Annotated in this window: 55 protein-coding genes, 6 tRNA genes and 3 pseudogenes (1 of these 64 cut by a window edge); 40 read left to right on the forward strand and 24 right to left on the reverse strand. The window is 66.2% G+C overall.

Annotated elements, in window-relative coordinates; genetic code table 11:
- From CFB52_RS05330 to fdxA, 5 genes are all read right to left on the reverse strand, one after another.
- Positions 1-179, reverse strand: the beginning of a protein-coding gene (locus CFB52_RS05330) for an AraC family transcriptional regulator (protein ID WP_099316195.1). The gene continues 727 nt to the left of window position 1, outside the view; 179 of the gene's 906 nt are visible here — the first part of the coding sequence; it begins with the start codon at positions 177-179; its stop codon lies beyond the left edge, outside the window.
- Positions 180-240: 61 nt separating this feature from the next.
- Positions 241-726 carry a CreA family protein gene (locus tag CFB52_RS05335; RefSeq protein ID WP_059574027.1) on the reverse strand — a complete coding sequence of 162 codons (486 nt, stop codon included), beginning with the start codon at positions 724-726 and terminating at the stop codon, positions 241-243.
- 130 nt (positions 727-856) lie between these two features.
- Positions 857-932, reverse strand: a tRNA-Asn gene (locus CFB52_RS05340).
- Between the two features lie 72 nt (positions 933-1,004).
- A tRNA-Asn gene (locus CFB52_RS05345) sits at positions 1,005-1,080 on the reverse strand.
- Between the two features lie 102 nt (positions 1,081-1,182).
- A complete protein-coding gene (fdxA, locus tag CFB52_RS05350; protein ID WP_011544919.1) occupies positions 1,183-1,506 on the reverse strand; it encodes a ferredoxin FdxA in 324 nt (107 codons plus the stop codon).
- 285 nt (positions 1,507-1,791) lie between these two features.
- On the opposite strand from fdxA, the gene pncB reads away from it, so the two are divergent.
- The 5 genes from pncB to rmuC all read left to right on the forward strand — a co-directional run bounded on the left by pncB (position 1,792) and on the right by rmuC (position 7,758).
- Positions 1,792-2,991 (forward strand): nicotinate phosphoribosyltransferase, encoded by a 1,200-nt coding sequence (pncB, locus tag CFB52_RS05360; RefSeq protein ID WP_099316616.1) that lies wholly within the window; start codon positions 1,792-1,794, stop codon positions 2,989-2,991.
- A gap of 87 nt (positions 2,992-3,078) precedes the next feature.
- Positions 3,079-3,741 (forward strand): lactate utilization protein C, encoded by a 663-nt coding sequence (locus CFB52_RS05365; protein ID WP_059574025.1) that lies wholly within the window; start codon positions 3,079-3,081, stop codon positions 3,739-3,741.
- Between the two features lie 43 nt (positions 3,742-3,784).
- Positions 3,785-5,215, forward strand: coding sequence for a sodium:proton antiporter (locus tag CFB52_RS05370; RefSeq protein WP_089464627.1), 1,431 nt, complete (start codon positions 3,785-3,787; stop codon positions 5,213-5,215).
- A gap of 81 nt (positions 5,216-5,296) precedes the next feature.
- Positions 5,297-6,286: a D-glycerate dehydrogenase gene (locus tag CFB52_RS05375; protein WP_059638337.1), complete on the forward strand. Its 990-nt coding sequence runs from the start codon at positions 5,297-5,299 to the stop codon at positions 6,284-6,286.
- Positions 6,283-7,758, forward strand: a complete 1,476-nt coding sequence (gene rmuC / locus CFB52_RS05380; protein WP_060965740.1) for a DNA recombination protein RmuC — start codon at positions 6,283-6,285, stop codon at positions 7,756-7,758. Before CFB52_RS05375 ends, rmuC begins: the two co-directional genes overlap by 4 nt.
- Positions 7,759-7,848: 90 nt before the next feature.
- Here the strand turns inward: rmuC and CFB52_RS05385 are convergent, their stop codons facing one another.
- From CFB52_RS05385 to CFB52_RS05410, 6 genes are all read right to left on the reverse strand, one after another.
- Entirely contained in the window at positions 7,849-8,334 is a 486-nt protein-coding gene (locus CFB52_RS05385; protein ID WP_089464629.1) for a GNAT family N-acetyltransferase, read from the reverse strand.
- On the reverse strand, positions 8,331-8,606 hold the full coding sequence (locus tag CFB52_RS05390; protein WP_006476519.1) for a hypothetical protein: 276 nt from the start codon (positions 8,604-8,606) through the stop codon (positions 8,331-8,333). The genes CFB52_RS05385 and CFB52_RS05390 overlap by 4 nt, the downstream gene beginning before the upstream one ends.
- A 39-nt stretch (positions 8,607-8,645) precedes the next feature.
- Positions 8,646-9,944: a gephyrin-like molybdotransferase Glp gene (gene glp, locus CFB52_RS05395; protein ID WP_099316196.1), complete on the reverse strand. Its 1,299-nt coding sequence runs from the start codon at positions 9,942-9,944 to the stop codon at positions 8,646-8,648.
- Between the two features lie 111 nt (positions 9,945-10,055).
- Entirely contained in the window at positions 10,056-10,673 is a 618-nt protein-coding gene (mobA, locus tag CFB52_RS05400) for a molybdenum cofactor guanylyltransferase MobA (RefSeq protein ID WP_059574020.1), read from the reverse strand.
- A gap of 29 nt (positions 10,674-10,702) precedes the next feature.
- The gene (gene moaA / locus CFB52_RS05405; protein WP_099316197.1) at positions 10,703-11,815 is read right to left on the reverse strand and encodes a GTP 3',8-cyclase MoaA; all 1,113 of its coding nucleotides are present in this window, start codon (positions 11,813-11,815) and stop codon (positions 10,703-10,705) included.
- Between the two features lie 132 nt (positions 11,816-11,947).
- Positions 11,948-15,112, reverse strand: a complete 3,165-nt coding sequence (locus CFB52_RS05410; protein WP_099316198.1) for an Rne/Rng family ribonuclease — start codon at positions 15,110-15,112, stop codon at positions 11,948-11,950.
- Positions 15,113-15,833: 721 nt separating this feature from the next.
- Between CFB52_RS05410 and CFB52_RS05420 the strand changes: the two genes are divergently transcribed.
- The 4 genes from CFB52_RS05420 to CFB52_RS05435 are packed head-to-tail and all read left to right on the forward strand — an operon-like array spanning position 15,834 to position 18,906.
- Entirely contained in the window at positions 15,834-16,838 is a 1,005-nt protein-coding gene (locus CFB52_RS05420) for an RluA family pseudouridine synthase (RefSeq protein ID WP_059574017.1), read from the forward strand.
- A 5-nt stretch (positions 16,839-16,843) separates the two neighbouring features.
- Entirely contained in the window at positions 16,844-17,503 is a 660-nt protein-coding gene (locus CFB52_RS05425) for an HAD-IA family hydrolase (RefSeq protein ID WP_059638269.1), read from the forward strand.
- Positions 17,500-17,901, forward strand: a complete 402-nt coding sequence (locus CFB52_RS05430) for a Rieske 2Fe-2S domain-containing protein (protein WP_059574322.1) — start codon at positions 17,500-17,502, stop codon at positions 17,899-17,901. Before CFB52_RS05425 ends, CFB52_RS05430 begins: the two co-directional genes overlap by 4 nt.
- Before the next feature lie 12 nt (positions 17,902-17,913).
- Positions 17,914-18,906, forward strand: coding sequence for a S49 family peptidase (locus CFB52_RS05435; protein WP_059574015.1), 993 nt, complete (start codon positions 17,914-17,916; stop codon positions 18,904-18,906).
- A gap of 69 nt (positions 18,907-18,975) precedes the next feature.
- Here the strand turns inward: CFB52_RS05435 and CFB52_RS05440 are convergent, their stop codons facing one another.
- Both CFB52_RS05440 and CFB52_RS05445 read right to left on the reverse strand, forming a co-directional pair.
- Positions 18,976-19,698 (reverse strand): SAM-dependent methyltransferase, encoded by a 723-nt coding sequence (locus tag CFB52_RS05440; protein WP_059574014.1) that lies wholly within the window; start codon positions 19,696-19,698, stop codon positions 18,976-18,978.
- Positions 19,695-20,327: a Maf-like protein gene (locus CFB52_RS05445; protein WP_089464634.1), complete on the reverse strand. Its 633-nt coding sequence runs from the start codon at positions 20,325-20,327 to the stop codon at positions 19,695-19,697. The genes CFB52_RS05440 and CFB52_RS05445 overlap by 4 nt, the downstream gene beginning before the upstream one ends.
- A 221-nt stretch (positions 20,328-20,548) precedes the next feature.
- Between CFB52_RS05445 and CFB52_RS05450 the strand changes: the two genes are divergently transcribed.
- From CFB52_RS05450 to acpS, 21 genes are all read left to right on the forward strand, one after another.
- The gene (locus CFB52_RS05450) at positions 20,549-21,184 is read left to right on the forward strand and encodes a DUF177 domain-containing protein (RefSeq protein ID WP_059574012.1); all 636 of its coding nucleotides are present in this window, start codon (positions 20,549-20,551) and stop codon (positions 21,182-21,184) included.
- A 98-nt stretch (positions 21,185-21,282) separates the two neighbouring features.
- Positions 21,283-21,462, forward strand: a complete 180-nt coding sequence (rpmF, locus tag CFB52_RS05455) for a 50S ribosomal protein L32 (protein ID WP_006051932.1) — start codon at positions 21,283-21,285, stop codon at positions 21,460-21,462.
- Positions 21,463-21,591: 129 nt separating this feature from the next.
- Positions 21,592-22,698, forward strand: a complete 1,107-nt coding sequence (gene plsX, locus CFB52_RS05460; RefSeq protein ID WP_099316199.1) for a phosphate acyltransferase PlsX — start codon at positions 21,592-21,594, stop codon at positions 22,696-22,698.
- Positions 22,699-23,688, forward strand: a complete 990-nt coding sequence (locus CFB52_RS05465; RefSeq protein ID WP_006476506.1) for a beta-ketoacyl-ACP synthase III — start codon at positions 22,699-22,701, stop codon at positions 23,686-23,688.
- An 84-nt stretch (positions 23,689-23,772) separates the two neighbouring features.
- Entirely contained in the window at positions 23,773-24,705 is a 933-nt protein-coding gene (fabD, locus tag CFB52_RS05470) for an ACP S-malonyltransferase (RefSeq protein WP_059574321.1), read from the forward strand.
- Positions 24,706-24,741: 36 nt separating this feature from the next.
- Positions 24,742-25,491 (forward strand): 3-oxoacyl-ACP reductase FabG, encoded by a 750-nt coding sequence (fabG, locus tag CFB52_RS05475; RefSeq protein WP_059574010.1) that lies wholly within the window; start codon positions 24,742-24,744, stop codon positions 25,489-25,491.
- A 144-nt stretch (positions 25,492-25,635) separates the two neighbouring features.
- Entirely contained in the window at positions 25,636-25,875 is a 240-nt protein-coding gene (gene acpP / locus CFB52_RS05480; protein ID WP_004197638.1) for an acyl carrier protein, read from the forward strand.
- A gap of 164 nt (positions 25,876-26,039) precedes the next feature.
- On the forward strand, positions 26,040-27,272 hold the full coding sequence (gene fabF, locus CFB52_RS05485) for a beta-ketoacyl-ACP synthase II (protein WP_059574009.1): 1,233 nt from the start codon (positions 26,040-26,042) through the stop codon (positions 27,270-27,272).
- A gap of 11 nt (positions 27,273-27,283) precedes the next feature.
- On the forward strand, positions 27,284-27,748 hold the full coding sequence (locus CFB52_RS05490; protein WP_059574008.1) for a hypothetical protein: 465 nt from the start codon (positions 27,284-27,286) through the stop codon (positions 27,746-27,748).
- A gap of 91 nt (positions 27,749-27,839) precedes the next feature.
- Entirely contained in the window at positions 27,840-28,439 is a 600-nt protein-coding gene (rpoE, locus tag CFB52_RS05495; RefSeq protein WP_006490873.1) for an RNA polymerase sigma factor RpoE, read from the forward strand.
- A gap of 86 nt (positions 28,440-28,525) precedes the next feature.
- On the forward strand, positions 28,526-29,143 hold the full coding sequence (locus CFB52_RS05500; protein ID WP_059574007.1) for a sigma-E factor negative regulatory protein: 618 nt from the start codon (positions 28,526-28,528) through the stop codon (positions 29,141-29,143).
- Between the two features lie 5 nt (positions 29,144-29,148).
- On the forward strand, positions 29,149-30,201 hold the full coding sequence (locus CFB52_RS05505) for a MucB/RseB C-terminal domain-containing protein (protein WP_099316200.1): 1,053 nt from the start codon (positions 29,149-29,151) through the stop codon (positions 30,199-30,201).
- A gap of 16 nt (positions 30,202-30,217) precedes the next feature.
- Positions 30,218-31,702 carry a DegQ family serine endoprotease gene (locus CFB52_RS05510; protein ID WP_059574005.1) on the forward strand — a complete coding sequence of 495 codons (1,485 nt, stop codon included), beginning with the start codon at positions 30,218-30,220 and terminating at the stop codon, positions 31,700-31,702.
- 7 nt (positions 31,703-31,709) lie between these two features.
- Positions 31,710-31,988, forward strand: coding sequence for a glutaredoxin family protein (locus tag CFB52_RS05515; RefSeq protein WP_099316201.1), 279 nt, complete (start codon positions 31,710-31,712; stop codon positions 31,986-31,988).
- Between the two features lie 156 nt (positions 31,989-32,144).
- On the forward strand, positions 32,145-33,938 hold the full coding sequence (gene lepA / locus CFB52_RS05520) for a translation elongation factor 4 (protein ID WP_099316202.1): 1,794 nt from the start codon (positions 32,145-32,147) through the stop codon (positions 33,936-33,938).
- Positions 33,939-33,954: 16 nt separating this feature from the next.
- Positions 33,955-34,848 (forward strand): signal peptidase I, encoded by an 894-nt coding sequence (lepB, locus tag CFB52_RS05525; protein WP_059574003.1) that lies wholly within the window; start codon positions 33,955-33,957, stop codon positions 34,846-34,848.
- A 152-nt stretch (positions 34,849-35,000) separates the two neighbouring features.
- Complete coding sequence (rnc, locus tag CFB52_RS05530; RefSeq protein WP_099316203.1) at positions 35,001-36,224, forward strand: ribonuclease III; 1,224 nt, start codon at positions 35,001-35,003, stop codon at positions 36,222-36,224.
- A gap of 60 nt (positions 36,225-36,284) precedes the next feature.
- The gene (era, locus tag CFB52_RS05535) at positions 36,285-37,184 is read left to right on the forward strand and encodes a GTPase Era (RefSeq protein ID WP_006476493.1); all 900 of its coding nucleotides are present in this window, start codon (positions 36,285-36,287) and stop codon (positions 37,182-37,184) included.
- Positions 37,171-38,007 (forward strand): DNA repair protein RecO, encoded by an 837-nt coding sequence (recO, locus tag CFB52_RS05540; RefSeq protein ID WP_059574001.1) that lies wholly within the window; start codon positions 37,171-37,173, stop codon positions 38,005-38,007. The genes era and recO overlap by 14 nt, the downstream gene beginning before the upstream one ends.
- The gene (gene pdxJ, locus CFB52_RS05545) at positions 38,004-38,780 is read left to right on the forward strand and encodes a pyridoxine 5'-phosphate synthase (protein ID WP_059574000.1); all 777 of its coding nucleotides are present in this window, start codon (positions 38,004-38,006) and stop codon (positions 38,778-38,780) included. Before recO ends, pdxJ begins: the two co-directional genes overlap by 4 nt.
- Before the next feature lie 81 nt (positions 38,781-38,861).
- Positions 38,862-39,308 carry a holo-ACP synthase gene (gene acpS / locus CFB52_RS05550; protein WP_059573999.1) on the forward strand — a complete coding sequence of 149 codons (447 nt, stop codon included), beginning with the start codon at positions 38,862-38,864 and terminating at the stop codon, positions 39,306-39,308.
- Positions 39,309-39,341: 33 nt separating this feature from the next.
- Here acpS and CFB52_RS05555 read toward each other — a convergent pair.
- Positions 39,342-39,560: pseudogene (locus tag CFB52_RS05555) on the reverse strand (zinc ribbon domain-containing protein); the annotation flags it as partial.
- 136 nt (positions 39,561-39,696) lie between these two features.
- On the opposite strand from CFB52_RS05555, the gene nagZ reads away from it, so the two are divergent.
- Positions 39,697-40,725, forward strand: a complete 1,029-nt coding sequence (gene nagZ / locus CFB52_RS05560; RefSeq protein ID WP_059573998.1) for a beta-N-acetylhexosaminidase — start codon at positions 39,697-39,699, stop codon at positions 40,723-40,725.
- A 173-nt stretch (positions 40,726-40,898) separates the two neighbouring features.
- Here the strand turns inward: nagZ and CFB52_RS05565 are convergent, their stop codons facing one another.
- The 3 genes from CFB52_RS05565 to earP all read right to left on the reverse strand — a co-directional run bounded on the left by CFB52_RS05565 (position 40,899) and on the right by earP (position 44,440).
- Positions 40,899-42,284: a sigma-54 dependent transcriptional regulator gene (locus tag CFB52_RS05565; RefSeq protein WP_059573997.1), complete on the reverse strand. Its 1,386-nt coding sequence runs from the start codon at positions 42,282-42,284 to the stop codon at positions 40,899-40,901.
- Between the two features lie 267 nt (positions 42,285-42,551).
- Positions 42,552-43,109, reverse strand: a complete 558-nt coding sequence (gene efp / locus CFB52_RS05570; protein ID WP_059573996.1) for an elongation factor P — start codon at positions 43,107-43,109, stop codon at positions 42,552-42,554.
- 137 nt (positions 43,110-43,246) lie between these two features.
- Entirely contained in the window at positions 43,247-44,440 is a 1,194-nt protein-coding gene (gene earP / locus CFB52_RS05575; protein WP_099316204.1) for an elongation factor P maturation arginine rhamnosyltransferase EarP, read from the reverse strand.
- Between the two features lie 76 nt (positions 44,441-44,516).
- Between earP and uvrC the strand changes: the two genes are divergently transcribed.
- The 7 genes and pseudogenes from uvrC to CFB52_RS05610 all read left to right on the forward strand — a co-directional run.
- Complete coding sequence (gene uvrC / locus CFB52_RS05580; protein ID WP_059573994.1) at positions 44,517-46,550, forward strand: excinuclease ABC subunit UvrC; 2,034 nt, start codon at positions 44,517-44,519, stop codon at positions 46,548-46,550.
- A 90-nt stretch (positions 46,551-46,640) separates the two neighbouring features.
- The gene (gene pgsA, locus CFB52_RS05585) at positions 46,641-47,228 is read left to right on the forward strand and encodes a CDP-diacylglycerol--glycerol-3-phosphate 3-phosphatidyltransferase (protein WP_011544951.1); all 588 of its coding nucleotides are present in this window, start codon (positions 46,641-46,643) and stop codon (positions 47,226-47,228) included.
- Positions 47,229-47,394: 166 nt separating this feature from the next.
- A tRNA-Gly gene (locus tag CFB52_RS05590) sits at positions 47,395-47,470 on the forward strand.
- 53 nt (positions 47,471-47,523) lie between these two features.
- Positions 47,524-47,599, forward strand: a tRNA-Gly gene (locus tag CFB52_RS05595).
- Between the two features lie 51 nt (positions 47,600-47,650).
- Positions 47,651-47,726: transfer RNA gene (locus CFB52_RS05600), tRNA-Gly, on the forward strand.
- Positions 47,727-47,824: 98 nt separating this feature from the next.
- Positions 47,825-47,898: transfer RNA gene (locus CFB52_RS05605), tRNA-Cys, on the forward strand.
- A gap of 288 nt (positions 47,899-48,186) precedes the next feature.
- Positions 48,187-48,465: pseudogene (locus tag CFB52_RS05610) on the forward strand (DNA adenine methylase); the annotation flags it as partial.
- A 39-nt stretch (positions 48,466-48,504) separates the two neighbouring features.
- Here the strand turns inward: CFB52_RS05610 and CFB52_RS05615 are convergent.
- The 6 genes and pseudogenes from CFB52_RS05615 to CFB52_RS34550 all read right to left on the reverse strand — a co-directional run bounded on the left by CFB52_RS05615 (position 48,505) and on the right by CFB52_RS34550 (position 51,337).
- Positions 48,505-49,230, reverse strand: coding sequence for an immunity 52 family protein (locus CFB52_RS05615; RefSeq protein ID WP_099316205.1), 726 nt, complete (start codon positions 49,228-49,230; stop codon positions 48,505-48,507).
- Positions 49,231-49,236: 6 nt separating this feature from the next.
- Positions 49,237-49,799, reverse strand: a pseudogene (locus tag CFB52_RS05620) (restriction endonuclease fold toxin 5 domain-containing protein).
- Complete coding sequence (locus tag CFB52_RS35000) at positions 49,714-50,193, reverse strand: hypothetical protein (RefSeq protein ID WP_257220017.1); 480 nt, start codon at positions 50,191-50,193, stop codon at positions 49,714-49,716. The pseudogene CFB52_RS05620 and the gene CFB52_RS35000 overlap by 86 nt, the downstream one beginning before the upstream one ends.
- Positions 50,186-50,689: a DUF4123 domain-containing protein gene (locus CFB52_RS05630; RefSeq protein WP_099316206.1), complete on the reverse strand. Its 504-nt coding sequence runs from the start codon at positions 50,687-50,689 to the stop codon at positions 50,186-50,188. Before CFB52_RS05630 ends, CFB52_RS35000 begins: the two co-directional genes overlap by 8 nt.
- A gap of 3 nt (positions 50,690-50,692) precedes the next feature.
- Entirely contained in the window at positions 50,693-51,106 is a 414-nt protein-coding gene (locus CFB52_RS05635; RefSeq protein WP_099316207.1) for a PAAR domain-containing protein, read from the reverse strand.
- A 90-nt stretch (positions 51,107-51,196) separates the two neighbouring features.
- Positions 51,197-51,337 carry a hypothetical protein gene (locus tag CFB52_RS34550; RefSeq protein ID WP_180278192.1) on the reverse strand — a complete coding sequence of 47 codons (141 nt, stop codon included), beginning with the start codon at positions 51,335-51,337 and terminating at the stop codon, positions 51,197-51,199.
- A gap of 522 nt (positions 51,338-51,859) precedes the next feature.
- Between CFB52_RS34550 and CFB52_RS05640 the strand changes: the two genes are divergently transcribed.
- Positions 51,860-52,528, forward strand: a complete 669-nt coding sequence (locus CFB52_RS05640) for a hypothetical protein (RefSeq protein WP_179231716.1) — start codon at positions 51,860-51,862, stop codon at positions 52,526-52,528.
- A 180-nt stretch (positions 52,529-52,708) separates the two neighbouring features.
- On the opposite strand, the gene CFB52_RS34555 is transcribed toward CFB52_RS05640, so the two are convergent.
- Positions 52,709-52,963: a hypothetical protein gene (locus tag CFB52_RS34555; RefSeq protein WP_059573992.1), complete on the reverse strand. Its 255-nt coding sequence runs from the start codon at positions 52,961-52,963 to the stop codon at positions 52,709-52,711.
- A 194-nt stretch (positions 52,964-53,157) separates the two neighbouring features.
- On the opposite strand from CFB52_RS34555, the gene CFB52_RS05645 reads away from it, so the two are divergent.
- Positions 53,158-54,636 (forward strand): sensor domain-containing diguanylate cyclase, encoded by a 1,479-nt coding sequence (locus CFB52_RS05645; RefSeq protein WP_099316208.1) that lies wholly within the window; start codon positions 53,158-53,160, stop codon positions 54,634-54,636.
- Positions 54,637-54,642: the final 6 nt, after the last annotated feature.

Consider the following 54,642-nt stretch of genomic DNA (forward strand, 5'->3'; position numbering starts at 1 on the left):
TAACCGGTGCCGCGGTAGGTGAAGCGTTCCGCGCCTTCGAGAATCACCGGGATCGTGTACGCGTCGTGCCAGTGGGGCGCGAACGCGTGATCGCGGTAGGTGGCCGTGAGCAGATCCGCGTCCGGCACGAGCGGCGTGCGCCAGTAGCGTGCGGAATCGGGAAGGCGGGTGGCGGGCATGATCGGGCGCGGGAGCGGTCGAACCGACAGTGTATCGCTCGCGCGCCCGGCGGGTGCGGGCTTACTTGAGCGGAATCGTCGTGCCGGCCGGCATCGGCACCGCGGTGACGGCGTTCTTCGGGCTGCCGCTGACGATACGGTCGCTGTAGGTCAGGTAGACGATCGTGTTGCGTTTCTTGTCGACCACGCGCACGACGTGCAGCGTCTTGAAGATGAACGACATGCGTTCGCTGAACACGTCGGCCTGCTGCTTGAGCGGCTCCTTGAAGCTGATCGGGCCGACCTGCCGGCACGCGATCGACGCTTCGCTCGGATCCTCGGCGACGCCGAGCGTACCCTTGATGCCGCCGGTGCGGGCGCGCGACACGTAGCAGGTCACGCCGTTCACGACCGGATCGTCATAGGCCTCGACGACCACGCGGTCGGAACCCGTGACGCGGAAATGGGTGTTGACGCTGCCGACTTCCTCCGCGTGCGCGAGCGGTGCGGCGGCGAAGGCGGAGAGCAGGAGGGCGACGGGGGCGAAACGGAGGAGGCGATGCTTCATCGACGGAACCGGAGGATGCGAATGCGGGACAGAGACTCTAGCATGCGCATGGCCGGGCCACGAAAAGCAGAAAGACGGAACGGTGGCCGGATAAACAAAAGGCCCATCGAATGACGGGCCTTTCGCTATTTGGCTCCCCGACCTGGGCTCGAACCAGGGACCTACGGATTAACAGTCCGGCGCTCTACCGACTGAGCTATCGGGGAATAAATCGGTACATCTGCGTGTTGTGCTTTCCAACAAAAAACCTGTCCACTTTCAACGGGCCTTTGCGTTTTTGGCTCCCCGACCTGGGCTCGAACCAGGGACCTACGGATTAACAGTCCGGCGCTCTACCGACTGAGCTATCGGGGAACAAACAACAACAGCAGAGAAACGAGATTGTATGGAGTGTCCGCTAACCTGTCAATACTTTGGAGCCGCGACACATAAAAATTTTTTGCGGCCGCCGCGCGATCAGCGCTCGAGCAGGTGCAGCTTGTCCTGCACGTCCTTCCACTCGTCCGCGTCGGCGGGCGCCGGCTTGGTCTTCGTGATCGACGGCCAGTTCTTCGCCAGCTCGGCGTTCAGCTCGGTGAACTGCTGCTGGTCGCCCGGAACGTCTTCTTCGGCATAGATCGCATTGGTCGGGCATTCGGCGACGCACACGGCGCAGTCGATGCACTCGTCCGGATCGATGGCGAGAAAGTTGGGACCTTCACGGAAGCAATCCACCGGGCACACATCCACGCAATCCGTGTATTTGCACTTGATGCAGCCTTCGGTCACAACGTGAGTCATTAAAACGCTCCTGCTTGGCGGTATATGGGGTGGCGTTTGCGCCAAAAGCGGCATTGTAACTGAAGCGCAAAACCCGCATGTCGTGGTCGGCTATCCGGCTTATATCGTTTCGTGATTAGTTTATGGGGTGCGCAACGCGGATACCCGCACACGCACCGGCGGCGCGAAGCGCGAGCCGGCGGGGCGGTTTCGCGATGGTCCGGCACGCATTCGGGTAACATGACCGACAGACCGGGCGGCGCGCGGTGCGCCGGGGCCGGTCACGATATTGGCGCTGCCGTCATCATGATCATCACTTCGCTGCTTGACACGGATCTCTACAAGTTCACGATGATGCAGGTCGTCCTGCATCACTTCCCCGCCGCAAACGTCGAATACCGTTTCCGGTGCCGCACGCCCGGCGTCGATCTCGTCCCGTACATCGACGAGATTCGCGACGAGGTGCGCGGCCTGTGCTCGCTGCGCTTTTCCGACGTCGAACTCGACTACCTGCGGCGCATGCGCTTCATCAAGAGCGACTTCGTCGATTTCCTCGCGCTGTTCCACCTGAACGAGAAGTACATCTCGATCACGCCGTCGCCGAAGGGCAACGGCGAGATCGACATCGTGATCGAGGGCCCGTGGCTGCATACGATCCTGTTCGAGATTCCGGTGCTCGCGATCGTCAACGAAGTCTATTTCCGCAACACGCAGCGCGAGCCCGACTATCGCGAAGGCCGCGAGCGGCTGCGCGAGAAGATCAAGCTGCTCGGCGCGAAGCCCGAATTCGCCGACTGCAAGATCGCCGACTACGGCACGCGCCGGCGCTTCTCGAAGGTCTGGCACGAGGAAGTCGCGCTCACGCTGCGCGATGGGCTCGGCCCGCAGTTCGCGGGCACGAGCAACGTGCTGTACGCGATGAAGCACGACATCACGCCGCTCGGCACGATGGCGCACGAATACCTGCAGGCGTGCCAGGGGCTGGGCCCGCGGCTGCGCGATTCGCAGATCTACGGCTTCGAGATGTGGGCGAAGGAATATCGCGGCGATCTCGGTATCGCGCTGTCGGACGTCTACGGCATGGACGCGTTCCTGAACGACTTCGACATGTACTTCTGCAAGCTGTTCGACGGCGCGCGCCACGATTCGGGCGATCCGTTCGACTGGGGCGAGCGGATGCTGCGCCATTACGAGGCGAACCGATGCGACCCGCGCACCAAGGTGCTCGTGTTCTCCGACGCGCTCGACATTCCGAAGGTCATGCAGCTGTACGAACGGTTCCGCGGCCGCTGCAAGCTCGCGTTCGGCGTCGGCACCAACCTCACCAACGATCTCGGCTACGTGCCGCTGCAGATCGTCATCAAGATGGTCCGCTGCAACGGCCAGCCGGTCGCGAAGCTGTCCGATTCGCCTGGCAAGAGCATGTGCGACGACAAGGCGTATCTCGCGTACCTGCGGCAGGTCTTCGGCATCGCGCAGCCGGTCGAGGAAGACGCGTCGAAGTAGGCTTTGGCCGTTCGGCCGAAGGTGCGTCGCGGCAGGGGCGGCCGGTATAATCCGACGTATTGCACGCCAACGTCACGAGGACCGTTCATGGACACTTCCGCTGCCCGTCGCCAGATCCTCGCGCGCATTCGCGCGGCGCAGGGGCGCGCGGCCGAACCCGATGCAGCGGAGCGCGACGGCGTCGCCGACTATCTCGCCCGTCATCCGCAGGGCCCGCGCCCGCCGGCGCCGGCCGATCTCGTCGCCGCTTTCGTCGACGAGGCGGCACGCCTGTCGACCACGGTCGACGAAGTCGCGACGCTGGCCGACGTGCCTGCCGCCGCCGCCCGTTATCTTGCCGCTCATGGTCTGCCGACGCAGGCCGTCGCATGGCGCACGCTGGCCGATTTCGACTGGGCCGGCGCCGGCCTGTCGGTCGAGTGCCGCAAGCCGCGCGACGGCGATCTCGTCGGCTTGACAGGCTGCTTTTGCGCGACCGCCGAAACGGGGTCGCTGGTATTGCTGTCCGGCCCCGACACTTATGCATCGGCCGGCCTGCTACCGGAAACCCACATCGCGATCGTGCCGGCGTCGCGCATCGTCGCCGGTCATGAAGACGCGTTCGCGCTGATTCGCGCGGAGCGCGGCGAGCTGCCGCGTGCGGTCAATTTCGTGTCGGGCCCGTCGCGCACGGGCGACATCGAGCAAACGATCATTCTGGGCGCGCACGGCCCGTACCGCGTGCACGCGATCGTCGTACGGGGCGCATGACGCACCCGCCGCATCCATCGCTACTCGAACAAGGAAGTTCTGCATGAAACGACATGCCGCCTGGGCGGGCATGGCGTCGGGAATCGCGCTTGGCGCCGCGCCCGCGCTCGCATCGGCCGCCACGCTCGACGGAGCCACGCTGTCCGCGCTCTGGGGCATCCCGTTCGCCGGGATCCTGCTGTCCATCGCGCTGTTCCCGCTCGTCGCCCCTGTGTTCTGGCATCACCACTTCGGCAAGATCGCAGCCGGCTGGGCGATCGTGTTCCTCGCGCCGTTCGCCGTCGCGTTCGGCGCCGGCGCCGCGTTCGGCACGCTCGTGCATGCGCTGCTCGAGGAATACATTCCGTTCATCGTGCTGCTCACCGCGCTCTACACGGTCGCGGGCGGCATCTGCGTGAACGGCAACCTGCATGGCTCGCCGAAGCTGAATACGGCGATCCTCGCGCTCGGCACGCTGCTCGCGAGCGTGATGGGCACGACGGGCGCCGCGATGCTGCTGATCCGGCCGCTGCTGCGCGCCAACGACAACCGCAAGCACGTCGTGCACGTGGTGATCTTCTTCATCTTCCTCGTCGCGAACGCGGGCGGCTCGCTGTCGCCGCTCGGCGATCCGCCGCTGTTCCTCGGCTTCCTGAACGGCGTGAGCTTTTTCTGGACGACCACGCATCTCGCGCTGCCGATGCTGTTCATCTGCGTGGTGCTGCTGACGCTGTTCTTCGCGCTCGATACGTACTTCTACCGGAAGGGCGGCGAAGAGCGGCCGGCCGTGCTCGATCCGACGCCCGACGGCGCGGCGCTGTCGATCGACGGCAAGATCAACTTCGTGCTGCTGGCGGCCGTGATCGCACTCGTGCTGATGAGCGGCGTATGGAAGCCGGGCATCGCGTTCGACGTGTGGGGTACGCACGTCGCGCTGCAGAATCTCGTGCGCGACGTCGCGCTCGTGGCGGTGACGCTCGCGTCGCTCGCGCTGACGCCGCGTTCCGCACGTGAAGGCAACGCGTTCAACTGGGCGCCGATCGAGGAGGTCGCGAAGCTGTTCGCGGGCATCTTCGTGACGATCGCGCCGGTGATCGTGATCCTGCGCGCGGGCGCGGACGGCGCGTTCGCGCAGATCGTCCATCTCGTCACGGGGGCCGACGGCAAGCCGATCGACGCGATGTACTTCTGGGCGACAGGCATCCTGTCGTCGTTCCTCGACAACGCGCCGACCTATCTCGTGTTCTTCAACCTCGCGGGCGGCGACGCGCAGACGCTGATGACGGCCGGTGCGTCGACGCTCGCCGCGATTTCCGCCGGTGCGGTGTTCATGGGCGCGAACAGTTACATCGGCAACGCGCCGAACTTCATGGTGAAGGCGATCGCCGAATCGCGCGGCGTGAAGATGCCGAGCTTCTTCGCGTACCTCGGCTGGGCGCTCGTTATCCTGGTGCCCGTGTTCCTGCTGACGTCGGTGATTTTCTTCCCGGCGTAACCTGACGACTTTCAACCAAGCGCGGGCAGTCCCGGCGGCGCGATGCGCGCCGCGATCGGCCCGCGGCATGCGGAGATGGCGATGCAGAAGATCCTGGTCGCGCGTCCGATCTTTCCGGACGTGATCGAACGGCTCAAGCAGTATTTCGACGTTGACTGGAACGATGGCGACGCGCTCGCGCCCGACGCGCTCGCCGCGCGCCTGGCCGACAAGGACGGCGCGCTGACGGCCGGCGACCCGGTCGGCGCGGCGACGCTCGCGGCGGCGCCGCGCCTGCGCGTCGTGGCGAACATGGCGGTCGGCTACAACAACTTCGACATGGCCGCGTTCAACGCGGCGAACGTGCTCGGCACCAACACGCCTGACGTGCTGAACGAGTCGACCGCCGATTTCGGCTGGGCGCTGATGATGGCCGCCGCGCGCCGGATCGCCGAATCCGAGCACTGGCTGCGCGCCGGTCACTGGCAGAAGTGGGCGTACGACGGTTTCCTCGGCGCCGACATTTACGGCTCGACGCTCGGCGTCATCGGCATGGGCCGCATCGGCCAGGCGCTCGCGCGCCGTGCGCGCGGCTTCGGGATGCAGGTGATCTATCACAACCGGTCGCGGGTCGCGCCCGAGATCGAGGCCGAGCTGAATGCCGAATACGTGTCGAAGGAGGCGCTGCTCGCGCGCGCCGACCATGTCGTGCTCGTGCTGCCGTACACGAAGGAGAACCATCACACGATCGGCGCGGCCGAGCTCGCGAAGATGAAACCGACGGCGACGCTGACCAACATCGCACGCGGCGGGATCGTCGACGATGCGGCGCTGGCCGCCGCGCTGCGCGACGGGACGATCGCCGCGGCCGGCCTCGACGTGTACGAAGGCGAGCCGACCGTGCATCCGGCGCTGCTCGAGGTGCCGAACGTCGTGCTGACGCCGCATATCGCGAGCGCGACCGAAAAGACCCGCCGCGCGATGGCCAATCTCGCCGCCGACAACCTGATCGCCGCGCTGGGCGAGGGGCCGCGTGCGGGGCAGCCGCCGAATCCGATCAACCCTGACGTGATCGGGAAGCCGCGCGCATGACGATGACGTTGTTGCTTGCGGCGGTCGTCGTGCTGGCCGTCGCGCTCGCGGTGGCGATCGTCGCGCTCGTGCGCGGCGGCCGCCACGACGATGCGGCCGTGCTCGGCGATCAGATCGAGGATGCCGCGCATGCGCAGGCGCGTGCCGTCGAGCGGCTCGAACGCGAATTGCGCGGCGAGATCGTCGAAAGCGCGCGCGGCTCGCGTACCGAGCTGGCCGGCAGCTTCGCCCAGTTGCAGCAGACGCTCGCCGCGCAACTGACGAGCGTGGCGACCGTGCAGAACAACCAGATCGAGGGCTTCGCGCAGCAGCTCGGCAAGCTCGTCGCCGGCAATGCGCAGCAGTTCGACGCGATGCGCGAGAGCCTGCAGCGGCAGGCGCAGCAGGCGCGCGAGGAACAGACGGGCGCGCTGCGGCTGTTCGGCGACACGCTGCACCGGCAGCTCACGCAACTGACCGAGGCGAACGATCGCCGCATCGGCGAGGTGCGCGCGACGCTCGAACAGCGGCTGAAGGAAATCGAGACGAACAACGCGGCGAAGCTCGAGGAGATGCGCCGCACCGTCGACGAGAAGCTGCACGCGACGCTCGAGCAGCGGCTGGGCGAATCGTTCAAGCTCGTGTCGGACCGGCTCGAACAGGTCCATCGCGGGCTCGGCGAGATGCAGACGCTCGCGGCCGGCGTCGGCGACCTGAAAAAGGTGCTGACCAACGTGAAGACGCGCGGCACCTGGGGCGAAGTGCAGCTCGAGGCGCTGCTCGAACAGATGCTCACGCCCGACCAGTACGCGAAGAACGTCGCGACGGTGCCGAAGAGCACCGAGCGCGTCGAATTCGCGATCCGGCTGCCGGGGCGCGAAGCCGGCACGCGCGACGCGCCGCCGGTGTGGCTGCCGATCGACGCGAAATTCCCGCGCGAAGACTACGAGCGGCTGATCGACGCGCAGGAGCGTGCCGACGCGGTGGCCGTCGAGGAAGCGGCGCGTGCGCTCGAGGCGCGGGTGCGGATGGAGGCGCGCACGATCGCCGAGAAGTATGTCGCGCCGCCGCACACGACCGATTTCGCGCTGCTGTTCCTGCCGACCGAGGGGCTCTATGCGGAGATCCTGCGCCGCCCGGGGCTGACCGACCTGCTGCAGCGCGACTATCGCGTGACGGTCGCCGGGCCGACCACGCTGACCGCACTGCTGAACAGCCTGCAGATGGGGTTCCGCACGCTCGCGATCGAGCAGCGCTCGAGCGAGGTATGGCAGGTGCTCGGCGCGGTCAAGACCGAGTTCGGCAAGTTCGGAGACGTGCTCGCGCGCACGAAGGCGCAGCTCGAAACGGTCACGCGCTCGATCGAGTCCGCCGAGCAGCGCACGCGCGTGATGAGCCGCAAGCTGAAGCAGGTCGAGGCGCTGCCGGGAGAGACGGCGGCCGGGCTGCTCGGCGCGGAAGGGGCTGACGGCGCGGATGCGGACGACGCGTGACGCACGTCGTCGATAGCCGTCGGATAGAGAAAACGGGCGCTGCGGCGCCCGTTTTCCTTTGCGGCGATCGCCGGCGCGGCCGGTGCGCGCTCAATGCGCGGCGAGCGTGTCGAGCGCGTCGCCCGTCACGCGAACGATGCGCCATTCCGGCAGCACGGTCGCGCCCATCTTCTCGTAGAAATCGATCGCCGGCTGGTTCCAGTCGAGGACCGACCATTCGAAGCGCCCGCAGCGGCGCTCGACGGCGAGCGCCGCGAGATGACGCAGCATCGCGGTGCCCAGGCCCGTGCCGCGCTGCGACGGCTGCACGTACAGATCCTCGAGATAGAGCCCGCGGCGGCCGAGGAACGTCGAATAGTTGTGGAAGAACAGCGCGTACGCGACGATCGCGCCGTCGCGCTCGGCAACCAGCGCTTCGGCGGCCGGGCGCTCGCCGAACAGCGCGTCGGCCAGATCGGCTTCGGTCGCGACGAACAGCGCCGTGAGCTGCTCGAACTCGGCCAGCTCGCGCATCAGCGCAAGGATCGCGCCGACGTCGCGCGGGTCGGCCGCGCGGATCAGCGGCGTGCCGCTCACGCTTCCTCCGGCGGATCGGACAGCACGATCTCGATGCCGCCGAAGCGCGACGCGACCCAGTTGTACGCGTGGCACGCGATCCACAGCAGCACGAAGCCGAGGATCGCGTTCAGCAGCAGCGCGCTCAGGATCGTGCTCAGTTCGACCATCCCGTAGCGGATGTACGCGACGAGAATGCCGAGCAGCACGATCGGTACGCTGAACGTCAGGTAGACGAGAATCAGCGCCTTCGCGGTCTGCCCCGCGGCGATCGACGAGATTTGTTTCTTCATGTGCGAATTGCCCCCGTAGAAATATACCGATAGTGGAATTCAGATCAGGCCGTCGAGCGGCAGGATGTCGACCGGGGCGCCCGCGTCGACTGCCGCGGTATCGTGGCCCAGGACGATGAAACAGTTGGCGGCGGCAAGACCGCTCAGCGACGCGGAGCTTTGCGATCCGGCCGGTGCGACGTGCCATTGGCCGTCGGCGGCGCGCGTCGCGATGCCGCGCAGGTATTCGGTGCGGCCGGGACGCGTCTTCAACGGCTGCGTGCTGCGTGCCGTGTACATGGCCGGCGGTGGCGTCCGTGCGCCGGCCAGCGTCAGCAGCGCGGGGCGCACGATTGCGTGGAACGTCACGGCGGATGCGACAGGATTGCCGGGCAACCCGAAGAACAGCGCGTGTCCGGCGCCGTCGGCCGCGCGTGCGAGCGTGCCGCATGCGAGCGGCCGGCCGGGCCGCAGCGCGAGGCTCGCGAACATCACGTCGCCGAGCCGCGCCATCACGTCGCGCGTGAAGTCGGCTTCGCCGACCGACACGCCGCCCGACGTGATGACCGCATCGGCCTGCGCGGCGACGGCGTCGCGCAACGCGGCTTCAAGCGCGGCCGGGTCGTCCCGGACGATCCCGAGGTCGATCGCGTCCACGTGCAGCCGTTCGAGCATCGCGATCAGCATCCCGCGATTGCTGTCGTACAGCGCGCCGCGGCCGAGTGGTTCGCCGGGCTCGCGCAACTCGTCGCCGGTCGAGAACACGGCGACGCGCACGCGCCGGCGCACCGTGACGTCGGCGATGCCGAACGACGCGAGCAGGCCGAGATCGGACGGCCGCAGGATGCGGCCCGCGGCGAGCGCACAGGCGCCGCGCGCGAGATCCTCGCCGGCTTTGCGGCAGTTCGCGCCGCGCGTGACGTCGTGCGTGGCGAAGCGGATCGTGTCGCCGTCGACGCGCACGCGTTCCTGCGGAATCACCGTGTCGCATCCGGCCGGCATCGGCGCGCCCGTCATGATGCGCACGCATGCACCGGCCGCCACGGCGCCGTCGAACGGATGGCCGGCGAACGCGGTGCCGGCGACCGCCATCACAATCTCGCCCTGCGCCGAGGCGAGCGCCGTGGCGCTCCCGTCGAACGCATAGCCGTCCATGGCCGAGTTGTCGTACGCGGGAATGTCGAACGGCGCGCGCACGTCGGCCGCGAGCACGCGGTCGAGCGCATCGCGCAGTGCCACCGTGTCGCACGCGTCGACGGGCGTCGCGAAGCGGCACGCGAGCGCCTGCGCGTCGGCGAGCGACAGCGGGGCGTCGGGGTCGGGTGCGGTTCGGGAGGCGGGCGAGGATTGCGTGATCATCAGTCGGACTGCGCCGCGAGGCGTATCGGGTTCGTGGCCGGTGGCGCGAGGAGGGTGCCTGGGCGCGGGTGTCGCGTGTGGCGGGCGCCGGGCGGGAACGGCACGGGGCCGTCAGCGGCGGGCCAGCGCGGCGAGTTCCTGCCAGGAGTTGGCATTGTAAAACGCACGCTCGTCGCGAAACTCGACTTCGACCGTCTTGTGGCGTGCGTACCACGCACGCACCTTGCGGTCGCCGGCCGCGAGCCGGGTGGCCAGATCGTCGGCCAGCGACGTGCGCAGCAGCGCGAACGTTGGCTGCGGCGAGCGCATCCGCTGCGCGTCGACGGTGACCGCCATCGCGATGTCGGCCTGCTGCGCGTCGAGCGCCGCATGCAGCCGTGCGACGAGGTCGGCGGGCAGATAGGGCGTGTCGCACGGCGAGCACGCGACCAGCGGCGCGCGCGCCGCGCGCATGCCGGCGAGCAGGCCTGCGAGCGGCCCGGGGAAGTCGGGAGTTTCATCCGCGACGATGCGCGCGTCGAACGGCGCACCGAGTTCGGCATAGCGATCGGCATGACGATTCGCGCTGATCAGCGTCTCGTCGACCTGCGGCGACAGCCGGCGCAACACGTGCAGCGCGAGCGGCGTACCGTCGAGCAGTTGCAGGCCCTTGTCGACGCCGCCCATGCGCGTGGCGCGTCCGCCCGCAAGCAGCAGGCCGGCGATCGACGTGGAGGCGGGAGCGGGCATCGTGCGAAGGCGGAAAGGGGCGGCGTGCGTCAGCCGCCGATATACGACATTTCGACGCGCTTGCCCGCGCCGTCGGGCGCGGCGGCGGCCGATGCGCTGCCGCGCAGTTGCGAATAGCGGTCGGTGCGCGCCTGCCAGATGCGGGCGATCGCGGTCGCGATCTCGGCATCGCTCGCGCCGCCGCGCACGAGCGCGCGCAGATCGTGGCCGGCCGACGCGAACAGGCAGAGGTACAGCTTGCCTTCGGTCGACAGCCGCGCGCGCGTGCAGTCGCCGCAGAACGCCTGCGTGACGCTCGAGATCACGCCGATCTCGCCGCGGCCGTCCGCATAGCCCCAGCGCTGCGCGGTTTCGGCCGCCGTGTGCGGCTCGAGCGGCACGAGCGGGAAATGTTCGGTGATGCGCGCGACGACGTCCGCCGACGGCAGCACCTCGGTCATGTTCCAGCCGTTCGACGTCCCGACGTCCATGTATTCGATGAAACGCAGGATCACGCCGGTGCCGCGGAAACGCTCGGCCATCGGCAGGATCTCGCTGTCGTTGGTGCCGCGCTTCACGACCATGTTGACCTTGACCGGCGCGAGGCCGGCGGCCTGCGCGGCGAAGATGCCGTCGAGCACGTCGGCGCTCGCGAACTCGGCATCGTTCATGCGCTTGAACAGCGTATCGTCGAGCGCATCGAGGCTGACCGTGACGCGCGTGAGCCCGGCGTCCTTCAGCGAGCGCGCCTTGCGGGCGAGCAGCGAGCCGTTGGTCGTCAGCGTCAGGTCGAGCGGGCGGCCGGCGTGCGTCGTCAGGCGCGCGAGGCGCTCGATCAGGAATTCGAGGTTCTTGCGCAGCAACGGCTCGCCGCCCGTGATGCGAATCTTCTCGACGCCGTGCGCGACGAAGAGCCGCGCCACGCGCTCGATTTCCTCGTGCGTGAGCAGCGCGCTGTGCGGCAGGAACGGGTAATCCTTGTCGAAGACCGCGCGCGGCATGCAGTACACGCAGCGGAAATTGCAACGGTCCGTCACCGAAATGCGCAGATCGCGCAGCGGCCTGGCGAACGTGTCGGCCAGCGTGCCGTCGGGGGCATGCGCGACGCCGGAGACGTCCGGCATCCCGCTGACGTCGGCGAGAGGAATGATGCGTCGGGACATGTTGAAAGAAGTACGAGCCAGACCGCTATTTTAGCTGCAACCGGCTGACGGGGCCGGTGAGCGGAAACCCGCAGCGCGGACGTAAAAAAGCCCGCCGGAAGGCGGGCTTTTCCTGGTCGGGCGATGCGCCGTTCAACGGTGCGTCGTTTCGACCTGCTGCATCGGGGCCGTATCGACCGGCGGCAGCACCTTGCGTTCGCGCGGCACGCGGGCCGGACGCGGGAGCCGCGACGCGGCTTCCTGCGCGGCCGCGAACTTGTCGGCGTCCGTGTTCACCCAGACGAGACCGGCCTGCTCCAGCACGACATCCAGGCTTGCCGACGCGGGCGCGGCTGCCGGTTGTGCGGGGGCGGGAGCCGGTGCCGGTGCCGGCGCGGCGACGGCCTCGGCCGGCGCAGGCGCAGGCGCGGTTTCGACCGGCGCCTCGACCGCCACCGGCGCGGCTTCGATCGCCACGGCGGCCGGTGCGGCTGGCTCGACGGGCGCGGCTTGCGGCGCCTCGACAGCGGCCGCAGCGGCAGCCGGCACTTCGAACGCATCGGTCGGCGACACCGCGACCGGCGTCGGGCCCGCTTCCGCGGCCACCGGTGCTGCGACCGGTGCCGGTTCTGCTGCCTCGACGGCGACGACGGGCTCAACCGGCGCGGCCGGTGCCGCTTCGGTGTGTGCCGGAGCCGGCTGCGCTTCGACGGCGGCCGGTGCGGCCTGCTGCTCGGCGACGGCTTCGACGGCGACCGCGCTGGCCACGGCCGCGACGACTGCCGGTGCGGCCGTGTAGGCCGGTTCGGCTGCGACCGGTGTGGTCGCCGTCACGGTTTGCGCTGCGACTTCGCCATCTGCGCCTTGCTCGGCCTGGTCGACGACCGCGCCGTCTTCCTCGCGCTCGCGACGACCGCCGCGGCGGCCGCGACGGCGACGGCGGCGTTCTTCGCCGTCACGCGCACCGGCTTCCGCATCGGCTGCCAGGTCCGCGCCGGGCAGGGCTTCTGCCGCGGCCTTGTCGGTTTCCGGTTCCGGATGGTTTTCGCCACGGGTGACGGTTTCGAGCGTGGCCGCATGCTGGGTCGGCTTGCGGCGTTCGCCGCGCTCGCGACGCTCGCCGCGTTCCTGGCGCTCGCCACGACCGCCTGCTTCGACGCCTTCCGGCTGTTCGGCACGCTCGCGCGGCTCGCGGTTCTCACGCGGCTCGCGCGGCTCACGGCCTTCACGCGGCTCGCGGCCTTCGCGCGGGCCACGGCCCTCGCGACCTTCGCGGTTTTCACGACCTTCGCGGCCGTCGCGACCCTCTCGACCTTCACGCAGCTCACGGCCCTCGCGCGGCTCGCGGCCTTCACGCGGTTCGCGCACTTCCTTGCCTTCGCGCTCCTGGCGTTGCGGCTGGCCACGGCCGGCAGCCGCCTGGTCGCGGCCGCCTTGCGCCTGCTGGGCGCCGCCGCGACGGTTGCGATTGCGATCGCCGCCGCGCTGCTCGGTCTTTTCGGTGCGTTCGCGAGCCGGACGGGCTGCCTGCTCCTTCGCCGGTGCCGGCGTGGCAACCGGTGCGGGCGCCGGTGCCGGCGACACGCCGAACAAGCCCTTCAGCCAGCCGATGAAGCCGCCGCTCGTCGCCGCGACAGGCGCGGGCGCGGGCGCCGGAACCGGCTCGACCGGGCGCTGCGGCGCCGGGCTCGGCGCCGGACGCTCGGGCGTGATGCCCTTGACCGCGGCTTCCTGCTTCGGCTTCACTTCGGCCGCGCGCTTGCTGTAGCCGGTTTCCGACTCGAGCTCGCGCGCCGCTTCCTCGGCCATCTTCCAGGATGCGCGCGGATCGTCGAGGCGCGCGTCGTCGTGACGCAGGCGCTCGAGCTTGTAGTGCGGCGTATCGAGGTGCTTGTTCGGGATCAGCACGATGCCGACCTTGAAGCGCGACTCGATCTTGTTGATTTCCTGACGCTTTTCGTTCAGCAGGAAGGCGGTCACCTCGACCGGCACCTGGCAATGGATCGCCGCGGTGTTTTCCTTCATCGCTTCTTCCTGAATGATCCGCAGGACTTGCAGCGCGGACGATTCGGTATCGCGGATGTGGCCGGTGCCGTTGCAGCGCGGGCACGTCACGTGGCTGCCTTCCGACAGCGCCGGACGCAGGCGCTGGCGCGACAGCTCCATCAGGCCGAAGCGGGAGATCTTGCCCATCTGCACGCGCGCACGGTCGTGCTTGAGCGCGTCCTTCAGGCGTTGCTCGACTTCGCGCTGGCTCTTCGCCGATTCCATGTCGATGAAATCGATCACGATCAGGCCGCCGAGGTCGCGCAGGCGCAACTGGCGGGCGACTTCGTCGGCCGCCTCGAGGTTCGTGCGGGTGGCCGTTTCCTCGATGTCCGCGCCCTTGGTCGCGCGGGCCGAGTTCACGTCGATCGCGACGAGCGCTTCGGTGTGGTCGATCACGATCGCGCCGCCGGACGGCAGCGGCACCGTGCGCGAGTACGCGGTTTCGATCTGGTGCTCGATCTGGAAGCGCGAGAACAGCGGCACGTCGTCGTGATAGCGCTTCACCTTCGCGACGTTGTCCGGCATCACGATGTCCATGAACGCACGGGCCTGATCGTGGATTTCGTTCGTGTCGATCAGGATTTCGCCGATATCGGGCTGGAAATAGTCCCGGATCGCGCGGATCACGAGGCTCGATTCCAGATAGATCAGCATCGGCTGGCCGGCGTTGCCGCTTTGCGAGGCAGCCTCGATCGCGCGCCACAGTTGCAGCAGGTAGTTCAGGTCCCACTGCAGTTCCTCGGCGCTGCGGCCGATGCCCGCGGTACGGGCGATCATGCTCATGCCGTCCGGAATCTGCAGTTGCGCCATCGTTTCGCGCAGTTCCTGGCGCTCGTCGCCTTCGATCCGGCGCGACACGCCGCCGCCGCGCGGATTGTTCGGCATCAGCACGAGGTAACGGCCGGCGAGCGAGATGAAGGTGGTGAGGGCGGCGCCCTTGTTGCCACGCTCTTCCTTCTCGACCTGGACGATCAGTTCCTGGCCTTCGCGCAGCGCGTCCTGAATGCGCGCGGAGCGCATGTCGACGCCGTCCTTGAAGTACTGGCGCGCGACTTCCTTGAACGGCAGGAAGCCGTGACGGTCTTCGCCGTAGTTGACGAAGCACGCTTCGAGCGACGGCTCGATACGGGTAATGACCCCTTTGTAGATATTGCCTTTGCGCTGTTCGCGCCCGGCGGTTTCGATGTCGATGTCGATGAGCTTTTGCCCATCGACGATGGCGACGCGCAGCTCCTCCTGCTGCGTCGCATTGAACAGCATGCGTTTCATGAACGGCTCCAGGCGGCTCCGCTGCCGACGCCTCGCGGTTGTCAGGCGCGAGGGCGGGAACGACGGCAGGCCGCACCTTGTTGTGTTGTCACGAGCACGCTGGAGCGGGAATGCTGGCGGGGAGAATTGCCTGAAGAGGCGCTTGGGCCCGAAAGACGGGGCCGGCGGCCATAGGGCACCTGCGAATACGGCTTCAAAGCACGGCGTTCACACACCGCACGCTGCAAAAGCGCGCTAAGCCTGATCCGGGCATCGCCACGGGCGCGCGCAATGCGTCGCGCGCGCCGACGGGCGGCAGATGCTGCGGCTTGGGCCGCAGCGGGGAGTATCGAATCCAGCCCGACTTTCCCGCTTGGGGTGTACTTCCCTGGTTTGACGTCGCCAAGCCCCGCACGCTTCGCGGGGCCAAATCGGGCGCAACGCCGTAATTTTCGCAACCGGCAGCCTGCGGACGCACTTCGCGCCGTCAGGCTGCCGATCGAATTCTTTTCAACCAACTTTCCGTTACCGCGGCGCCTTGCCGACCGAATCCGCCTGTGGGCGAGATCCTTGCCGACGGGCGGCGCCGTGCGTGCAACTTGCTGCATCTCTTTGATCAGGGGCGAGCAGCGGACCCCCGGCGCAAGTAAAATAGCAGTTTGCGCTTGCGCCTTGCCCGATTCAGCCGGGGCCGGCCGGTCAGGCCACCCACAACGTCAGGCTGGGCAAAATTATATTCAGTATGAATGAGTTAGGCAAAATATCCCAGAATTCGGTCGCAAGCGGCCAGGTATCGATGATCGAGATCGACGAAAACTCGGCCGGTCAGCGCATCGACAACTTCCTGTTGCGCGTCTGTAAAGGCGTGCCGAAAAGCCATATTTACCGGATCCTCCGCAGCGGCGAAGTGCGCGTCAACAAGGGCCGGATCGACGCGCAGTACCGTCTCGAGCTGGGCGACCTCGTCCGCGTGCCGCCGGTGCGCGTGGCGGCGGCCGACCTCGCGCGCGCCGACACGCCCGTCGTGCCGCCCGCGAATTTCGACGTGCTGTACGAGGACGACGCGATGCTCGTGATCGACAAGCCGGCCGGCGTCGCGGTCCACGGCGGCAGCGGCGTCGCGTTCGGCGTGATCGAGCAGATGCGTCAGGCGCGCCCGCGCGCGAAATTCCTCGAACTCGTGCACCGGCTCGACCGCGAGACGTCCGGAATCCTGATGCTCGCGAAGAAGCGTACGGCGCTCGTCGGGCTGCACGAGCAGATTCGCGAGAACCGGATGGACAAGCGCTACTTCGCGTGCGCGCACGGCGAATGGCAGCCCGACTGGGGGCGCCGCCGCGCGGTGAAGGCGCCGTTGTTCAAGTATTCGACCCCGGAAGGGGAGCGCCGCGTGCGCGTGCAGGACGACGGGCTGCCGTCGCATACGGTGTTCAACCTCGTCGACCGCTGGTCCGACTATGTGCTCGTCGAAGCGGAACTCAAAACGGGGCGGACCCATCAGATCCGGGTGCACCTCGCGCATCTCGGCCTGCCGATCGCCGGCGACGCCAAGTACGGCGATTTCGCGCTGAACAAGGCGCTGGCGCGCGCGAACGCGCAGCCGTCGCTGAAACGGATGTTCCTGCATGCGCACCGCCTCAAGCTCGCCCATCCGCTGACCGGCGAGGCGCTGCAGTTCGATGCGCCGCTGCCGGCCGAGTGCCGGCGCTTCCTCGATCAACTCAGCGCATTGCGCGATACCGCCTGAACCGCATGGCCCGACAGCAATTTGACCTGATCGTCTTCGACTGGGACGGCACGCTGATGGATTCGACCGCGCACATCGCGCACAGCATCCAGGCCGCGTGCCGCGATCTCGGCTTGCCCGCGCCGTCCGACGAGGCGTCCCGCTACGTGATCGGCCTCGGCCTGCGCGACGCGCTGCAGATCGCCGCGCCGACCCTCGATCCGTCCGACTACGCGCGGCTGGCCGAGCGCTACCGCTATCACTATCTGCTCGACGACCAGCGCATCGAGCTGTTCGCCGGCGTCCGCGAGCTGCTCGCCGAGCTGCGCGACATGGGTTATCTGCTCGCCGTCGCGACCGGCAAGGGCCGGGTCGGGCTGAACCGCGTGCTCGACCAGTCGAAGCTGACGAGCTGGTTCGACGCGACGCGCTGCGCGGACGAGACGTTCTCGAAGCCGCATCCGGCGATGCTGCACGAGTTGTCGCGGGAATTGGGGCAGGACCTGTCGCGCACCGTGATGATCGGCGACACCACGCACGACCTGCAGATGGCCGCCAGCGCCGGCGCGGCCGGCGTCGGCGTGGCATACGGCGCGCATACGGCCGATGCGCTGGCGGCGCTCACCCCGCGCTTCGTCGCGCCGGACGTCGGCGCGCTGGCCGCATGGCTGCGGGAGCACGCATGAGCGCGGCGCCGGACGCCGTGCGCGTGTGCGCATCGAGCGCGTTGACCGACGGCGGGGCCGGCGTGCGCGTCGACGCGACGCTGCGCGGCGAGCAGGCCGTCGTGTTCTTCGTGCGCTACGACGGCCGCGCGTACGGCTACCTGAACCGCTGCGCGCACGTGCCGATGGAGCTCGACTGGGCCGAAGGGCAGTTCTTCGAGTCGTCGGGCCTCTATCTGATGTGCGCAACGCACGGTGCGATCTACGCGCCGGATACCGGCAAGTGCGTCGGCGGCCCGTGCCGCGGCGGCCGCTTGCGGCCGGTCGAGGTCGACGAGCGCGACACGCCCGACGGCCGTGCGGTATTCTGGGTGCCCGATGCCGATCTGCATCCCGCCACTTCCGCCACGACCGACTGACGACACCACTGCATGACCGATCAACCGAATTCCCCGGATTCCTCCGCCCGTCCCGACAGCCGTGAACCGAGCTGGGAGCGCGCGGCGCTCGAACGGATCGCGCTCGCGGCCGTCAAGGAACAGCGCGCGGCACGGCGCTGGAAGATCTTCTTCCGCTTCGCGTTTCTCGGCGTGTTCGTGCTGTTCGCGTTCGCGCTGATCGATTTCTCGGGCGATTCGAAGCTCTCGTCGAGCGGGCGGCATACGGCGCTCGTGACGATCGACGGCGAGATCGCGGCCGGCGTCAACGCGAACGCCGACGACATCAACACGGCGCTCGACGCCGCGTTCGACGACGACGGCACGGTCGGCGTCGTGCTGCGGATCAACAGCCCGGGCGGCAGCCCGGTGCAGGCGGGCATGGTCTACGACGAGATCCGTCGGTTGCGCGGCAAGTATCCGGACAAGCCGCTGTACGTCGTCGTGACCGACATGTGCGCGTCGGGCGGTTATTACATCGCGTCCGCGGCCGACAAGATCTTCGTCGACAAGGCGAGCATCGTCGGGTCGATCGGCGTGCTGATGGACGGGTTCGGCTTCACCGGGCTGATGGGCAAGCTCGGCGTCGAGCGGCGCCTGCATACGTCGGGCGAAAACAAGGGCTTCTACGATCCGTTCTCGCCGGAAACGCCGAAGATGGACGCACACGCGCAGGCACTGCTCGACCAGGTGCACGCGCAGTTCATCAAGGCCGTGAAGGATGGCCGCGGCAAGCGCCTGCACGAGACGCCCGACATGTTCTCGGGCCTGTTCTGGACCGGCGAGAAGAGCGTCGAGCTCGGGCTCGCCGACGGCTACGGCACGACCGATACGGTCGCGCGCGACGTGCTGAAGGCGCCGGATCTGGTCGACTATACGGTGAAGGAAAGCCTGACGAATCGGGTCGCGCGCAAGTTCGGCGCGGCCGTCGGGGGCGCCGCGATGAAGGCGCTGACGGCCGGCGGCGCGGCGGTCAGCCTGCGCTGACGATCGACGGTACCCGGCGGGCCGCGATGGCCCGCCTTTCATTCAGTCAGCCGATCGCCGGTCGCGGCATCAGTTCGCGAGCAGCAGGAAGATCGCGGGGCGCTTGTGCAGATTCGGCGCGGGCGCCTTTTTCCAGTCCATGACGGTGCGGCTCGCGATCGTCTCGGTCGCGAGGGTCAGATCGGCCGCGACGCAGATCTGCGTCGACGGCGCGCAGGTCGCAACCAGCGTGTCCAGCATCGCGTGATTCCGGTACGGCGTTTCGATGAAGATCTGCGTCTGGCGCGCCTTGCGCGACAGTTGCTCGAGTTCGCGCAGGCGTTTCGCGCGCGCGGCCGCATCGACCGGCAGGTAGCCGTTGAACGCGAAGCTCTGGCCGTTCAGGCCCGACGCCATCAGCGCCAGCAGGATCGAGCTCGGCCCGACGAGCGGCACGACCTTCACGCCGCGCTCGTGCGCGCGGCGCACCAGCAGTGCGCCGGGGTCGGCGACGGCCGGGCAGCCGGCCTCCGACACGAGACCGGCGTCCGCGCCGGCCAGCACGGGCGCGAGCAGCCGGTCGATGGCGCCGGCCGGCGTATTGACGTTCAGCTCGCTGATCTCGATTTCCTGGATCGGCCGCGTCGTACCGATCTTCTTCAGAAACGCGCGGGTCGTTTTCGCGTTCTCGCCGATGTAATAGCCGAGCGTGCCGGCGCGCGCCTGCACGGCGGCGGGCAGCACGGCGGCGAGCATCGATTCGTCGCCTTCGCCGAGCGTGTTCGGGACGAGATAAAGCGTGCCGGCGGTCATGCGCGGTCTCCTCGGGTGGTAGCGAACAACGGGTAGTCGGCGGCGCGCAGCATCCGCGTGAGGGCGATCAGCGGCAGGCCGACGAGCGCGGTCGGATCGTCCGAGTCGATCGCGTCGAGCAGCGCGATGCCGAGCCCTTCGGACTTCGCGCTGCCGGCCACGTCGTACGGCGTTTCCGCGCGCAGGTAGGCGTCGAGTTCGGCCTCGGGCAGCGAACGGAAGCGCACGTGCGTCACGATGTCCTCGACCTGCGCGTCGTCGGTGCGGCTGTCGTACAGGCAGAGCGCGCTGTGGAATTCGACTTCGCGGCCCTGCATCGACATGAGCTGCGCGAGCGCGCGTTCGTGCGTGCCGGGCTTGCCGATCTGATGCCCGTCGAAGGTCGCGACCTGATCCGACCCGATCACCAGCACGCCGTCCGGCGCATCGATCGTGGCGGCCACGGCGCGTGCCTTCGCGCCGGCGAGGCGCAGCGCGGTCGCGGCCGGCGTTTCGCCGGCGAGCGGAGTTTCGTCGAGGTCGGGCGACACGACGTCGAACGGCACGCCGAGGCGCTCGAGGAGCGCGCGGCGGTAACGGGAACTGGAAGCAAGAATCAGCCGCGGCGGGCGGCAAACGGTATCCGGCATGGTCGGTTGGATCGGTGAGTCGTCAGGTGTGGCGCGGCGTTGCGCGGACGCAAGCTTAAGTGATTGACCGCAAAAGGTAAAACAGGTATGCTTTCCCGCTTTTCGTCGGCAGGCTTTCGCTGTGGTGGCGCCTGCCGGTCTTCGGAAGCAAGGTACGTCATCCTTCGATGAGCCCGGCGCCAAGCCGGATCCCGCAAGTCAGCCTGTAGACAGGAGCGCGCATGAACACTTCTTCTGGCAAACCTGCGGCGACGCTCGACCCGCAGGCGGTCGACCTGTTCGAGTTCGCCCGCAGCGGGCGGCAGGCGGCTGGCGCGGTGCACCTGTCGCAACTGCCGCGCATGTTAAACGAAGTGCCGGCGGACGCGCCAGATCGCGACACGGTGTTTACGTGGCAGGCGGAAGGGTTCACGCAGAAGGAGTTGCAGGACGACGGCACCGACGGGCAGCAGCCGTATCTGCGCCTCGCGGTGCACGGCCATGCGTGGCTCACGTGCCAGCGCTGCATGACGCCGTACGACCAGACGTTCGACGTCGACATGACGTACCGGATCGTCGCGACCGAAGAAGAAGCCGAGGAATTTCCGCTCGACGACGATGAAGCCGATGTGATCGTGGGCTCACGCCAGTTCGATCTCGTCGACTTGATCGAAGAGGAGTTGCTGCTTTCGTTGCCGCTCGTGCCCAAGCACGAGGTTTGCCCGGCAGTTCACGAAAGCCTCGTGTCGGGTGCGAGCGGTCCCGCGGAAGAGACGGACGAGGCGTCCGACGAAGCCGAGGACGAAGGCAAACGGCCGAATCCGTTCGCAGCGCTGCAAGCGTTGAAGAAGGACGGTGACGGCACCAAGAAACACTAAGCAGTCGTGGCGCGGGAAGGCGTAAGGGCTTTGGGCCAGGGTAGTTAAGCGCCGGATCGGGCTGTGTTAGAATCCGGAAAATTATTTAGGAGTTAGTCATGGCAGTCCAGCAAAACAAGAAGTCGCCGTCGAAGCGCGGCATGCATCGTTCGCACGATTTCCTGACGGCAGCGCCGCTGGCAGTCGAGCCGAGCACGGGTGAAGTGCACCTGCGTCACCACGTCAGCCCGAACGGCTACTATCGCGGCAAGAAAGTCGTCAAGACGAAGAACGACTAAGCGTCAAGTCACGCGTTGCGCGCTACGTTCGCCGTTCGCGTGACAACTGGTTCGCTTGACACTTTCCTGGCTCAACGAAAAGGCGGCATTCAACTGCCGCTTTTTTGTGCCTGAAATTCGTCGCATTCCATGACCGTAAAGCTCACAATCGATTGCATGGGAGGCGACCACGGCCCGTCCGTGACCGTTCCCGCGGCAGTCAAGTTCGTCCGCGCGCATCCCGATGCGCACCTGATGCTCGTCGGCATCGAAAGCGCGATTCGCGCTCAGCTCAAGAAGCTGAAAGCCCTCGACGATCCCGCGTTGACCATCGTGCCCGCCACCGAAGTCGTGGCGATGGACGACCCTGTCGAAGTGGCGCTGCGCAAGAAGAAGGATTCTTCGATGCGCGTCGCGCTCAACCAGGTCAAGGAAGGCGCGGCGCAGGCCTGCATCTCCGCCGGCAATACCGGCGCGCTGATGGCCGTTTCCCGTTACGTACTCAAGACGCTGCCCGGCATCGAGCGGCCCGCGATCGCGTTCGCGCTGCCGAACCCGACCGGCTACACGATGATGCTGGACCTCGGCGCGAACGTCGACTGCGAACCGCAGCATCTGCTGCAGTTCGCGGAGATGGGACATGCGCTCGTGGCCGCGCTCGAAGGCAAGGAGCGCCCGACGATCGGCCTCTTGAACATCGGCGAAGAGGTCATCAAAGGCAACGAGACGATCAAGCGCGCAGGCGAGCTGCTGCGCGCCAGCACGCTCAACTTCCGCGGCAACGTGGAAGGCAACGACATCTACAAGGGCACCGTCGACGTGATCGTGTGCGACGGCTTCGTCGGCAACGTCGCGCTGAAGACGTCCGAAGGGCTCGCGCAGATGCTGTCGGACATCATCCGCGAGGAGTTCGGCCGTTCGCTGATGTCGAAGCTGATGGCGCTGCTCGCGCTGCCCGTGCTGATGCGTTTCAAGAAGCGCGTCGACCACCGCCAGTACAACGGCGCGGCGCTGCTGGGGCTGAAGAGCCTCGTGATCAAGAGCCACGGTTCGGCCGACGCCTACGCGTTTGAGTGGGCGATCAAACGCGGGTATGATGCCGTCAAAAACGGGGTGCTGGAGCGCCTCGCGCGCGCGATGGCGGATAATTCAGTGTCGCTCGGCGATGGCGAACACAACGCGGGCGGCTCGGGCCATGCAAGCCCGGCCCCAGGCCATCACGCCGAACCTTCCGCTGCGCAATCCTCTAAAGCATAAATGGCCCAATCGACTCTCTATTCCCGCGTGCTCGGCACGGGCAGCTATCTGCCGCCCGACCGCGTCACGAACCAGCAGTTGACCGATCGTCTCGCGAAGGAAGGCATCGAGACCAGCGATGAATGGATCGTGGCGCGCACGGGCATCCATGCGCGCCATTTCGCCGCACCGGACGTCACGACGAGCGATCTCGCGCTCGAGGCGTCGCGTCGTGCGATCGAGGCGGCCGGTGTCGATCCGCAGTCGATCGACCTGATTATCGTCGCGACTTCGACCCCCGATTTCGTGTTCCCGAGCACAGCGTGCCTGCTGCAGAACAAGCTCGGCATCAAGAACGGCGGCGCGGCGTTCGACGTGCAGGCCGTGTGTTCGGGCTTCGCGTACGCGATGGCGACGGCCGACAGCTTCATCCGCAGCGGCCAGCACCGTACGGCGCTGATCGTCGGTGCGGAGACGTTCTCGCGCATTCTCGACTTCAAGGACCGCACGACCTGCGTGCTGTTCGGCGACGGCGCGGGCGCGGTGATCCTGTCCGCATCGGAAGAGCCGGGCGTGCTCGGCAGCGCGCTGCACGCGGACGGCAGCTACTCGAACATCCTGTGCACGCCGGGCAACGTCAATCGCGGCGTGATCGACGGCAGCGCGTTCCTGCACATGGACGGGCAGGCCGTGTTCAAGCTCGCGGTCAACGTGCTCGAAAAGGTCGCGATCGAAGCGCTCGCGAAGGCGAATCTCGCGCCCGAGCAAATCGACTGGCTGATTCCGCACCAGGCCAACATCCGCATCATGACCAGCACCTGCCGCAAGCTCGGCCTGCCGCAGGAGCGCATGGTCGTGACGGTCGACCAGCACGGCAACACGTCGGCCGCGTCGATTCCGCTGGCGCTCGACGCCGCGGTGCGCGACGGCCGCATCCAGCGCGGCCAGCACGTGCTGATCGAAGGCGTCGGCGGCGGCTTCACCTGGGGCGCGTCGGTCTTCCGTTTCTGATCCGCGGCGCGCGATTTGCCGCGCGCGGATCCCGTCGGCGCGCCGCGCGTGCGCGCCGTCCGCATCGATTCAATTGGGGACGATATGAAATTTGCATTCGTTTTTCCGGGGCAGGGCTCGCAGGCGATCGGCATGCTCAACGCATTCGCCGATCTGGCCGTCGTGCGCGAGACGCTCCAGGAAGCGTCCGATGTGCTCAACCAGGATCTCGGCAAGCTGATCGCCGAAGGTCCGGCCGAAGAGCTGAATCTGACCACCAACACGCAGCCCGTGATGCTGACCGCCGCGTACGCGTGCTATCGCGCGTGGCAGCAGGCAGGCGGCCCGGCGCCGTCGATCGTCGCCGGCCACAGCCTCGGTGAGTACACGGCGCTCGTCGCGGCCGGCGCGATTGCATTCAAGGACGCGGTGCCGCTCGTGCGCTTCCGTGCGCAGGCGATGCAGACGGCCGTGCCGGTCGGCCAGGGCGGCATGGCCGCGATCCTGGGCCTCGACGACGACACGGTGCGTGCGGTGTGCGCCGAGGCCGCGGAAGCGGGCGTCGTCGAAGCGGTGAACTTCAATGCGCCCGCGCAAGTCGTGATCGCAGGCAGCAAGGCCGCGGTCGAGAAGGCGTGCGAGATCGCGAAGGCGAAGGGCGCGAAGCGCGCGCTGCCGCTGCCGGTGTCGGCGCCGTTCCATTCGTCGCTGCTCAAGCCGGCGTCGGACCAGCTGCGCGACTACCTTGCGAACGTCGACGTGAAGGCGCCGCAGATTCCGGTCGTCAACAACATCGACGTCGCCGTGCTCAGCGATCCGGCCGCGATCAAGGATGCGCTGGTGCGCCAGGCCGCGGGGCCGGTGCGCTGGGTCGAGTGCGTGCGTCACATCGCGGGCACGGGCGTCACGCACGTGATCGAATGCGGTCCGGGCAAGGTGCTCGCCGGCCTGACGAAGCGCATCGACGGCAACCTGACGGGCGCGTCGGTGTTCGATCCGGCTTCGCTCGACGAAGCGCTCAAGCTCGCGACCGCCTGACGCGGCGCCTTTTCCCAAGCAACGGATATTCGATTCATGGACAAGACTCTCGATAAACAGGTTGCGATCGTGACCGGCGCGTCGCGCGGCATCGGCCGTGCGATTGCACTCGAACTCGCGCGCCTGGGCGCGACGGTGATCGGCACGGCGACGAGCGAATCGGGCGCCGCCGCGATCACCGCGGCGTTCGCGGAAGCGGGCGTCACGGGCCGCGGCGCGGTGCTGAACGTCAACGACGCGGCCGCCGCCGAGGCGCTGATCGATGCGACCGTGAAGGAATTCGGCGCGCTGAACGTGCTCGTCAACAACGCGGGCATCACGCAGGACCAACTCGCGATGCGGATGAAGGACGAGGACTGGGACGCGGTGATCGACACCAACCTGAAGTCGGTGTTCCGCCTGTCGCGCGCGGTGCTGCGCCCGATGATGAAGGCGCGCGGCGGCCGTATCATCAACATCACGTCGGTGGTCGGCTCGGCCGGCAATCCGGGTCAGGTCAACTACGCGGCCGCGAAGGCCGGCGTCGCGGGCATGACGCGCGCGCTCGCGCGCGAAATCGGCAGCCGCGGCATCACGGTGAACTGCGTGGCGCCGGGCTTCATCGACACCGACATGACGAAGACGCTGCCGGAAGAACAGCAGGCCGCGCTCAAGACCCAGATTCCGCTCGGCCGACTCGGCAGCCCGGAGGACATCGCCCATGCCGTCGCGTTCCTCGCATCGCCGCAGGCCGGTTACATCACCGGCACGACGCTGCACGTGAATGGCGGCATGTACATGTCGTAACGGTTTTCGTTTACCATCCGCGCCGTATCCCGTTTTTCAGGCGGACCGGCGCTTGATCGACCATCAAGCCAACGCGCGTTTTGGCGTCAGCAAACCTGATAAAATGCGCGCACTTGTAAATCTGAACTTTCCCTCGGAGGGGTAATGGACAACATCGAACAACGTGTCAAGAAGATCGTCGCTGAACAACTGGGCGTCGCGGAAGCCGAGATCAAGAACGAGGCTTCGTTCGTGAACGACCTGGGCGCGGACTCGCTCGACACGGTCGAACTGGTGATGGCGCTCGAAGACGAGTTCGGCATGGAAATCCCGGACGAAGAAGCAGAGAAGATCACGACCGTTCAGCAAGCGATCGACTACGCTCGCGCAAACGTCAAGGCGTAAGCGCCTTTCGCGCTTGTCCGCCACGTCGCCGCGATCTTCGCGATTGACGCGCCATCCTGCCGGCTTCGCGCCGGACGGACTAACAGCCACAGGGCTCGCAGGGCTGGTTCCTGTGGCCACTGTGGCTTTTGTTTTTGTCATCCAATAATGGAAAAGAGGTTACCGTGAGCCGCCGTCGTGTTGTCGTTACAGGCCTGGGGCTGATTTCGCCTGTTGGCAATAATGTTGCCGACGGCTGGGCCAATCTCGTCGCCGGCAAGTCCGGTATCGCCACCGTCACGAAGTTCGATGCGTCGAACCTCGCCTGCCATTTCGCGGGCGAAGTGAAGGGTTTCAGCGCCGAGGAGTACATCCCGGCGAAGGAAGCCCGGAACATGGATACGTTCATCCATTACGGCATCGCCGCCGGCGTCCAGGCCATGCGGGACAGCGGGCTGGAAGTGACCGAAGCCAACGCGGAACGCATCGGCGTGCTGGTGGGTTCCGGCATCGGCGGCCTGCCGATGATCGAAGATACGCACCAGACCTACGTCGATCGCGGCGCACGCCGGATTTCGCCGTTCTTCGTGCCGGGTTCGATCATCAACATGATCTCGGGTCACCTGAGCATCATGTTCGGCCTGAAGGGCCCGAACCTCGCGGCCGTGACGGCCTGCACGACCGGCCTGCACAGCATCGGCCTCGCCGCGCGCCTGATCCAGGCCGGCGACGCCGACGTGATGGTCGCGGGCGGCGCCGAATCGACGGTGTCGCCGCTCGGCATCGGCGGCTTCGCGGCGGCGCGCGCGCTGTCGACCCGCAACGACGATCCGGCCACCGCGTCGCGTCCGTGGGACAAGGACCGCGACGGCTTCGTGCTGGGCGAGGGCTCCGGCGTGATGGTGCTCGAAGAGTACGAGGCGGCGAAGGCGCGCGGCGCGAAGATCTACGCGGAAGTCTCGGGCTTCGGCATGACGGGCGATGCGTACCACATGACCGCGCCGAACATGGACGGCCCGCGCCGCTGCATGGTCGCGGCGCTGCGCGACGCCGGCGTGAACCCGGATGAAGTTCAGTACCTGAACGCGCACGGCACGTCGACGCCGCTGGGCGACAAGAACGAGTCGGACGCGGTGAAGGCGGCCTTCGGCGAGCACGCGTACAAGATGGTGGTCAACTCGACGAAGTCGATGACGGGTCACCTGCTGGGTGGCGCGGGCGGCCTCGAATCGGTGTTCACGGTGCTGGCGCTGCACAACAACGTGTCGCCGCCGACCATCAACATCTTCAACCAGGACCCCGAGTGCGATCTCGATTACTGCGCGAACACCGCGCGTGACATGAAGATCGACGTGGCCGTGAAGAACAACTTCGGCTTCGGCGGTACCAACGGCACGCTGGTGTTCAAGCGCGTCTGACGCTGAATCGCTTGACGAGTCCATTCGATGCTCCGGCCGGGCGTCCGCAGCGCTTTGCGTTGCGGGCCTCGGCCGTGTCGTATTTCGTGCTGGCCGCGTTCGTCGCGTCGGCTGCCGCCTCGGCGTACCTGTTCTGGGCGCCGCGCGCGGGCGCTGCCGCCGGCGCGGGCGTGTCGGCCGTGACGGCTGCACTGCTGGCCGTATGCGCGGTGCGGGCTTGCGCCCGCCGGCTGCCGGCCGAGTTGCGGATCGATGCGTTCGGGGAGATCGCGGCGTTTGGCCGCACCGGGCGCTTGCTGGCCCGCGGCCGCGTGACGGGCCACGCGCACTGGAGCAGCCTGCTGCTGGTGCTGTCGGTCGGGCAGGGCGCCCGGCGCGCCCGGCCGCTGCTGATTCCGGCCGACGCGCTCGATGCCGCGTCGTTCAGCGCGCTGTCGGTGCTGGCGAGAACGGCCGGGGCGGCGGGGCGTGCATGACGACGGCATGGTTACCGACCGTAACCAGCGGCCGGCGCCGGAACGCTACAATAACGCTCCGCGTTGCATCCCTAGTTAACGGATTTGTCAGGTGAGTGAAAAAGAAATCGATCAGGCTCTGGTCGAGCGCGTACAGAAGGGCGACAAGGCGGCGTTCGAACTCCTGGTCTCCAAATACCACCGCAAGATCATTCGGCTGATCTCGCGCCTCGTGCGGGATCCCGCCGAGGTCGAGGATGTGGCCCAGGACGCGTTCATCAAGGCGTATCGTGCGCTGCCGCAATTTCGCGGCGAATCGGCGTTCTATACGTGGTTGTACCGAATTGCCGTCAACACGGCGAAGAACTACCTTGCGACGCAAGGCCGCCGGGCGCCGACCTCCACCGAGGCCGATGCGGAGGAAGCGGAAACTTTCTCCGACGCAGACCAACTAAGGGATATCAACACGCCTGAGTCGATGTTGATGAGCAAGCAGATTGCCGAGACGGTCAACGCTGCGATGGCTCTGCTGCCCGAGGAACTGCGTCAGGCAATCACGCTGCGCGAGATCGAGGGCCTGAGCTACGAAGAGATCGCGGAAATGATGGGCTGTCCGATCGGGACGGTCCGCTCGCGGATCTTCCGTGCGCGCGAAGCAATCGCTGCCAAATTGCGTCCGCTGCTCGATACGCCCGAAGGCAAGCGCTGGTAAGCGCGACGGGCGGAGCGACGCGGGTCGGGGTCTAGTTACGGATAGAGTCGTGAAGTCACGACGGGGTGTGCAAGATGGGGAGCATCATGGGGTCGGTCAATACGCAATCGCAGGCGTGCTCGCGCGGCGAGCGCCTTTCCGCGCTGGTCGACGGCGAAATGTTCGATGGCCCGGATCACGGGCAGTTTCTGGCTGAGCTCGACCGCGCGGATCGCGCTGCGTGGGCCCATTACCACCTGATCGGCGATGCGCTGCGCTCGGACGAACTCGCGCTGCCGCCCGCGCTGAGCGTCGCGTTCACCGCGCGCATGTCGGCCGCGCTCGAGAGCGAGCCGCACCTGCTGGCGCCGGCGGCCGCGCCGGTCGCGCGCAAGCTGCTGTCGCTGCGCCGCCGTGTCGTGCCCGCGTTCGCGGTGGCCGCCGCGGCCGCCACGCTGACGTGGATCGTCGTCCCGCAGATGCAGACGGCCGGTGCGCCGGGCGCCGTCCAGGTCGCCTCGGCAGGCGCGCCGCAAAACGGCAACCTGCAGCGCGTGACGGTTGCGCAGGCATCGGCTCAGCCGGGCCTGCAGGACGTCAACATCATTCGCGACGCCAGCCTCGACCAATACCTTGAAGCGCACCAGCAATTCGCGCAGCAGCCCGTCGTCACGGGTTCGATGCCGCTGATCCGCGCTGCCGTGACCACCACGCCAGGCCAATAAACCCGATGCGGACATTGCAGTTGAATCACGCCATCTCCGGATGGAAGCGGCTGCCGGCCCTCCTGCTTTGCGCAGCCGCCCTGTTGTCCGTTCAATCCCTTCCCGCCAGCGCCCAGCAACCGGACGATCCCCTCGCCACCCGCAAGGGCGCCGCGGACTGGCTCGACCGCGTCCAGCAGGCGGCGCAGCAGCAGAGCTACGAAGGGACGTTCGTCTACCAGCGCGGCGGGTACGTACAGTCGTCGCGCATCGCGCACGTCGCGTCCCGCGACGGCGAGTTCGAGCGGATCGAGACGCTCGACGGCAAGCCGCGCAAGCTGCTGCGGCATAACGACGAGCTGGTCACGTTCGTACCCGAGCGCAAGCTGTGCGTGGTCGAGCGTCGCCAGACGCGCGATTCCTTTCCGGCGCTGCTCGGCGCGAGCGGCGAGCACGTGATGTCCGTCTACGATGCGAAGCCGCTCGGCAAGGACCGCGTGGCCGGGATCGACGCGCAGGTCGTCGAGCTCGTGCCGAAGGATGCGTACCGTTTCACGTACAAGCTATGGGCCGACGCCCGCACCGGGCTGCTGCTGCGTTCGCAGACGCTCGACGCGAACGATCACGTGCTCGAGCAGATCGCGTTCTCGCAATTGCAGACGGGCGGCGCAAGCGGCGACAAGGCCGCGATTGCCGCCGGCATGCGCAACCTGAACGGCTGGACGGTCGTGCGCCCGCCGGTCGCGACGGTCGACATGGAAGCGCAGGGCTGGCAGCTCGCGCCGAGTGTGGCCGGCTTCCAGAAGATTCGTGAAGTGCGCCGGCCGATGGCCGCGCGCGATGCGGGCGATCCGCCGATCCCGGTCGATCAGGCCGTTTTCACCGACGGCCTCGCGACGGTCTCGGTCTTCATCGAGCCGGCCGAGAAAAATACGCGCAAGGAAGGCGCGGGCAGCACCGGTGCGACGCACGTTCTCGTGAAGCGTCGCGGCGACTACTGGGTCACCGTGCTCGGCGAAGTGCCGCCGGCAACGTTGCAGCAGTTCGCGTCTGCCATAGAATACAAGGCTTCCAAGTAACGCTACGGCTTCCGACATGACGAAACTCACGCTGCGCAAAGTGCTCGCGGCGGCGGCGCTGTGTGCCTGCCTGCCGCTCGTCCCGCAAACCGCGGTCGCTGTCACGCCTCCCGCTGCCAGCCTGCCCGATTTCGCCGACCTCGTCGAAAAGGTGGGCCCCGCGGTCGTGAACATCCGGACTACCGCGAACGTGCCGGTACCCGGCCCGCGCGGCGTGCTCCCGCCTGGCTTCGACAACGGCGACATGTCGGAATTCTTCCGGCGCTTCTTCGGCATTCCGCTGCCGCAGGCGCCCGGCAACGGCGGCAACCCGAAGAACGCGCCGACGCCGGACAATCCGCCCGACACCGAGCAGAACCGCGGCGTCGGCTCGGGCTTCATCGTGTCGGCCGACGGGTACGTGATGACCAATGCGCACGTCGTCGATGACGCGGACACCATCTACGTGACGCTGACCGACAAGCGCGAATTCAAGGCGAAGCTGATCGGCGTCGACGATCGCACGGACGTCGCGGTCGTCAAGATCCAGGCGTCGAACCTGCCGGTCGTCGCGATCGGCGATTCGAACAAGGTGCGCGTCGGCGAGTGGGTCGTCGCGATCGGTTCGCCGTTCGGCCTCGACAACACGGTCACGGCCGGCATCGTCAGCTCGAAGAGCCGCAACACGGGCGACTACCTGCCGTTCATCCAGACCGACGTCGCGGTGAACCCCGGCAACTCGGGCGGGCCGCTGATCAACATGCAGGGCGAGGTGATCGGCATCAACTCGCAGATCTACAGCCGCACCGGCGGCTTCATGGGCATTTCGTTCGCGATTCCGATCGACGAGGCGATGCGCGTGGCCGACCAGCTGAAGGCGACGGGCAAGGTCACGCGCGGCCGGATCGCGGTGGCGATCGGCGAGGTGACGAAGGACGTGGCCGATTCGATCGGGCTGCCGAAGGCCGAAGGCGCGCTCGTCAGCAGCGTCGAGCCGGGCGGCCCGGCCGACAAGGCGGGCATCCAGCCGGGCGACATCATCCTGAAGTTCAACGGCCGTCCGGTCGATGCGGCGTCCGATCTGCCGCGCATGGTCGGCGACACGAAGCCTGGCACGAAGGCGACGGTCAGCGTGTGGCGCAAGGGTCAGGCACGCGATCTGCCGATCACGATCGCCGAGACGCCGGCCGAGTCGACGGCGAAGGCCGAGCAGCGCAAGAACGCGCCGCAGAAGCCGCGCCAGAGCAATTCGCTCGGCCTGACGGTCAGCGACCTGACGGCGGAGCAGATGAAGACGCTGAAGCTGAAGAACGGTGTGCAGATCGACGGCGTGGACGGCCCGGCCGCCCGGGCGGGCCTGCAGCGCGGCGACATCGTGCTGCGCGTCGGCGACACCGACATCACGAGCGCGAAGCAGTTCGCCGACGTGACCGCGCAGCTCGATCCGCAGAAGGCGGTCGCGGTGCTCGTGCGGCGCGGCGACAACACGCAGTTCGTGCCCGTGCGGCCGCGCCAGAAGTAACGCGCCGATGTTCACGCTCTACGGCCGCGGCTGGTGCCACCTGTGCGACGACATGCGCGACGCACTGGCGCCGGTGGCGGCCGAATTCGGCGTCGCGGTCGACTACGTCGACATCGATACCGATGCGGCGCTCATCGCGCGTTACGACGAGGACGTGCCGGTGCTGCTGCTGGACGGCGCGGAAGTGTGCCGCCACCGGTTCGACGACGCGCGGGTGCGCGACGCGCTGGCGGCCCGGCGCGATGCTGGCACGCCGCCGGCCGGCGCCGCATTGCATGGGGCTTGATCCGGCGGGCGGCCCTGCCGGCGCCCCGCGTGGCGGGCCGTCCGAAATCCCGCCCGGCGTAAGCCTTTTCGGCTAAAATAAGCCGTTTTTTCACCGACTTACACAAGGCGTGCTCCGCAGTCGTCGAGCGCGCCTTTTTCGCTTGATCGGCACTGAATGGATCATATTCGCAATTTCTCGATCATCGCGCACATCGACCACGGCAAGTCGACGCTCGCGGATCGCATCATCCAGGTATGCGGCGGCCTCGCCGACCGTGAAATGGAAGCGCAGGTGCTCGACTCGATGGACATCGAGCGCGAGCGCGGCATCACGATCAAGGCGCAGACGGCTGCACTGTCGTATCGCGCCCGCGACGGCAAGGTCTACAACCTGAACCTGATCGACACGCCGGGGCACGTCGACTTCTCGTACGAGGTCAGCCGTTCGCTGTCCGCGTGCGAAGGCGCGCTGCTCGTGGTCGACGCGAGCCAGGGCGTCGAGGCGCAGACGGTCGCGAACTGCTACACGGCGATCGAGCTCGGCGTCGAGGTCGTGCCCGTGCTGAACAAGATCGACCTGCCGGCCGCGAACCCCGAGAACGCGATCGAGGAGATCGAGGACGTGATCGGCATCGACGCGACCGACGCGACGCGCTGCAGCGCGAAGACGGGCCTCGGTGTCGAGGACGTGCTCGAGGCGCTGATCGCGAAGGTGCCGCCGCCGAAGGGCGATCCGGCCGCGCCGCTGCAGGCGCTGATCATCGATTCGTGGTTCGACAACTACGTCGGCGTCGTGATGCTCGTGCGCATCGTCAACGGCACGCTGCGCCCGAAGGACAAGATCAAGATGATGGCGACCGGCGCGCAGTATCCGGTCGAGCACGTCGGCGTCTTCACGCCGAAGTCGCGCAATCTCGAATCGCTGTCGGCCGGGCAGGTGGGCTTCATCATCGCCGGCATCAAGGAACTGACGGCCGCGAAGGTCGGCGATACCGTCACGCACGCGTCCAAGGCCGCCGCCGAGCCGCTGCCGGGCTTCAAGGAAGTGAAGCCGCAGGTGTTCGCGGGGCTGTATCCGGTCGAGGCGAACCAGTACGATGCGCTGCGCGAATCGCTCGAGAAGCTGAAGCTGAACGACGCATCGCTGCAGTACGAGCCGGAAGTGTCGCAGGCGCTCGGCTTCGGTTTCCGCTGCGGCTTCCTCGGGCTGCTGCACATGGAAATCGTGCAGGAGCGGCTCGAGCGCGAATTCGACATGGATCTCATCACGACCGCGCCGACGGTCGTCTACGAGGTCGTGCAGAGCGACGGCTCGACGATCATGGTCGAGAATCCGGCGAAGATGCCGGAGCCCGGCCGTATCGCCGAAGTCCGCGAGCCGATCGTCACCGTGAATCTCTACATGCCGCAGGATTACGTCGGCTCGGTGATCACGCTGTGCGAGCAGAAGCGCGGCTCGCAGATCAACATGCAGTATCACGGCCGCCAGGTGCAACTCACGTACGAGATCCCGATGGCCGAGATCGTGCTCGACTTCTTCGATCGCCTGAAGTCGGTGTCGCGCGGCTATGCGTCGATGGACTACGAGTTCAAGGAATACCGTTCGTCGGACGTCGTGAAGGTCGACATGCTGATCAACGGCGACAAGGTCGATGCGCTGTCGATCATCGTGCACCGGTCGCAGTCGCAATACCGCGGCCGCGAAGTCGCCGCGAAGATGCGCGAGATCATTCCGCGCCAGATGTACGACGTGGCGATCCAGGCCGCGATCGGCGCGCACATCGTCGCGCGCGAGAACATCAAGGCGCTGCGCAAGAACGTGCTCGCGAAGTGCTACGGCGGCGACATCACGCGGAAGAAGAAACTGCTCGAGAAGCAGAAAGAAGGTAAGAAACGCATGAAGCAGGTGGGTTCGGTCGAGATCCCGCAGGAGGCGTTCCTCGCGATCTTGCGCGTCGAAGACAAATAACAGGACTGATCCTTTTATGAATTTTGCGCTGATTCTTTTTGTGCTCGTCGTCGTGACGGGCGTAGCGTGGGTGCTGGACAAACTGGTGTTCCTGCCGCGGCGTCGCAAGGCGGCCGATTCGGCGATCGAGGAGTTCGATCGCCAGCAGTCGCGCATCGACAAGCGTTTCGCGGACGAAAACGCGGCGCAGACGCGCTCGAAGCTGCGTGACGAAAAGCTGCGTCAGCCGTGGTGGCTCGAGTACACGGCGAGTTTCTTTCCGGTGATCCTGGCCGTGTTCGTCGTGCGTTCGTTCGTCGTCGAGCCGTTCAAGATTCCGTCGGGGTCGATGGTGCCGACGCTGCTCGTCGGCGACTTCATCCTCGTCAACAAGTTCGAGTACGGGCTGCGCCTGCCGGTCACCAACACGAAGATCACGCAGGGCAGCCCGCTGTCGCGCGGCGACGTCGTCGTGTTCCGCTATCCGAAGGACGAATCGGTCGACTACATCAAGCGTGTGATCGGCCTGCCGGGCGATACGGTCGCGTATCAGGACAAGCAGTTGACGATCAACGGCCAGCCGGTGCCCGAAGCGCCGCTGCCCGATTACTTCGACGACGAGCGCCAGAATTACGCGAAGCAGTTCGAGGAAACGATCGGCAACAAGAAGAACGCGATCCTCAACAACCCGGCCGTGCCGCCGTTCGTGATGGGCGCATACGACTATCCGTATCGCGACAACTGCACGTACAACAGCCGCGGCGTGATCTGCAAGGTGCCGCCCGGTCACTACTTCATGATGGGCGACAACCGCGACAACAGCGCGGACAGCCGCTACTGGGGTTTCGTGCCGGACCGGAACATCGTCGGCCGCGCGTTCTTCATCTGGATGAACTTCAGCGACCTGAAGCGCATCGGTTCCTTCAACTGATGCATTGATTCACACGCACTACGCGACGCACGGGCCGCGTCGCGTATTGCCGAACTACTTTAAGAACCGGCGGTAACACCGCCTCGTCACGCCTTTTCGTGTCCGGCCGTGCCGTTTCGGCCCGACCGGGCGCCCGCGTTATACTCCTGCACATGCCCCTATCCCAGTTGGAAAGCCGGCTGCGCTACGAATTTCGCAATGCGGAATTGTTGCGCCAGGCTTTGACCCATCGCAGTCACAGTGCCACGCACAACGAACGGCTCGAGTTTCTCGGCGATTCCGTTCTGAATTGCGCGGTGGCCGCCCTTTTGTTCCAGCGCTTCGGCAAGCTGGACGAAGGCGACCTGTCGCGCGTACGCGCCAACCTCGTCAAACAGCAGTCGCTGTATGAAATTGCTCAGGCCCTCAATATCTCGGACGGCCTGCGGCTGGGCGAGGGCGAGCTGCGCAGCGGCGGTTTCCGCCGCCCGTCGATCCTCGCGGACGCATTCGAAGCCATCATCGGGGCCGTGTTCCTCGATGGCGGCTTCGAAGCCGCCCAAGGGGTCATCAAGCGCCTCTATATCCCGATTCTCGACCACATCGATCCGCGCACCCTCGGCAAGGACGCGAAGACGCTGCTGCAGGAATATCTGCAGGGGCACAAGATCGCGCTGCCGACCTATACGGTCGTCGCGACGCATGGTGCGGCGCACAATCAGCAGTTCGAGGTCGAATGCACGGTGCCGAAGCTGGACGTGAAGGTATCGGGCTCCGGCGCGAGCCGGCGTGCGGCCGAGCAGGCCGCCGCGAAGAAGGCGCTCGACGAGGTGATGGCGGCCGCGCCGATGCTGGCCGCGAAGCCGAAGCGCTCGAAAAACGCGCGCGGGTCGAAGCATGTCGAACCCGAGATCGTGCCGGGCGTGAAGGGCGTGCAGGAAGCGCTCGACCTGCGCTCGCCCGAGCGGAAGGAGCGTGCGGCGGCGCGCGAGGCGAGGGCGGGCGGCGCGGTGCCGGCCGTAACGGCTGCGACGGCTGGCACCGAACCGGCCGTCGCGCCGATGGCCGCGATTCGCGCGGCGCATGTCGAGCCGGCGGCGGACAAGGGCGAACGGGCGGTGAAGCCGGCGGCTGACAAAGTTGCCGACAAACCGGCCGAGCGGCCCGACAAGGCCGCGGAAAAGCCCGCCGAGGCCGCGCCTCGCGCAGCCGACAAGCCGGCCGGCCACGCAGCCGATCCGGCATCGTCGCCGGCCGACAAGCCTTCTGCGGGAGGCGACTCCGCCGCGCGCACGCCGGCGCGCGCACGCGATGCCGCGGCGCCCGACGCCGAGACGCCACCCGGCGGCGCGAGCCTTGCTGCCGCGCAGGCGCGCGTGGCCGATGCCGACCACTGAATTGCCCATCGATCGTGCCGCGCGCCGCGCGGCCGTTTCCGAACCTGTCTCCCAAACGATATGAACACTCCCGCTCCTACCGGTTTCCGTTGCGGCATGATCGCGATCGTGGGCCGCCCGAACGTCGGCAAGTCGACGTTGATGAACGCACTCGTCGGCCAGAAGATCAGCATTACGTCGCGCAAGGCGCAGACGACCCGCCACCGCATCACCGGCATCAACACGTTCGACGACGCGCAATTCGTGTTCGTCGACACGCCCGGCTTCCAGACCCGTCACAGCACCGCGCTGAACCGTTCGCTGAACCGCGCGGTCACGTCGACGCTGACGTCGGTCGACGTGATCCTGTTCGTGATCGAGGCCGGCCGCTTCGGGCCCGACGACCAGAAAGTGCTCGACCTGATCCCGCCCGGCATGCCGACGCTGCTGATCGCGAACAAGATCGACCGCGTGAACGACAAGGCCACGCTGTTCCCGTTCATGCAGAAGGTGAGCGAGCTGCGCGAATTCACCGAGCTCGTGCCGCTGTCGGCGCAGAAGCCGGAAGACATCAAGCGCCTGCTGGACACGATCAAGCCGTACCTGCCGGAAGGCGAGCCGATCTATGGCGAGGACGAGCTGACCGACCGCAGCTCGCGCTTCCTCGCGGCCGAAATCCTGCGCGAGAAGGTGTTCCGCTGGACCGGCGACGAGCTGCCGTACACGAGCACCGTGTTGATCGACAAGTTCGAGGAGGAGGGCCGCCTGAAGCGCATCTTCGCGACGATCCTCGTCGAGCGAGATTCGCACAAGGCGATGGTGATCGGCAAGAAGGGCGAGAAGCTCAAGCAGATCAGCACCGAGGCGCGGATGGACATGGAAAAGCTGTTCGACGGCCCCGTGTACCTCGAGACCTTCGTGAAGGTGAAGAGCGGCTGGGCCGACAACGAGGCGGGGCTGCGTGCCTATGGGTACGAATGACGCGCTGACGTCGACCGAAGACGCGGTGACGGCCGGCGCGAACGACGCGCCGCTGCCGGCACCGCCCGAACCGCCGCGCAAGGCGCGGCGCGCGACGTCTCGCACGTCCGATTTCCGCGTCGCCGAGCAGCCGGCGTTCGTGCTGCACAGCTATCCGTATCGGGAAACGAGCCTGATCGTCGACGTGCTGACGCGCGATCACGGCCGGCTCGCGCTCGTCGCGAAGGGCGCGAAACGCCCGCACTCCGCGTTGCGCGGCGTATTGCAGACCTTCCAGCCGCTGCTGCTGTCGTGGTCGGGCAAATCCGAGGTACGCACGCTGACGGGCGCCGAATGGGTCGGCGGGATGCTGCCGCTCGGCGGCGACGGGCTGTTGTGCGGTTTCTACGCGAACGAGCTGCTCGTCAAATTCTGCGCGCGCGAGGATCCCCAGCCGCCGCTGTTCAATCATTACGTGCTGACGCTCACGCGGCTCGCGCACGGCGAGCCCGCCGTGCAGGTGCTGCGCTCGTTCGAGCGCGTGCTGCTGCGCGAGACCGGCTATGCGATGGCGCTGAATCGCACGGTCGCCCGCCGTGCGGTCGAACCGGACCGGCGCTACGTGTTCGACCCCGAGCGCGGCGTGCGCAACGCGGACGACGACGTGCCGTCGCACTGGCCGGTCATCACCGGGCAGACGTTGCTCGACATGGAGCAGGACGATTACCATCGAGCCCAGACGGTCGCGCAGAGCAAGACGCTGATGCGCTTCCTGCTGAACACCTATCTCGGCGGTACGCCGCTCGCCACGCGTCAGATCCTGATCGACCTGCAAAACCTATGAGCTTCTTCCTGACAACGCCCACCGCCATCGACCTTGGCGTGAACATCGACCACGTCGCGACGCTGCGCAATGCACGCGGCACGCGCTATCCCGATCCGATCCGCGCGGCGCTTGCCGCCGAAGAGGCGGGCGCGGACGCGATCACGCTGCACTTGCGCGAGGATCGCCGCCACATCGTCGACGCCGACGTGCGCGAGCTGCGCCCGCTGCTGAAGACGCGCATGAACCTCGAATGCGCGGTGACGGCCGAGATGCTCGACATCGCCTGCGAAGTGCGTCCGCACGATGCGTGCCTCGTGCCGGAGAAGCGCGCGGAACTGACGACCGAAGGCGGTCTCGACGTGGCCGGCCACTTCGAGGCCGTGCGGGCGGCGTGCAGGCAGCTTGCCGACGCGGGTGTGCGCGTGTCGCTGTTCATCGACCCGGACGACACGCAGATTCGCGCCGCCCACGAAGCAGGTGCGCCGGTGATCGAGCTGCATACGGGCCGCTACGCCGAAGCGCACGACGAAGCGCAGCAGCAGCGCGAATACGAGCGTATCGTCGCGGGCGTGCAGACCGGCGCGCAGCTGGGCCTGAAGGTCAATGCGGGCCATGGGCTGCACTACACGAACGTGCAGCAGATCGCCGCGATCGACGGCATCGTCGAGCTGAACATCGGCCACGCGATCGTCGCGCACGCGATCTTCGCGGGCTGGGACAACGCGGTGCGCGAGATGAAGGCGATCATGGTCGCCGCACGCGTCGCCGCGCTGCACGGCGGCGCGCGCTGACGATGCGAGGCTGCCGCGCCCCGCACGCCGTTCGCGACGCTCTTGACCCGGCCTCGCCGGGCCACCCCCGCGGAGACTGACATGGCGATCTACGGTATCGGTACCGACATCGCGCAAGTGAGCCGCGTCGCGGCCGTGCTCGAGCGCACGGGCGGCCGGTTTGCCGAGAAGGTGCTCGGCCCCGACGAGCTACGCGTGTTCCACGCCCGGCGCGCGCGCTCCGAGGCGCGCGGCATCGCGTTTCTCGCGACGCGCTTCTCCGCGAAGGAAGCGTTCTCGAAGGCGATCGGGCTCGGCATGCACTGGCCGATGACGTGGCGTGCACTGCAGACGCTCAATCATCCGAGCGGCGAGCCGTACGTGGTCGCATCGGGCGAGCTGGCCGACTGGCTGGCCGCGCGCGGCATCACGGCGCGCGTGACGGTCAGCGACGAACGCGACTACGCGGTGTCGTTCGTGATCGCCGAGACGGACGCTGAAACGGCCGCCGCGCGTGCCCCTGCACCTGTTTCCCGAACCTCCTCCTGACGGAATTCCCGATTCGTTGACGTCATCCACCGCCTAAAGGCGGTGGATTCCCACACCTGGCGATGCATGTCCGCATCGGAGAATGTTCAGCGCAGCGTTGGTATCTCGATCATGCACGACACCACAGCCACTGCAGGCCCACTCTCTTATTCTCAGTCCCGCGATACCTTTCGGCCGCGCCGTGCTGCCTTGCGACCCGCACGCCGAACAGGACTGGGTCGAACCGCTTTCGTCGACTTCCTCGAACGTAGCAGTCCGTTGAGCGACTTCACGCGGTAGCGGTAGACAAGGATCATGCAGGTGATCCTAACCCGTGGAAGAAGCTGCCTGTCAACAGCACCCCTTTCCTTCCCGCCATCAATGGCGGAGTTTCTCGGAGCAAATTCTGATGAAAACGACTCCCGGCCCGGTCATGCTCGACGTCGTCGGCACGGCCTTGTCGCGCGACGATGCGCGGCGCCTCGCGCATCCGAATACCGGCGGCGTGATCCTGTTCGCGCGGCACTTCCAGAATCGTGCGCAGCTGACCGCGCTGACCGACTCGATCCGCGCGGTGCGCGAAGACATCCTGATCGCCGTCGATCACGAAGGCGGGCGCGTGCAGCGGTTCCGTACCGACGGCTTTACCGTGCTGCCCGCCATGCGCCGCCTCGGCGAACTGTGGGATCGCGACGTGCTGCTCGCGACGAAGGTCGCGACTGCCGTCGGCTACATCCTGGCCGCCGAACTGCGCGCATGCGGGATCGACATGAGCTTCACGCCGGTGCTCGACCTCGACTACGGGCACTCGAAGGTGATCGGCGATCGGGCGTTCCATCGCGACCCGCGCGTCGTCACGCTGCTCGCGAAGAGCCTGAATCACGGGCTGTCGCTCGCGGGCATGGCGAACTGCGGCAAGCATTTCCCGGGGCACGGCTTCGCGGAAGCCGATTCGCACGTCGCGCTGCCGACCGACGACCGCACGCTCGACGCGATCCTCGAACAGGACGTCGCGCCGTACGACTGGCTCGGGCTGTCGCTGGCCGCGGTGATTCCGGCGCACGTGATCTACACGCAGGTCGACAAGCGGCCGGCCGGGTTCTCGCGCGTGTGGCTGCAGGACATCCTGCGCGGCAGGCTCGGCTTCACGGGCGCGATCTTCAGCGACGACCTGTCGATGGAGGCCGCCCGCGAAGGCGGCACGCTCACGCAAGCAGCCGACGCCGCGCTCGCCGCCGGTTGCGACATGGTGCTCGTCTGCAACCAGCCGGACGCGGCCGAGGTCGTGCTGAACGGACTGAAGGCGCGGGCCTCGGCCGAATCGGTGCGGCGCCTCAAGCGGATGCGCGCGCGCGGCAAGGCGCTCAAGTGGGACAAGCTGATCGCGCAACCCGAGTATCGGCAGGCGCGGGCGCTGTTGAACAGCGCGCTCGCGTAAGCGGGCAGGGATGGCGCGAGTCGCGCCGTTCCGGTCTCCCCGAACGAAAGGCCGCGCAGTCGCGCGGCTTTTTTACGTGTTGCGACAGCCCTGAGTCGGGCAGTCGCCGGAGCGGGCTTTGATGCAACTAACGGTAAAACTCGACCAGCGCCCGCATGCAGGGGCGCGTCCGCTCAGTTCACCTTCATCCGTTGCAGCTTGTTGTACAGCGTCTTCGGGCTGATGCCGAGCAGCGTCGCCGCGCGGTGGCGCGTACCGCCGACCGCGTCGAGCGTTGCCCGGATCAGCAGATCCTCGACGTCGGACAGCGGCGTGCCGACCTTGATCTGCACGCTGCTGCCGTTCAGTGCGGCGCCAGCAGAGAAGCTGGCCTCGCCGGCGCGCAGCGTCTCGATGAAGTCGCCTGATGCGTCGTACGCGAAGCGCACGCGTTCCCGCAACTCGCGCACGTTGCCCGGCCATTCGTAGGACAGGCATTCGCGCACGAAGCCCGGCGCCGCGCGCTTGTCGGTCGTGCTGCGGCCGGTCGCGCGCGCTTCGCGGTTCAGTTCGTCGATCTGCGCATCCGCGATCGCGAGTGCGTCGCCGTCGCGTTCGCGCAGCGGCGGCATCGTGATCGACGCCGCGTCGAGGCGCAGCCACAGATCCTCGCGCAGCGTGCCGTTCGCCACCGCTTCGCGCGCCGGGCGGCGCGTGGCCGCGATCAGCCGGAAATCGCTGGTGATCGAGCTCGTGCCGCCGATCCGCATGAAGTTCTGCGAATCGAGCGCGTGCAGCAGCGCTTCCTGCAGCACGAGCGGCAGTGCGGTGATTTCGTCGAGGAACAGCGTGCCGCCGCCGGCCTGTTCGAACAGGCCGGATTCGCGGCGCTCGGCGCCGTCGAACGCGCCGCGTTCGTGGCCGAACAGCACGCTGTCGAGCGAGGCGCCGTGCCGGCCGGCCTGTGCGAGCATGCGGCAGTCGAACGACACGAACGGCCCTTTGCGGCGCCGGCTCAGCTCGTGCAGCGTGCGCGCGGCCAGCTTCTTGCCGGTGCCGGCCTCGCCGGAGAACAGCACGGCCGTTTCGGTGTGGGCGTTGTGCTCGATCATGTCGTACACGTGCTGCATCGCGTCGCTGCGGCCGACCAGCGCGCCGAAGCGGCCGAGATGGCGCAGCGACGCACGCAGCGACTGTACTTCGTCGATCAGCTCGTACGGGCGGGGAATCCGCGCGAGCAGGCTGCGCAGGCGCGGAATGTTGATCGGCTTGAGCAGGTAGTCCCAGATGCCGTGGCGCAAGCCCTCGATGGCGCTCTCGACCGTCGCGTTGCCCGTCAGCACGATCACCGGCAGCGAGCCGTTCGGCTGTTGCTGCGGCAGGTGCTGGAGCAGGTCGAACCCGCTGCCGTCCGGCAGGTTCAGGTCGACGAGCACGACGTCGGGAATCGAGCGGCCGAGCGCCGTGCGCGCTTCGGCGAGCGACGTGGCCGTGTCGACCGAGAAGCCGTCCGCGGCGAGCAGCGCGGTGAGGCCTGACAGGCTGTTGGGATCGTCTTCGACAATCAGGGCGTGTGGCATGGTGGACGCGAGTCGAGTCAAGAGAGGCGGGCTGTCGGCCAGCGGACCGCAGCCGCATGTCGGATTAAAGATTGATTTTATGCCCCGCCGAACGCGTCACGCGCATTATTTCTCCGGCGCTATAAAACAGTTACCGATGATACAAATTGAATATCTTTACCGGTGGCTTTTGTGCTGCGCATGGTTGCTGCCTGCGGCAGCTGTTGGCGCCAGACAAACAAAAAGCGCCCCGAAGGGCGCTTTGTTCGACGCGGATATCGCTGGCGCTTATGCGCGGCTGCGGTATTCGTTCGTGCGCGTATCGATTTCGATCTTGTCGCCGGTGTTGCAGAACAGCGGCACTTGCAGTTCGAAGCCGGTCGCGAGCTTCGCGTTCTTCAGCACCTTGCCCGACGACGTGTCGCCCTTGACGGCCGGTTCCGTGTAGGTGATTTCGCGAACGAGGATCGTCGGCAGTTCGACCGAGATCGCCTTCTCGTTGTAGAACACGACTTCGCAAGCCATGCCGTCTTCGAGGTAGTTCAGCGCTTCGCCCATCATTTCGGCTTCGACTTCGTACTGGTTGTAGTCGGCGTCCATGAACACGTACATCGGGTCGGCGAAGTACGAGTACGTCACTTCCTTGCGGTCGAGCACGACGACGTCGAACTTGTCGTCGGCCTTGTAGACCGATTCCTGGCCCGCGTTCGTCAGCAGGTTCTTCATCTTCATCTTGACGACGGCGGCGTTACGGCCCGACTTGTTGTATTCCGTCTTTGCGATGACCCAGGCATCGTTGCCGATCTGCACGACGTTGCCTACGCGGAGTTCCTGTGCGGTTTTCATAAAAAAACTGTCCTGATCAAATCAAATAAATAAGTGCCTGAGCGGTGCACAACGGGTGAGGCGCCAAGCAGATGCGTTCCGGTGGGCGCCCAAAGCTCAAACGCGAGCGCTTGCGTGGCCAGCCGTCGGATAACCGCTTATTTTAACTGAGATTTTGCGTATTCCGCCAGCTTTCCGGCGAGATCGCCAACGGCCGCGAGCGCGTCGGCCCAGCGGGCCGCATTGGCGTCCAGGGCGGCGCGGTGTTGCCAGAAATCGGCCCAGTCCGGCGTGCCGGCGCCGTTCCACGCGTGCCAGAACCGCTCGAGCGCCGTGCGGGGCGCGTCGGCGAGGCCGGCCGACAGGTGCGCGAGCGCGGCATCGAGCTTCGGCAGGTGCACGTCGTCGGCCTGCGGGTAGATGTGCCACACGAACGGCTTGCGCGCCCATTGCGCACGGACGAACGAATCCTCGCCGCGCACGAAATTCAGATCGGCGACCCACAGCAGCGGATCGTAGTCGGCCTGCGGAACGAACGCGAGCCCATGGACGGTCAGGTTGCCGCTGCGTGCGAGCGTGCCGGCGCCGAACGATTCGGCCCCGAAAAAACGCGCGACGGCGGGCGACAGGCGCCCGGCCGGCACGAGCGCGACGACCGGCGACGGGCCGTCGCGCCACTGCGCGAGCAGTGCATCGACGGCGGGATTCTCGTAGGCGAACAGGCTGACGACCGTCGTGCCGGGCGCCGGCGGCGGGCCGCCGGTCGCGCGCCGCCACCACGCGGCGCGGGCTGCCAAATCGGCGTCGAAGGCCGTGCGGCGCGCGTCGAGGTCGCGCTCCTTCGGCACCCCGCCGGTGCCGGCCGACAGGCCCGGGAAGAAGAACGTCTTCAGCAGCGGGTAGCGCGGATGCGGCGACGGCCGCAAATGGAAATCGGCGACCCAGTCCTCGGCGCTCAGGTATTCGAGGTTGATCCACACGGGGCGCCGCGCGCGCCGCGCCATCGCCGCGAGATAGGGAGCGGGCAGCTCGCACGCGAACGCCTCGATCACGACATCGGCGATGTCCAGCGCGTCGCCGACGTCCGCATGCCAGTGCTCGATCACGATCGCGTCGACCGTCTGCCGCGCGGCGTCGGGATCGACCTGCGGCAGCAGGCGCGCGAACGTGTGCAGGTCGTCGACGAACAGGCGAACCTGCCAGCCGTGCTCGTGCGCGAGCTGGCGCGCGACGCGCCAGCACACGCCGATGTCGCCGAAGTTGTCGATCACCGTGCAGAAGAGGTCGCAGGCGATCGGTTCGCCCGGCGCGAGCGGGACGGCGCGGAGGGGGATGGCGGTGGGGCGTGGCATCGAAGCGGGCCGGTGAATGCTCTAAACTGGCGATTCTAATAGACCCGTTCCGCGTTACAAGGCGCCCGGATCACGCATGACATCCCCAGAAGCCTCCGATACTCCGTTCGAACCGAAGAAGATCCTTGCGCAGTTGCCGCACATGCCGGGTGTCTATCGCTATTACGACACGGCGGGCGCCGTCCTCTACGTCGGCAAGGCGCGCGACCTGAAAAAGCGCGTGTCGAGTTATTTCACGAAGACGCAGCTGTCGCCGCGCATCGCGATGATGGTCACGCGCATCGCGCGCATCGAGACGACCGTCACGCGCTCGGAAGCCGAGGCGCTGCTGCTCGAGAACAATCTCATCAAGGCGCTCGCGCCGCGTTACAACATCCTGTTTCGCGACGACAAGTCGTATCCGTACCTGAAGCTCACCGCGCACCGCTTTCCGCGGATGGCCTACTACCGCGGCTCGGTCGACAAGCAGAACCAGTATTTCGGGCCGTTCCCGAGCGCGTGGGCCGTGCGCGAGAGCATCCAGATCCTGCAGCGCGTGTTCCAGTTGCGCACCTGCGAGGATTCGGTCTTCAACAACCGCACGCGGCCGTGCCTGCTGCATCAGATCGGGCGGTGCACGGCGCCGTGCGTCGGCGCGATCTCCGACGAGGATTACGCGGTCGACGTGTCGAACGCCGCGCGGTTTCTGCTCGGCCGGCAGTCCGAAGTGATGAAGGAACTCGAGCAGAAAATGCACGCGTTCGCGGCCGAGCTGAAATTCGAGCAGGCGGCGGCCGTGCGCAACCAGATGAGCTCGCTCGCGACCGTGCTGCACCAGCAGGCGATCGAGGTCGGCAGCGACAGCGACGTCGACATCCTGGCGGTCGTCGCGCAGGGCGGACGCGTGTGCGTGAACCTGGCGATGGTGCGCGGCGGCCGGCATCTCGGCGACAAGGCGTATTTCCCGACGCACGTCGAAAGCGCGCTGACGCTCGCCGAAGGCGGGCTCGGTGAAGAGGCCGAGCCGGCGGAGGCGATCGACGCGCCGGCCGATGCGGTGCCCGACCAGCCCGCGCAAGAGGCCGGCGGCGCGCGTGCCACGGCGGCGGCCTCGGTCGAGGCCGAGGTGCTCGATGCGTTCATCGCGCAGCACTATCTTGGCAACCGCGTGCCGCCGGTGCTCGTCGTCAGCCATGCGCCCGCGAGCCGCGACCTGCTCGAGCTGCTGTCCGAGCAGGCTGGCCACAAGGTGTCGCTGGTGCGGCAGCCGCAGGGGCAGCGGCGCGCGTGGCTGTCGATGGCGGAGCAGAACGCGCGGATCGCGCTCATGCGGCTGCTGTCCGAACAAGGGTCGCAGCAGGCGCGCACACGCGCGCTCGCGGAGACGCTCGGCTACGACAGCGACGATCTTGCGACGCTGCGGATCGAATGCTTCGACATCAGCCACACGATGGGCGAGGCGACGCAGGCGTCGTGCGTCGTCTATCACCATCACAAGATGCAGTCGAGCGAGTACCGCCGCTACAACATCACGGGCATCACGCCGGGCGACGATTACGCGGCGATGCGGCAGGTGCTCACGCGCCGCTACGGGAAGATGGTCGAGCAGGCCGCGCAGGCGGCCGCCGCCGACGAAGCGGCCGGCATCGACGGCGAGTCGACGCGCCAGGCAGAGGCGTCGAGCCTGCTGCCGAACATCGTGCTGATCGACGGCGGCAAGGGCCAGGTCGAGATCGCGCGTCAGGTGTTCACCGAGCTTGGGCTCGATACGTCGATGCTGGTCGGCGTCGCGAAAGGCGAGGGGCGCAAGGTCGGCCTCGAGACGCTGGTGTTCGCGGACGGCCGCGCGCCGCTCGAGCTCGGCAAGGAGAGCGCCGCGCTGATGCTCGTCGCGCAGATCCGCGACGAGGCGCACCGCTTCGCGATCACCGGCATGCGGGCGAAGCGGGCGAAGGCGCGCCAGACGTCGCGGCTGGAGGAGCTCGAGGGCGTCGGCGCGAAGCGCCGGCAGCGGTTGCTCGCGCGCTTCGGCGGGTTGCGCGGCGTGGTGGCCGCGAGTGTCGAGGAACTGGCGAGCGTCGAAGGCATTTCGCACGCGCTCGCCGAGCAGATCTACAAGCAGCTTCACTGACGCGGCCGTGCGGCCGGCGGCGTTGCCAGCGTTCTTGTGGCAGGCCGGTCGACACGGCACAATTGCGAATCCTTTACTGTCCCGCATGCCATGCCGTTCAATTTCCCGATTTTCCTGACGTGGGTACGGATCGTGCTGATTCCGCTCGTCGTCGGCGTGTTCTATCTGCCGGACACGGTGATGGGCGGCGCGCACCGCAATCTCGCGGCGGCGGCGATCTTCATCCTCGCCGCGCTGACCGACTGGTTCGACGGCTTCCTCGCCCGCAAGTGGAACCAGACGTCGTCGTTCGGCGCATTTCTCGACCCGGTGGCGGACAAGCTGATGGTGACGGCCGCGCTGCTGATCCTCGTGCAGATTTCGCGGGTCGACGCGGCGATCGCGCTCGTGATCGTCGGTCGCGAGATCGCGATTTCGGCGCTGCGCGAATGGATGGCGCAGATCGGCGCGTCGAAGAGCGTCGCGGTGAACCAGCTCGGCAAGTTCAAGACCGCGTGCCAGATGGTCGCGATTCCGATGCTGCTGTTCTACGGGCCGCTGCCGCTCGGCGTCGTGACGATCGATACGCGCGTGTGGGGCGAGTGGCTGATGTATCTCGCGGCGGTGCTGACGATCTGGTCGATGCTGTACTACATGAAGCTCGCATGGCCGCAGATTCGCGAGCGCGGCGGCGCGTGACCCGCGTCGCCTCTGCGCGTCTGCCTCCGCGCAGTCTCGGTGGCAGCGGTTTTTGTAAAAAGGGCTGGAAAAGCCCTTGACATACGAATGTACCTTCGACATAATCTCGCTTCTCCGCTGCACGACGAAGTGAATGTGTGACGGGGAAGCAGTAGTGCAGCAATACGCGGGAGTAGCTCAGTTGGTAGAGCGCAACCTTGCCAAGGTTGAGGTCGCGAGTTCGAGACTCGTCTCCCGCTCCAGATTTTTTCTGGCAGCGCGTGGTACGGCGAAGCGCTGCAGATGCAGGACACATGCGGGAGTAGCTCAGTTGGTAGAGCGCAACCTTGCCAAGGTTGAGGTCGCGAGTTCGAGACTCGTCTCCCGCTCCAGATTTTTCCGGCAGCGTGTGGTACGGCGAAGCGCTGCAGATGCAGGACAATGCGGGAGTAGCTCAGTTGGTAGAGCGCAACCTTGCCAAGGTTGAGGTCGCGAGTTCGAGACTCGTCTCCCGCTCCAAGTCATGGGAAGCCACGCTTCCCTTTTTATTTGATGGACTTCCGGTCCTCGAATAAAAATCTGTCGCTTGCCTCACGGCATCCGGACAGTCCGCTTTTGGCGCGATAGCAAAGCGGTTATGCAGCGGCCTGCAAAGCCGTTTAGGCCGGTTCGACTCCGGCTCGCGCCTCCAAGTAGAACGAGATAAAGCCCTGAGAAATCAGGGCTTTTTCTTTTTCTGGCTCCACTTTCATTCTTGTAAGAAAGTTGCCTAGAGTGGTACAAAGTCGCCTCTAACCACTCAAGAAACACGCGTAACCACGCCTAAGTCGGCTCTTTGGCCGTATAGGCGAGTTCGCATCAGCGCATGGCGACCAAGCGACTAGACCCTCTGGAACGTGGGAATACATCATCCGACGTTCGAAGCTTCTCCCAAAGCCACTTTCCCTGACATTTCAATCTGAAGAAGAGGGCGACGCGTACGCTTTTCTATTTGGACCCATCGTATTAGGAGACGGAGGGGTACGGCGTGGCGTTTCCATTCGGCGAGTACGAGAAGATGGCGCAGCGCCTGCGCTCGATCAAGGGGCGCGCGATCGTGAGCCTCAATGATCATCCCGACATTCGGCGCGTGTTCGACGGCTTTCACATCGAGACCGTGCCGATTCAATACACGGTCGGCGGTGGGAGGGGCGTCGAGCGAAACGAATTGATCATTTTCAGTTGGGACGACGCGGCGCAGCCGGTCGGGTTGTTCTGAAGAGGAAGAGAAGCCGGTGGGGCGATTGCCCCACCTGACTCAGATACTCGAGTAGGTCGGGAGAAGATCCTGATCGACGAGGCGGATTTCGATGCGATTGGCAACCTCGATGTGCTCGGGGTTGTCGATCGAGAATGGGGCATCTGTCACGCTGACGATGATTGTACCGGTCTGGTTTTTGCCGGCTTCGGGAACAGGGATCAGGGCGCGTGCCTCGGGGACCTGCTGTTGTGTGATGACCTTCGGCAGATATAGCATCGCGCCTACACCCGGCTTGTCATCGAACACCTGCTTCTCGAAATAACCCTTTGGCGAAGCCTCTACGACCAACGGATGGAAGGTAGCGACGATCGTCTGAATCGAGTCAGCGAGATCATCCACGGATTGATAGCAGCGCGGTGCGTCAATGTCGATTGTGACCCGATCAGGCAGCACCTTCGCGTCTGATACGTGGCACGAAATCGCAGCTCCTTCATTGTCGCTTGCTGCGACGTTCCAGATTGCGGCGTGCGATGCGCCTCGCTTCCTGGTACTTCCGCGTTCCGTCAAAACAGCGAGCGCTGCCGTCGACGGTGCTTCGCTTTCGTCGAACGCCGGATAGAGGCTCGCCTCTTCCAGCGAATCACCGGTCAGTCGCCAGTTTGCATGCGCCATCAATGGCTCTTTTGCCGACAGGGCCGCGACGAGTCGCGATTCTCTAACCAGCATTTCCCGAAAATCTTGGGACGACAGGGAAGCGTCCCGAAACATCGCGTTGATTTCCATGATTCGTCACGGTTGATAGACGGATTGCACACCCATGCGAGCCAGTAGGGGGGCATTTTCCTGTGGGTGAGCGGAGTCTGAAAGTACCACGTCAGGCGTGCCGGCGGATTTGCGCGTACGACCGACCCTTGGTCGACGATCTGGTCTTCCATAGTGCGAAAGCCATCGAACCATTTATCGGCCTTCGGAATCGATCCGTCGAGAAACTGATCGTAATTCCCCTTTGCCTCCTGCAGCATACATGCGCCGGGTTGGAAGCCGTCGAAGAACGTGCCAAGCCATTCCCATTCTTCGCTCCAGCGGCACTCTTCAATATCGAACGGGAAGCCGGTGATGCGGGCCTGATACCGATAGGCGTTCCAATTCACACCGTGATTGCGACGCATCGCGGCGCCAGCTTCCGGCGGACACTTCTTGCAGCTCTCACCAGTACGTGGAATCGCCCGGACATCCGGCTTCGCCTTGCTTTCGTCTTTCGGCGTGTCACCCGACAGGCTGCCCGTCCCCGCCACCGCTGCCCCGCCCAATAATGCGACGCCAGCGCGTGCCAATAGCGGCCCAAGCTCCACTGCCGCCGCTTCGACTATCGGTACTACGAATCCCACCATTTCGAGATCCCCTGTTGTATTCCGGATGTTCGATGCGCCATTTGATGACGCGAAGGTAATCGTGAAAGCGTTCGTCGGCCGAGCGGCCGGGACGAGTCAGCCACGCGCGCGTGGCCGGCTTTTCGTAAAACTTCGGAGCGTATGCCTCGATTCGAAGGAACGCGGCGACATTTTCGTCGGACTGGATGCCGAGCTGGCGAGCCGCGACGTATGCGCTCCAGAGTCGTGTCGCCAGAGTTTCGTCGTCGGCCAGCTTCGGGTCCGCTTTGACGAGATCTAGCCGGGTGCGCTCGACGTATCCGCGTGCATCGATCTCGGCAAGGCCGGCGACCTGTTCGCTGGTCAGCTCAAGCATGCGGGTGTACTCCCCTGAGTATTCCATTTACTTCGACAAGCCAGTCGAATGTCGGCACGAAGAACTGCATGCGCTGCGTGAATTCCATCAGCGAAGCCACGTCGGCCATGATTCGGGCATCGTAGAAGCGGAGCAGGGCAGTGCTTCCATCCGGCAAGCGTACGTCGAGCCGGCCGCGCAGCTCGTCAGCGAGTGATTCGATCGGATATGCGCTGATCAGCCACGACACACCGGTGGAGCTGCTGGCCATGGTGGAGAGGGTTCGCCGAATATTGCCAGCGGCCGTCTCGTACGCAAACAGCCATGGCCCAGCGTCTGCGAGTGACGCGTCCTGCGTGCCGTCGAATACGGCTATGGCCGACTGCGATCGTTGGGGCGATGAACCGCCGGCCGCATCAGCGTACAGAAGGCCATCGACAAGGGCGTACAGATGCACCTGCATGGTCAACTGCTGTTGACGCTTGATGAAGTAAGCCTCGATCGAATTTCCGGTCATGGGCTATCCGCGCGCGATCATCGTCGCGGCATTCTCGGCCGCGGCTTTCAGGCATTCGAGACAGAGCGTCGGCGAGGGGGCAAGCGCTGCAGCCGCGGCTGCGACAGCTGCGACTGCGCCGCCCGACGTCGCTTCGCCTGATCCGACGTCGTCGAATGTCGCGGACGACTGCGAGGCGATCAACGTCGCTCCGCACGCGGTTTTCATGCCCTCGACGGCGGTTTCTCGTCCGTCGAACGTGTGCGAGTATTGCCGCCCCGTCGGCAGGATCGGAAAGACCCCCTTGCACTGCGGGCAAAGTACCTTGTGTCCGACGCCGGCAACGGGCTTTCCATCAATGGTCGAGGTCGCGCTGCCCTCCAGCACGCGGCCGCCATGCGTCGTCGTATCGCCGACGCAGATCATGGCTCTGGCCATATGTTCTCTCGTAGGTTTGGTTTTCGTATGAATTTACCATTTCCGGGGGAACGTCTGATCGTTGGCCACCTCGCGCTCAGTCAACTATTGTCAATCGAAGCGAGCGCCGTCGATCATGCGGCGGAGCTGGTCAAGCGCGAACGAATCGGGATAGCCGTTCTTCTTCAGCTCCAGCTCGGCCGCGCAGACCATTTTTTCCATGAGCCGCAGCGCTCGGCGGACATGCACCACTGACCTGCCGTGGATTTTTGGGCCTCGCGTGCGAGCCAGTCTGTCTGCGAAGTGCTTGACGGAGCGAGGCAATCGCATCGGGCGAGAGGATCGTCATGGTGCAGGCGAAAAGTTACTTTGGCGGCTCGCGTCGGCCCAGATCTTCTCTCGCGAAGTTCGCATTTCAGCCAAGAACCGCCATTGAAAGATAGAATTTGAGCAGCCGTACTATTTCGTTTGCGGACATTCGTGCTGAACGTGTAGGTGGCCGCTGCAGGGGCGAGTGGGCGACTTCCCCTACATCGGTACGAGCAACCTTTCCGCTAAACTCTGCGGACTAACATCTCACAAAGACGGACGCACATGGCAGGGGCCCACAAGATTACACCTTCAAACCCACGACTCTCGTCGCCGCTCGCCTTGGTCAACCAGATGATCGCGGATATGTCGCGTCAACGCTCGTTGCTTGTGCGCGCGACAGTCGGGATATTGCTTGTCGCCAGCGTGTTTTCAGGGTGTGCGCCCCTATCGGCGTCTGCGCCGATGGATCCTCAACAACGATCTGCCGCAGAGCAGCGGAATGCAAATGCGTTGTATAGCCAGAAAGTGTTGGCATATAAGCCGATGTTTGAGAATCCTGGCGGCTATGGTCGAGCGCAGATACTGGAAGCGTACGAGGCAGTGCTGCAGCAGTACTCCGCCGCAGCAATCGCTTATGCCCGCACCATTTATCCCGAGGCTCGACAGACGCTTCCACCTTCCCTGCAGCCATTGCCGACGCCGTCGGGGCCGGTCACGCTGGCGGTTGTCAATCGCGACTACGAACATGTGCTCGGAATGGACGCTGCTTTGTGGGAGATGAATATGGCGGCAAAGTTCGGGCGACCATCCAAGTTGCCGATACCGAAATACACCGGCCCTGTGCTCATCATGCCGCCTGCGCCACCGTTACCGCCCCTGCAGGATGTTCGCGATCCAAAGTTCGCGCGGCTCGTGACCATGACGAAGAAACTCGACGATGCGCAGAAGGCCGATCTGGCACGAGAGCAAGCCGCGATCGAGCAACAGTATGCCGATCAAGCCGCGTGGAGGGCTCGACACCCCACGGGGCAGTATGACCACATCGACCCGAGGACCGGACTACCGTATGCGCCTCCGCAACAGGAGACGCAGCGATGGTGCATGATGGGCGGTGGCCGGGTGCCTTGCTGAAACAGATCTGTTGGCGGTGTGCGCTTCCCAAATCGTCCATTGGGTTGATCTGGAGTACTCGCCGGTAGTAGACGTCCCATTCTAGGGGGCTGCGCCGATCATTCGCAAAGTGGCTAATTTGAGTGGCTAATCAACGTAGATCATTGAATTTGCAAGTTTCGCCACGGCCTGCAAAGCCGTTTAGGCCGGTTCGACTCCGGCTCGCGCCTCCAAGTAAGAAAAGAAAAAGCCCTGAGAAATCAGGGCTTTTTCTTTTTGTGCGCCGAGCATGGGCGCCCGCCTGCGGGTGCTAGTCCCGACATAACTGATCACCGCAAATACAGCGAAGCGAAACTGCACGAGGGTGGAAGCGTGGTGCAATGATGCGCTGATCGGCATGTGTCGCCGCACGGGCCGGCTGACCGTGGCGGGCCTCACATATTCTGTCGGGAACATGGTTTCCTCATATTATTTAATAATCTCGGAAGAGCGGGCCACCGGTACTGTTTTGTCGGCGCTTCACGTTCGATAGACTCTAGCCGTTTCCGGTTTTCGGTCAGTTTGGCGCTGCACCCGTCAATGCGTCGAGCCGATCCTGTATGCGCACTCACGCCCGGTGCGGGCGTGCACAATGAGCAGCGAGGAGATTCATGCAACCCCGGACGGCAGCCCCTTATTTCGTTGTGGCAGTCGGTGTCGTGATCGCATGCGCGCTGATGGGCCTGTGCGTGCTGCAACTGTTCCAAAGCCGCCATGACGCACTGGAGCGGGCCAGCGAAACCTCGCGCAATCTCGGCCTGATGGCCGAGCGCGACATCGAGCGCAACTTCGAACTCTACGATCTGTCCTTGCAGGCGCTGATCCATGGTCTGCAACGTCCCGACGTGATGGCAGCGGCGCCCGCGCTGCGGCGGGGCGTGTTGTTCGATCATGCAATGACGGCGCAATTCATCGGATCCCAACTGGTGCTCGATGCCGACGGAAACATCATTCTGGATTCGGCCAACGACGTGCCGCGCAAGGGCAATTTTGCCGATCGCAAGTACTTCACCGTCCATCGCGACAACCCGAACGTGGGGCTCTATGTCAGCGACCCATTCGCGTCGCGCTTGCGCGCCGGCATGCTCAGCATTGCGCTGTCGCGGCGCATATCGAATCCGGATGGCTCGTTTGCCGGTATCGCGCTGATCGCGATCAACCTCGAATATTTCCACAAGCTGTTCGCCGGATTGTCATTGGGACAACATGGCTCGATATCGCTGATCGGCAAGGACGGCATCATGATCATGCGGCAGCCGTACGACGTCCGGACCATCGGCCGCGATCTCGGCAAGGCCGCAACGTTTCAGCGCTTCCGGCGCGCACCCGATGGCTCGTTCTCGGAAACGTCGTCGATCGACGGCGTGCGCCGTCTCTACTACTTCAAGAATTTTCCGAGTCTGCCACTGATCATCATGGTCGCAGAGGCGGAGCAGGACATTTATGCCGCGTGGCGCCGCCGCGCCACGACGATCGGTCTACTCGTCGCGACATTCGGCGCAGCCTTCATTGCGCTATCCGTATTTCTCAGCGCGCAGCTGCGGCGTCGGATGCGCGCCGAATCCGAGCTCGAACTGCTGGCTCGCACCGACGGGCTCACCGGCCTCAACAATCGCCGCACCTTTGGCGAGGTTCTGGACCGGGAGTGGCGCCGTGCGCGGCGAGCCCATTCCGTTTTCTCGTTGCTGTTCGTCGATGTCGATCGTTTCAAGGCCTACAACGATACCTATGGTCACCAGGCGGGCGACGATGCGCTGGCTGCAGTCGCGCGCTGCATCGGCGACAACATTCGCCGACCGATCGATACAGCGGCTCGCTACGGCGGAGAGGAATTCGTCGTGCTGCTGCCTGACACACCAGAGACGGGGGCAGCCCAGACTGCTGAACGAATACGCGCGGCGATCAACGAACTGGCGCTCGAGCACGCGGGAAGCGAATACGGGCGCGTGACCGCCAGTATCGGGTTGGCGAGTTGGGTGCCGGATCAGGACGGCGAGCCTGGAGCGATCATCAAGGCGGCCGACGAGGCGTTGTATTACGCGAAGGCAACCGGTCGGAACAAGGTTTCCAGCTTTCAGTCGTCGGTTTGACGGTGG

This window comes from Burkholderia sp. AU18528, from assembly GCF_002223215.2.
Taxonomy (GTDB): Bacteria; Pseudomonadota; Gammaproteobacteria; order Burkholderiales; family Burkholderiaceae; genus Burkholderia; species Burkholderia semiarida.

Excerpts from the sequence above, each read along its gene's own strand:
- nagZ (WP_059573998.1), top strand. The coding sequence starts at position 39,697 with ATGAAAACGACTCCCGGCCCGGTCATGCTCGACGTCGTCGGCACGGCC.
- CFB52_RS05500 (WP_059574007.1), top strand. The coding sequence starts at position 28,526 with ATGGGGTCGGTCAATACGCAATCGCAGGCGTGCTCGCGCGGCGAGCGC.
- CFB52_RS05565 (WP_059573997.1), bottom strand. The coding sequence starts at position 42,284 with ATGCCACACGCCCTGATTGTCGAAGACGATCCCAACAGCCTGTCAGGC.
- pncB (WP_099316616.1), top strand. The coding sequence starts at position 1,792 with ATGATCATCACTTCGCTGCTTGACACGGATCTCTACAAGTTCACGATG.
- plsX (WP_099316199.1), top strand. The coding sequence starts at position 21,592 with ATGACCGTAAAGCTCACAATCGATTGCATGGGAGGCGACCACGGCCCG.
- recO (WP_059574001.1), top strand. The coding sequence starts at position 37,171 with ATGGGTACGAATGACGCGCTGACGTCGACCGAAGACGCGGTGACGGCC.
- rmuC (WP_060965740.1), top strand. The coding sequence starts at position 6,283 with ATGACGATGACGTTGTTGCTTGCGGCGGTCGTCGTGCTGGCCGTCGCG.
- CFB52_RS05430 (WP_059574322.1), top strand. The coding sequence starts at position 17,500 with ATGAGCGCGGCGCCGGACGCCGTGCGCGTGTGCGCATCGAGCGCGTTG.
- CFB52_RS05425 (WP_059638269.1), top strand. The coding sequence starts at position 16,844 with ATGGCCCGACAGCAATTTGACCTGATCGTCTTCGACTGGGACGGCACG.
- CFB52_RS05365 (WP_059574025.1), top strand. The coding sequence starts at position 3,079 with ATGGACACTTCCGCTGCCCGTCGCCAGATCCTCGCGCGCATTCGCGCG.
- CFB52_RS05420 (WP_059574017.1), top strand. The coding sequence starts at position 15,834 with ATGAATGAGTTAGGCAAAATATCCCAGAATTCGGTCGCAAGCGGCCAG.
- CFB52_RS34555 (WP_059573992.1), bottom strand. The coding sequence starts at position 52,963 with ATGTTCCCGACAGAATATGTGAGGCCCGCCACGGTCAGCCGGCCCGTG.
- CFB52_RS05505 (WP_099316200.1), top strand. The coding sequence starts at position 29,149 with ATGCGGACATTGCAGTTGAATCACGCCATCTCCGGATGGAAGCGGCTG.
- CFB52_RS05335 (WP_059574027.1), bottom strand. The coding sequence starts at position 726 with ATGAAGCATCGCCTCCTCCGTTTCGCCCCCGTCGCCCTCCTGCTCTCC.
- fdxA (WP_011544919.1), bottom strand. The coding sequence starts at position 1,506 with ATGACTCACGTTGTGACCGAAGGCTGCATCAAGTGCAAATACACGGAT.
- acpP (WP_004197638.1), top strand. The coding sequence starts at position 25,636 with ATGGACAACATCGAACAACGTGTCAAGAAGATCGTCGCTGAACAACTG.
- efp (WP_059573996.1), bottom strand. The coding sequence starts at position 43,109 with ATGAAAACCGCACAGGAACTCCGCGTAGGCAACGTCGTGCAGATCGGC.
- fabD (WP_059574321.1), top strand. The coding sequence starts at position 23,773 with ATGAAATTTGCATTCGTTTTTCCGGGGCAGGGCTCGCAGGCGATCGGC.
- lepB (WP_059574003.1), top strand. The coding sequence starts at position 33,955 with ATGAATTTTGCGCTGATTCTTTTTGTGCTCGTCGTCGTGACGGGCGTA.
- CFB52_RS05615 (WP_099316205.1), bottom strand. The coding sequence starts at position 49,230 with ATGGAAATCAACGCGATGTTTCGGGACGCTTCCCTGTCGTCCCAAGAT.
- mobA (WP_059574020.1), bottom strand. The coding sequence starts at position 10,673 with ATGCCCGCTCCCGCCTCCACGTCGATCGCCGGCCTGCTGCTTGCGGGC.
- CFB52_RS05640 (WP_179231716.1), top strand. The coding sequence starts at position 51,860 with ATGGATCCTCAACAACGATCTGCCGCAGAGCAGCGGAATGCAAATGCG.
- glp (WP_099316196.1), bottom strand. The coding sequence starts at position 9,944 with ATGATCACGCAATCCTCGCCCGCCTCCCGAACCGCACCCGACCCCGAC.
- CFB52_RS35000 (WP_257220017.1), bottom strand. The coding sequence starts at position 50,193 with ATGCTTGAGCTGACCAGCGAACAGGTCGCCGGCCTTGCCGAGATCGAT.
- CFB52_RS05645 (WP_099316208.1), top strand. The coding sequence starts at position 53,158 with ATGCAACCCCGGACGGCAGCCCCTTATTTCGTTGTGGCAGTCGGTGTC.
- CFB52_RS05515 (WP_099316201.1), top strand. The coding sequence starts at position 31,710 with ATGTTCACGCTCTACGGCCGCGGCTGGTGCCACCTGTGCGACGACATG.
- CFB52_RS05635 (WP_099316207.1), bottom strand. The coding sequence starts at position 51,106 with ATGGCCAGAGCCATGATCTGCGTCGGCGATACGACGACGCATGGCGGC.
- pgsA (WP_011544951.1), top strand. The coding sequence starts at position 46,641 with ATGCCGTTCAATTTCCCGATTTTCCTGACGTGGGTACGGATCGTGCTG.
- acpS (WP_059573999.1), top strand. The coding sequence starts at position 38,862 with ATGGCGATCTACGGTATCGGTACCGACATCGCGCAAGTGAGCCGCGTC.
- rnc (WP_099316203.1), top strand. The coding sequence starts at position 35,001 with ATGCCCCTATCCCAGTTGGAAAGCCGGCTGCGCTACGAATTTCGCAAT.
- CFB52_RS05440 (WP_059574014.1), bottom strand. The coding sequence starts at position 19,698 with ATGACCGCCGGCACGCTTTATCTCGTCCCGAACACGCTCGGCGAAGGC.
- moaA (WP_099316197.1), bottom strand. The coding sequence starts at position 11,815 with ATGTCCCGACGCATCATTCCTCTCGCCGACGTCAGCGGGATGCCGGAC.
- pdxJ (WP_059574000.1), top strand. The coding sequence starts at position 38,004 with ATGAGCTTCTTCCTGACAACGCCCACCGCCATCGACCTTGGCGTGAAC.
- CFB52_RS05510 (WP_059574005.1), top strand. The coding sequence starts at position 30,218 with ATGACGAAACTCACGCTGCGCAAAGTGCTCGCGGCGGCGGCGCTGTGT.
- CFB52_RS05435 (WP_059574015.1), top strand. The coding sequence starts at position 17,914 with ATGACCGATCAACCGAATTCCCCGGATTCCTCCGCCCGTCCCGACAGC.
- CFB52_RS05630 (WP_099316206.1), bottom strand. The coding sequence starts at position 50,689 with ATGACCGGAAATTCGATCGAGGCTTACTTCATCAAGCGTCAACAGCAG.
- CFB52_RS05410 (WP_099316198.1), bottom strand. The coding sequence starts at position 15,112 with ATGAAACGCATGCTGTTCAATGCGACGCAGCAGGAGGAGCTGCGCGTC.
- CFB52_RS05370 (WP_089464627.1), top strand. The coding sequence starts at position 3,785 with ATGAAACGACATGCCGCCTGGGCGGGCATGGCGTCGGGAATCGCGCTT.
- uvrC (WP_059573994.1), top strand. The coding sequence starts at position 44,517 with ATGACATCCCCAGAAGCCTCCGATACTCCGTTCGAACCGAAGAAGATC.
- CFB52_RS05450 (WP_059574012.1), top strand. The coding sequence starts at position 20,549 with ATGAACACTTCTTCTGGCAAACCTGCGGCGACGCTCGACCCGCAGGCG.
- rpmF (WP_006051932.1), top strand. The coding sequence starts at position 21,283 with ATGGCAGTCCAGCAAAACAAGAAGTCGCCGTCGAAGCGCGGCATGCAT.
- CFB52_RS05375 (WP_059638337.1), top strand. The coding sequence starts at position 5,297 with ATGCAGAAGATCCTGGTCGCGCGTCCGATCTTTCCGGACGTGATCGAA.
- CFB52_RS05465 (WP_006476506.1), top strand. The coding sequence starts at position 22,699 with ATGGCCCAATCGACTCTCTATTCCCGCGTGCTCGGCACGGGCAGCTAT.
- CFB52_RS05390 (WP_006476519.1), bottom strand. The coding sequence starts at position 8,606 with ATGAAGAAACAAATCTCGTCGATCGCCGCGGGGCAGACCGCGAAGGCG.
- fabG (WP_059574010.1), top strand. The coding sequence starts at position 24,742 with ATGGACAAGACTCTCGATAAACAGGTTGCGATCGTGACCGGCGCGTCG.
- earP (WP_099316204.1), bottom strand. The coding sequence starts at position 44,440 with ATGCCACGCCCCACCGCCATCCCCCTCCGCGCCGTCCCGCTCGCGCCG.
- CFB52_RS05445 (WP_089464634.1), bottom strand. The coding sequence starts at position 20,327 with ATGCCGGATACCGTTTGCCGCCCGCCGCGGCTGATTCTTGCTTCCAGT.
- lepA (WP_099316202.1), top strand. The coding sequence starts at position 32,145 with ATGGATCATATTCGCAATTTCTCGATCATCGCGCACATCGACCACGGC.
- era (WP_006476493.1), top strand. The coding sequence starts at position 36,285 with ATGAACACTCCCGCTCCTACCGGTTTCCGTTGCGGCATGATCGCGATC.